This is a genomic window from Peribacillus sp. 05N428, assembly GCF_056397085.1.
The window spans coordinates 288358-340096 of the sequence record NZ_JBFTMS010000002.1 but is presented as its reverse complement, the minus strand read 5'-3'; the positions used below and the strand labels follow the sequence as shown (position 1 = coordinate 340096).

The 51739-nt window shown below is 42.7% G+C and carries 47 protein-coding genes and 1 riboswitch (1 of these 48 cut by a window edge); of the genes, 9 read left to right on the top strand and 38 right to left on the bottom strand.

The features are described 5' to 3' along the window. Positions 1 to 429: 429 nt before the first annotated feature. From uvrA to AC1DIV_RS03250, 4 genes are all read right to left on the bottom strand, one after another. Positions 430 to 3309 carry an excinuclease ABC subunit UvrA gene (gene uvrA / locus AC1DIV_RS03265; RefSeq protein ID WP_048684084.1) on the bottom strand — a complete coding sequence of 960 codons (2880 nt, stop codon included), beginning with the start codon at positions 3307 to 3309 and terminating at the stop codon, positions 430 to 432. A gap of 6 nt (positions 3310 to 3315) precedes the next feature. Then, positions 3316 to 5301: an excinuclease ABC subunit UvrB gene (gene uvrB, locus AC1DIV_RS03260; protein WP_048684098.1), complete on the bottom strand. Its 1986-nt coding sequence runs from the start codon at positions 5299 to 5301 to the stop codon at positions 3316 to 3318. 219 nt (positions 5302 to 5520) lie between these two features. Beyond that, a complete protein-coding gene (locus AC1DIV_RS03255; RefSeq protein ID WP_034309928.1) occupies positions 5521 to 5751 on the bottom strand; it encodes a CsbA family protein in 231 nt (76 codons plus the stop codon). 187 nt (positions 5752 to 5938) lie between these two features. After that, positions 5939 to 7516 carry a catalase gene (locus tag AC1DIV_RS03250; protein ID WP_034309925.1) on the bottom strand — a complete coding sequence of 526 codons (1578 nt, stop codon included), beginning with the start codon at positions 7514 to 7516 and terminating at the stop codon, positions 5939 to 5941. Between the two features lie 295 nt (positions 7517 to 7811). On the opposite strand from AC1DIV_RS03250, the gene AC1DIV_RS03245 reads away from it, so the two are divergent. Further along, complete coding sequence (locus AC1DIV_RS03245) at positions 7812 to 10001, top strand: MMPL family transporter (RefSeq protein ID WP_340878611.1); 2190 nt, start codon at positions 7812 to 7814, stop codon at positions 9999 to 10001. A gap of 435 nt (positions 10002 to 10436) precedes the next feature. Then, positions 10437 to 10970, top strand: a complete 534-nt coding sequence (locus AC1DIV_RS03240) for a YceI family protein (RefSeq protein WP_048684074.1) — start codon at positions 10437 to 10439, stop codon at positions 10968 to 10970. Positions 10971 to 11026: 56 nt separating this feature from the next. Here AC1DIV_RS03240 and AC1DIV_RS03235 read toward each other — a convergent pair whose 3' ends face one another. After that, complete coding sequence (locus tag AC1DIV_RS03235) at positions 11027 to 12082, bottom strand: FecCD family ABC transporter permease (protein ID WP_072272260.1); 1056 nt, start codon at positions 12080 to 12082, stop codon at positions 11027 to 11029. Beyond that, complete coding sequence (locus AC1DIV_RS03230; protein WP_251540537.1) at positions 12079 to 13083, bottom strand: FecCD family ABC transporter permease; 1005 nt, start codon at positions 13081 to 13083, stop codon at positions 12079 to 12081. Before AC1DIV_RS03230 ends, AC1DIV_RS03235 begins: the two co-directional genes overlap by 4 nt. A gap of 190 nt (positions 13084 to 13273) precedes the next feature. On the opposite strand from AC1DIV_RS03230, the gene AC1DIV_RS03225 reads away from it, so the two are divergent. After that, positions 13274 to 14263: an ABC transporter substrate-binding protein gene (locus tag AC1DIV_RS03225; protein ID WP_161922094.1), complete on the top strand. Its 990-nt coding sequence runs from the start codon at positions 13274 to 13276 to the stop codon at positions 14261 to 14263. A 67-nt stretch (positions 14264 to 14330) separates the two neighbouring features. Here AC1DIV_RS03225 and AC1DIV_RS03220 read toward each other — a convergent pair whose 3' ends face one another. The 9 genes from AC1DIV_RS03220 to secA all read right to left on the bottom strand — a co-directional run bounded on the left by AC1DIV_RS03220 (position 14331) and on the right by secA (position 25844). Beyond that, positions 14331 to 15524 (bottom strand): PDZ domain-containing protein, encoded by a 1194-nt coding sequence (locus AC1DIV_RS03220; protein ID WP_477575711.1) that lies wholly within the window; start codon positions 15522 to 15524, stop codon positions 14331 to 14333. 215 nt (positions 15525 to 15739) lie between these two features. Next, positions 15740 to 17164 carry a S41 family peptidase gene (locus AC1DIV_RS03215; RefSeq protein ID WP_063595770.1) on the bottom strand — a complete coding sequence of 475 codons (1425 nt, stop codon included), beginning with the start codon at positions 17162 to 17164 and terminating at the stop codon, positions 15740 to 15742. A 142-nt stretch (positions 17165 to 17306) separates the two neighbouring features. Then, positions 17307 to 18713, bottom strand: coding sequence for a murein hydrolase activator EnvC family protein (locus AC1DIV_RS03210; RefSeq protein WP_477575709.1), 1407 nt, complete (start codon positions 18711 to 18713; stop codon positions 17307 to 17309). A 94-nt stretch (positions 18714 to 18807) separates the two neighbouring features. Continuing rightward, positions 18808 to 19701 carry a permease-like cell division protein FtsX gene (ftsX, locus tag AC1DIV_RS03205; protein WP_034309901.1) on the bottom strand — a complete coding sequence of 298 codons (894 nt, stop codon included), beginning with the start codon at positions 19699 to 19701 and terminating at the stop codon, positions 18808 to 18810. Then, entirely contained in the window at positions 19691 to 20377 is a 687-nt protein-coding gene (ftsE, locus tag AC1DIV_RS03200; protein WP_034309898.1) for a cell division ATP-binding protein FtsE, read from the bottom strand. The genes ftsX and ftsE overlap by 11 nt, the downstream gene beginning before the upstream one ends. Positions 20378 to 20670: 293 nt before the next feature. Beyond that, positions 20671 to 21012, bottom strand: a complete 342-nt coding sequence (gene cccB, locus AC1DIV_RS03195) for a cytochrome c551 (protein ID WP_048684058.1) — start codon at positions 21010 to 21012, stop codon at positions 20671 to 20673. A 49-nt stretch (positions 21013 to 21061) separates the two neighbouring features. Continuing rightward, positions 21062 to 21925, bottom strand: coding sequence for a YitT family protein (locus tag AC1DIV_RS03190; protein ID WP_202186933.1), 864 nt, complete (start codon positions 21923 to 21925; stop codon positions 21062 to 21064). Positions 21926 to 22079: 154 nt separating this feature from the next. After that, positions 22080 to 23178 (bottom strand): peptide chain release factor 2 gene (gene prfB, locus AC1DIV_RS03185; RefSeq protein ID WP_223255851.1). Its coding sequence is split into 2 segments (ribosomal slippage): positions 22080 to 23114 and positions 23116 to 23178, totalling 1098 coding nucleotides; the frame shifts between segments, so codons are not numbered across the junction. Positions 23179 to 23330: 152 nt separating this feature from the next. After that, entirely contained in the window at positions 23331 to 25844 is a 2514-nt protein-coding gene (gene secA / locus AC1DIV_RS03180) for a preprotein translocase subunit SecA (RefSeq protein WP_289351328.1), read from the bottom strand. Between the two features lie 419 nt (positions 25845 to 26263). Between secA and AC1DIV_RS03175 the strand changes: the two genes are divergently transcribed. After that, complete coding sequence (locus AC1DIV_RS03175; RefSeq protein ID WP_048684020.1) at positions 26264 to 26587, top strand: helix-turn-helix domain-containing protein; 324 nt, start codon at positions 26264 to 26266, stop codon at positions 26585 to 26587. Positions 26588 to 26726: 139 nt separating this feature from the next. On the opposite strand, the gene sinI is transcribed toward AC1DIV_RS03175, so the two are convergent. From sinI to flaG, 6 genes are all read right to left on the bottom strand, one after another. Beyond that, entirely contained in the window at positions 26727 to 26867 is a 141-nt protein-coding gene (sinI, locus tag AC1DIV_RS03170; RefSeq protein WP_251540554.1) for a DNA-binding anti-repressor SinI, read from the bottom strand. 30 nt (positions 26868 to 26897) lie between these two features. Continuing rightward, positions 26898 to 26983: riboswitch (cyclic di-GMP riboswitch) on the bottom strand. 647 nt (positions 26984 to 27630) lie between these two features. Continuing rightward, complete coding sequence (hpf, locus tag AC1DIV_RS03165; protein WP_048684017.1) at positions 27631 to 28188, bottom strand: ribosome hibernation-promoting factor, HPF/YfiA family; 558 nt, start codon at positions 28186 to 28188, stop codon at positions 27631 to 27633. Positions 28189 to 28440: 252 nt separating this feature from the next. Next, a complete protein-coding gene (gene fliT, locus AC1DIV_RS03160) occupies positions 28441 to 28785 on the bottom strand; it encodes a flagellar protein FliT (RefSeq protein ID WP_340878096.1) in 345 nt (114 codons plus the stop codon). Next, positions 28785 to 29186, bottom strand: a complete 402-nt coding sequence (gene fliS / locus AC1DIV_RS03155; RefSeq protein WP_340878098.1) for a flagellar export chaperone FliS — start codon at positions 29184 to 29186, stop codon at positions 28785 to 28787. The genes fliT and fliS overlap by 1 nt, the downstream gene beginning before the upstream one ends. Positions 29187 to 29209: 23 nt before the next feature. Continuing rightward, positions 29210 to 30721, bottom strand: coding sequence for a flagellar hook-associated protein 2 (locus tag AC1DIV_RS03150; protein ID WP_340878099.1), 1512 nt, complete (start codon positions 30719 to 30721; stop codon positions 29210 to 29212). Between the two features lie 14 nt (positions 30722 to 30735). Next, entirely contained in the window at positions 30736 to 31098 is a 363-nt protein-coding gene (flaG, locus tag AC1DIV_RS03145) for a flagellar protein FlaG (protein WP_053087395.1), read from the bottom strand. Positions 31099 to 31273: 175 nt separating this feature from the next. Between flaG and AC1DIV_RS03140 the strand changes: the two genes are divergently transcribed. Beyond that, complete coding sequence (locus AC1DIV_RS03140) at positions 31274 to 32116, top strand: DNA endonuclease (RefSeq protein ID WP_340878100.1); 843 nt, start codon at positions 31274 to 31276, stop codon at positions 32114 to 32116. A gap of 490 nt (positions 32117 to 32606) precedes the next feature. Here AC1DIV_RS03140 and AC1DIV_RS03135 read toward each other — a convergent pair whose 3' ends face one another. The 14 genes from AC1DIV_RS03135 to AC1DIV_RS03070 form a co-directional block, all read right to left on the bottom strand. Next, positions 32607 to 33623: a flagellin N-terminal helical domain-containing protein gene (locus tag AC1DIV_RS03135; protein ID WP_340878101.1), complete on the bottom strand. Its 1017-nt coding sequence runs from the start codon at positions 33621 to 33623 to the stop codon at positions 32607 to 32609. A 138-nt stretch (positions 33624 to 33761) separates the two neighbouring features. Continuing rightward, on the bottom strand, positions 33762 to 33995 hold the full coding sequence (csrA, locus tag AC1DIV_RS03130) for a carbon storage regulator CsrA (RefSeq protein ID WP_063595761.1): 234 nt from the start codon (positions 33993 to 33995) through the stop codon (positions 33762 to 33764). Next, entirely contained in the window at positions 33995 to 34438 is a 444-nt protein-coding gene (fliW, locus tag AC1DIV_RS03125) for a flagellar assembly protein FliW (RefSeq protein ID WP_258832440.1), read from the bottom strand. The genes csrA and fliW overlap by 1 nt, the downstream gene beginning before the upstream one ends. Before the next feature lie 8 nt (positions 34439 to 34446). After that, a complete protein-coding gene (locus AC1DIV_RS03120) occupies positions 34447 to 35025 on the bottom strand; it encodes a DUF6470 family protein (protein ID WP_340878103.1) in 579 nt (192 codons plus the stop codon). A gap of 44 nt (positions 35026 to 35069) precedes the next feature. Continuing rightward, positions 35070 to 35948 (bottom strand): flagellar hook-associated protein FlgL, encoded by an 879-nt coding sequence (flgL, locus tag AC1DIV_RS03115; RefSeq protein ID WP_048687867.1) that lies wholly within the window; start codon positions 35946 to 35948, stop codon positions 35070 to 35072. Between the two features lie 15 nt (positions 35949 to 35963). Continuing rightward, a complete protein-coding gene (flgK, locus tag AC1DIV_RS03110) occupies positions 35964 to 37523 on the bottom strand; it encodes a flagellar hook-associated protein FlgK (RefSeq protein WP_340878105.1) in 1560 nt (519 codons plus the stop codon). Between the two features lie 30 nt (positions 37524 to 37553). Next, positions 37554 to 38042 (bottom strand): flagellar protein FlgN, encoded by a 489-nt coding sequence (locus tag AC1DIV_RS03105; protein ID WP_340878106.1) that lies wholly within the window; start codon positions 38040 to 38042, stop codon positions 37554 to 37556. Between the two features lie 80 nt (positions 38043 to 38122). Next, entirely contained in the window at positions 38123 to 38386 is a 264-nt protein-coding gene (gene flgM, locus AC1DIV_RS03100) for a flagellar biosynthesis anti-sigma factor FlgM (protein ID WP_063595755.1), read from the bottom strand. A gap of 224 nt (positions 38387 to 38610) precedes the next feature. Continuing rightward, positions 38611 to 39030 (bottom strand): TIGR03826 family flagellar region protein, encoded by a 420-nt coding sequence (locus AC1DIV_RS03095; protein ID WP_340878107.1) that lies wholly within the window; start codon positions 39028 to 39030, stop codon positions 38611 to 38613. Positions 39031 to 39129: 99 nt separating this feature from the next. Further along, positions 39130 to 39822, bottom strand: a complete 693-nt coding sequence (locus AC1DIV_RS03090) for a ComF family protein (RefSeq protein ID WP_340878108.1) — start codon at positions 39820 to 39822, stop codon at positions 39130 to 39132. Continuing rightward, positions 39815 to 41206, bottom strand: a complete 1392-nt coding sequence (locus AC1DIV_RS03085) for an ATP-dependent helicase ComFA (protein ID WP_340878612.1) — start codon at positions 41204 to 41206, stop codon at positions 39815 to 39817. Before AC1DIV_RS03085 ends, AC1DIV_RS03090 begins: the two co-directional genes overlap by 8 nt. Positions 41207 to 41328: 122 nt before the next feature. After that, the gene (locus AC1DIV_RS03080) at positions 41329 to 42171 is read right to left on the bottom strand and encodes a DegV family protein (protein ID WP_323596333.1); all 843 of its coding nucleotides are present in this window, start codon (positions 42169 to 42171) and stop codon (positions 41329 to 41331) included. A 186-nt stretch (positions 42172 to 42357) separates the two neighbouring features. Further along, entirely contained in the window at positions 42358 to 43041 is a 684-nt protein-coding gene (locus AC1DIV_RS03075) for a response regulator (RefSeq protein ID WP_048687855.1), read from the bottom strand. 33 nt (positions 43042 to 43074) lie between these two features. Beyond that, positions 43075 to 44229 (bottom strand): sensor histidine kinase, encoded by a 1155-nt coding sequence (locus AC1DIV_RS03070; RefSeq protein ID WP_034315684.1) that lies wholly within the window; start codon positions 44227 to 44229, stop codon positions 43075 to 43077. A 615-nt stretch (positions 44230 to 44844) separates the two neighbouring features. Here AC1DIV_RS03070 and AC1DIV_RS03065 point away from each other — a divergent pair. Together AC1DIV_RS03065 and AC1DIV_RS03060 are read left to right on the top strand one after the other, a co-directional pair. Further along, on the top strand, positions 44845 to 45480 hold the full coding sequence (locus AC1DIV_RS03065; protein ID WP_048687853.1) for a YigZ family protein: 636 nt from the start codon (positions 44845 to 44847) through the stop codon (positions 45478 to 45480). A gap of 178 nt (positions 45481 to 45658) precedes the next feature. Beyond that, entirely contained in the window at positions 45659 to 46681 is a 1023-nt protein-coding gene (locus AC1DIV_RS03060; RefSeq protein WP_048687852.1) for an LCP family protein, read from the top strand. A gap of 156 nt (positions 46682 to 46837) precedes the next feature. On the opposite strand, the gene AC1DIV_RS03055 is transcribed toward AC1DIV_RS03060, so the two are convergent. The 3 genes from AC1DIV_RS03055 to AC1DIV_RS03045 form a co-directional block, all read right to left on the bottom strand. Further along, positions 46838 to 47896 carry a glycosyltransferase family 4 protein gene (locus AC1DIV_RS03055; RefSeq protein ID WP_340878109.1) on the bottom strand — a complete coding sequence of 353 codons (1059 nt, stop codon included), beginning with the start codon at positions 47894 to 47896 and terminating at the stop codon, positions 46838 to 46840. 76 nt (positions 47897 to 47972) lie between these two features. Further along, entirely contained in the window at positions 47973 to 49076 is a 1104-nt protein-coding gene (locus AC1DIV_RS03050) for a glycosyltransferase family 4 protein (RefSeq protein ID WP_340878110.1), read from the bottom strand. An 18-nt stretch (positions 49077 to 49094) separates the two neighbouring features. Next, on the bottom strand, positions 49095 to 49838 hold the full coding sequence (locus tag AC1DIV_RS03045; protein ID WP_048687845.1) for a WecB/TagA/CpsF family glycosyltransferase: 744 nt from the start codon (positions 49836 to 49838) through the stop codon (positions 49095 to 49097). A gap of 111 nt (positions 49839 to 49949) precedes the next feature. Between AC1DIV_RS03045 and AC1DIV_RS03040 the strand changes: the two genes are divergently transcribed. Together AC1DIV_RS03040 and murJ are read left to right on the top strand one after the other, a co-directional pair. Further along, the gene (locus AC1DIV_RS03040) at positions 49950 to 51380 is read left to right on the top strand and encodes an O-antigen ligase family protein (protein ID WP_340878111.1); all 1431 of its coding nucleotides are present in this window, start codon (positions 49950 to 49952) and stop codon (positions 51378 to 51380) included. Between the two features lie 4 nt (positions 51381 to 51384). Further along, positions 51385 to 51739, top strand: the 5' portion of a protein-coding gene (murJ, locus tag AC1DIV_RS03035) for a murein biosynthesis integral membrane protein MurJ (RefSeq protein ID WP_340878112.1). 1172 nt of this gene lie beyond the right edge of the window; only the first 355 of its 1527 coding nucleotides appear in the window; its start codon is at positions 51385 to 51387; its stop codon lies off the right edge, out of view.

Genomic DNA, 51739 nt, shown 5'->3' with positions numbered 1-51739 from the left:
AACTTCAAATATTTTCTGAAGATCCATATAGCTGTGCTTTCCTTCAAGGTAAAGTCGTACAATGAATATTTTCTGTTCGGCAGAAAAATTAGCCATAAAAAACACCCCGTAAATGTTAGTTTGGTGTCTAACATTTACGGGGCAGTTCACAGTTCAAGTTTGCCTGCAGTTTTTATTTAAAAACGTTCCAATTGATTTCAGAAATCCGCTCCCCGCCGACTGTCTGCCAAGCATCCTCACCGCAAGCGGCTGTGGGGTATTGGCTAGCCAGTTATTCGGCAGGAGTGTGGCAAATTTCTTCAATCCAATAAGGATTACTGTAAAAAACCATTAAGGATAATCTAGTCTTGTTTTAAAATCATGGTTCGGCATTAGACCGTTCCGAACCCTTTTTGTCTAAAACCTTAACAAGCCTGATGGCTTGTTCTTTTAAGCATGTTCATGCTCTGTTTCTTTTTCTTCAATCCAATTTTCCATACGAATTTGATCACGGGTAAGTACAGGTTTTAAGTATTTTCCCGTATACGATTCAGAAACTTCACATATTTTTTCAGGTGTTCCATAAGTGACGATCGTACCGCCCTTATCTCCGCCTTCCGGTCCCAGGTCAATAATATGGTCCGCCGTCTTGATGACATCCAGATTATGCTCGATCACCAAAACTGTATCCCCATTGTCAACCAGCCGCTGCAGCACTTGGAGCAGCCTTGCTATATCGTGGACATGAAGTCCGGTCGTCGGTTCATCCAAGATATAAAATGAGCGCCCAGTGGAACGGCGATGCAATTCAGAAGCGAGTTTCACCCTTTGCGCTTCACCGCCTGATAAAGTCGTGGCAGGCTGTCCAAGCTTGATGTAACCCAAACCAACGTCATAAATCGTTTGTAGCTTCCGTTTGATTTTTGGGATATTTTCAAAGAAACTAACGCCTTCCTCGACTGTCATATCGAGAATGTCGGATATGTTTTTCCCTTTATATTTCACTTCAAGTGTTTCCCGGTTATAACGCTTACCATGACAGATTTCACATGGGACATAGACATCTGGGAGAAAATGCATTTCAATCTTGATAATGCCATCACCACGGCATGCTTCACAGCGGCCGCCCTTCACATTGAAACTGAACCTGCCTTTTTTATAACCGCGTATCTTCGCTTCATTAGTCGAGGCAAATACGTCACGAACATCATCGAATACACCCGTATAGGTAGCTGGATTCGATCGTGGGGTCCTGCCAATTGGTGATTGGTCAATATCAATGACCTTATCTAAATGCTCAACCCCCTTAATCTCGCGGAAATCGCCTGGTCTGGCTTTTGCCCGATTCAGCTTTTGAGCCAAAGATTTATGGAGGATCTCATTCACTAAAGTACTTTTCCCTGAACCGGAGACTCCTGTAACGGCTGTGAAGACCCCAAGCGGGAATTTGACATTAACGTTTTTCAGATTATTTTCCTTGGCACCTTTTATCTCAATGACACGGCCATCATTTTTCCGGCGTTCCAATGGCAATGGAATGAATTTCTTCCCTGCCAAATATTGACCCGTTAAGGATTTAGGATCATTCATGACCTCTTCCGGAGTACCAGCAGCCACTATTTCTCCTCCATGCGCTCCAGCACCTGGACCAACATCGATCAAATAGTCCGCAGCAATCATCGTATCTTCATCATGCTCGACAACAATCAGGGTGTTCCCGATTTCGCGCATATTCTTCAATGTTTCGATCAATCGATCGTTATCCCTCTGATGCAGCCCTATTGAAGGTTCATCCAAAATATAGAGGACTCCCGTCAAACGGGAACCGATCTGCGTCGCCAATCTTATACGCTGCGCTTCACCGCCGGATAATGTTCCCGCTGCCCTGCTCAACGTCAAATATTCCAAACCTACATTGGCCAGGAAACCGAGCCGCTCACGAATTTCACGTAAAATCAATCTCGCAATTGCCGCTTCCTTTTCAGTCAAATCAAGCTCATCGAAAAATACCAACGCATCTTCCACTGATAAAGCGGTCGTTTGACTTATATGGACCCCTTGAATGAGCACGGAAAGACTCTCTTTCTTCAAACGATGACCCTTACAGGTTGGACAGTGATGTTCTGACATGTATTTCTGCATTTGCTCACGGATATAGTCTGAACTCGTCTCCTTGAAGCGCCTTTCGATGTTTCTTAAAACTCCTTCAAAAGGAATATATCCTTCTTGCACTCTTCCAAAATCATTTTTATAACGGAAATATATCTTATCTTTACCTGAACCAAGCAAAACCTTATCCATCTTCTCTTCCGGTAAGTCTTTAACGGGCACATCCATATCTATTCCATAATGGTTGGCTACCGCTTCAAGGAGCTGAGGATAATATTGGGAACTCGTCGGCTCCCATGGCGCAATCGCATGTTGACGGAGGCTTAATTCGTTATTCGGGATGACGAGATCACGGTCCACCTCAAGCCTCGCCCCCAAGCCATCACAATCTGGGCAGGCCCCGAACGGGCTATTGAAGGAAAACATCCTCGGCTCTAACTCTTCAATCGAAAATCCGCAGTATGGACAAGCATGATGTTCACTGAAAAGCAGCTCTTCCTCACCCATTACGTCAATGATGACTTTGCCTTCGCCAAGCTGCAAAGCACTTTCCAATGAATCTGCAAGCCTGGCCATGATCCCCTCTTTAATGACGATCCGGTCAATGATGACTTCAATCGAATGTTTCTTGTTTTTTTCGAGAGTGATTTCCTCACTGAGATCATGCATTTCCCCGTTCACACGAATGCGGACATAACCTTGTTTCTTAACATCCTCCAAAACTTTCGCATGTGTCCCTTTTCTGCCTGAGACGAGCGGTGCCAATACCTGAAGCTTGGTTCTCTCAGGGTAATCAAGAATGCGGTCCACCATTTGTTCGATCGTTTGTGAGGTGATTTCAATATTATGGATCGGACAGGTCGGCCTGCCGACCCGTGCAAATAACAGCCTTAAATAATCATAGATTTCCGTAACAGTCCCTACGGTTGAACGAGGATTCCGACTGGTCGTTTTCTGGTCTATGGAAATGGCTGGTGACAAACCTTCGATCGCATCGACATCCGGTTTATCCACTTGGCCTAAGAATTGACGAGCATAAGCGGACAGTGATTCTACATAACGTCTTTGCCCTTCTGCATAAATCGTATCAAAAGCCAAGGAAGACTTTCCAGATCCGGATAATCCGGTCAGCACAACAAGTTTGTCTCTCGGTATCGTGATATCAATATTCTTTAAATTGTTGGCCCTGGCGCCTTTTATCACAATTTTATCCATTGCCATGTTTCGTCACCCTTCCGCTTTTAACTCTAGTAATAAATCACGCAGCTCGGCAGCTCGCTCGAAGTCCAGTGCCTTTGCCGCTTCCTTCATTTCTTTTTCCATGCTTGCCATCACTTTTAAACGCTCTTTTTTAGGGAGCTTCGCAAGGCTTGGTGCAAGATCTTCCTTATACTCTTCGCCTTCTTCGGCTACATGCGTCGCCCTTATGGAGTCACGGATATCCTTTTGAATGGTTTGAGGCATTATTCCATGCTCTTCATTATACTTCTCCTGGATTTCACGGCGCCGCCTCGTTTCATTGATGGCAAGTTCCATCGAATTCGTGATGCGGTCTGCATACATGATGACATGGCCGTTGGCATTACGGGCTGCACGGCCCATCGTTTGAATAAGCGAACGTTCCGAGCGAAGGAACCCTTCCTTATCGGCATCCAGAATGGTCACTAACGACACTTCCGGAATATCCAGGCCTTCCCGTAAAAGGTTGATTCCAACGAGTACATCATATTTGCCCATTCGGAGTTCCCGGATGATCTCTATCCTTTCCAGGGTCTTCACTTCCGAATGAAGATATTGGACCTTGATGCCGATTTCCTTTAAATAATCAGTTAAATCTTCAGACATCTTTTTCGTCAAGGTCGTTATGAGCACACGCTCGTTCTTTTTGACGCGCTCCTGTATTTCACCGATCAGGTCATCTATCTGCCCTTCAATCGGCCGCACTTCTACCGTCGGATCCAGCAATCCGGTAGGACGGATGATTTGCTGAACCATTTCTGGCGTATGTTCGAGTTCATATGGACCCGGAGTTGCCGAAACGAATATGGATTGATGGACCTTTTTTTCAAATTCTTCAAATCTTAGCGGGCGGTTATCTTTCGCAGACGGCAGACGGAAGCCATGGTCGACGAGCACTTGCTTCCGCGCCTGATCTCCATTGAACATTCCGCGGATTTGCGAAAGGGTTACATGTGATTCATCCACGACCAATAGGAAATCCTCTGGAAAGTAATCCATTAAAGTGTATGGTGTCGCACCTGAGGGACGAAGGGTTAAATGGCGGGAATAGTTCTCGATCCCAGAACAAAAGCCCATTTCCCGCATCATTTCCAAATCATAGCGGGTCCGCTGCTCCAAGCGCTGTGCTTCAAGGAGCTTTTCATCTTCCCTTAATTCCTTCAGTCTCTCTTCCAGTTCCGTTTCGATATTTTGAATGGCTATCCGCATTTTCTCTTCGCGGGTTACGAAGTGGGAAGCCGGGAAAATGGCGATATGTTCCCGTTCACCGGTAATTTCACCGGTCAGGGCATCGACTTCACGGATACGGTCAATCTCATCCCCGAAAAACTCGACCCGTACACAATGTTCATCACGAGAGGCCGGGAAAATTTCGACGACGTCGCCGCGAACGCGGAAGGTTCCCCGTTGGAAAGCAATATCATTCCTCTCATATTGAATATCCACGAGTCTGTGCAGCAAGGCATTCCGGTCTATTTCCATGCCTGTTCGGAGGGAAACGACCATCTCCCGGTACTCTTCAGGAGAACCGAGTCCATATATGCACGAAACACTGGCAATGATGATGACATCTTTCCTTTCGAACAAAGATGATGTGGCCGAGTGACGCAGTTTATCGATTTCATCATTGATGCTTGCATCTTTTTCGATGAATGTATCCGTGGATGGAACATAAGCCTCTGGCTGGTAGTAATCATAATAGCTAACGAAGTATTCGACGGCATTATTAGGGAAGAACTCTTTGAACTCACTGTAAAGCTGCCCTGCCAACGTTTTATTGTGGGCAATGACAAGAGTCGGTTTATTGATCTTTTGGATCACATTGGAAACGGTGAACGTTTTACCTGTACCCGTTGCCCCCAATAGCGTCTGCATTTCCTTGCCTTCCTTAATCCCTTCGACCAGCATTTCAATTGCTGCCGGCTGATCTCCTTGAGGAGAGTATTTTGAGACTAACTCAAACTTATCCTTCACCAAGCATGGCCTCCTATTGAAATATTTTTATATGAAAACGGGACATGCCTATATCCCTTCTATTTATTCCGGTTTAATAAAGCATATATACACATTCTACCACAATAGCCTTAAAACAAACCAGCAATAAGCGAACATCCATTCGTTTTTTGTTTTAATGAACTTCATGATGTGTTGAGGGGAATGACAAGTTTGAGTACAAAAAAAGCACCTTTGATGTCAGGCGCTCTTGGATGTACGTTTCATCATTCTTTTTGACAACCAAAATCCCACTGTCAGGGATAAGGCATCGACGATGATCAATAAGTTTGTATGCGTATAACCTTTATATGCGGAAGCTGTAATCAAGGCAACAGTTAAAACAAGGCCTACGACATTGTTATAGGTGACTCTTGAAAATAGCATGACAAGTAGACAAGGAAGGAAAAGGGCAGAAAGAATTTTAATCATTTTTTCATCTCCTTTATAAGAGAAAAATAGAGTAGTTTCAGTTTAAATGATTATGAAGTTTTTTGCCAATCAATTTCCTGCTTGATTTTCAAGGCATCCTCGGAAGAGTATCACACATCCATTAATTATGCCCATAAAAAAAAGAGGCAAACCCCTTTATAAGGAAGTTTGCTTCTTTTCAGTTCAATCAATATGGATCCGCTTCATGTCCTTTTCTAACGGCGTCCTCAGGGTTATCCGTCCCACCCAGTGGTTTTGAAGATTCCGTATGTTCAGAGGCCGCGGCCAGTCCCTCTTTCAACCTGCGGCCATACTCTTCATCGGCCTCTTCGGCAAGTGCTATCATTTTTTCCTGAATGCGCTTGTCGGCAGGAGCCAATGCCGCCACTAAATTGGAAATTAAATCGTCTTTTTCCCAATCCTCGAATTCCCGGAACGTTTCCCCGGCCTGTTTCGTATTGTTTTGGCGATCGATTGTCTCACGGACAAGTTTCCCTTCCACCATAGGTGTATACTCTTTGCCCGTTTGATTGGCTTCCTTCAAGCCGCCGACAGTGGATGGTTCGTAGTTGATGTGGGGGCTTTGGCTGCCTCTGCCAACTTCATATTGCATCTGTCCGCCAGTCTGATTCGTGGCAGTTCGTTTCTTTGGAGCATTGATCGGCAGTTGCAAATAATTCGCGCCAACACGGTGACGCTGTGTATCGGAATAAGAGAATGTACGTCCCTGTAACATCTTGTCATCAGAAAAATCCAGTCCATCCACTAGGACACCGGTACCGAATGCAGCCTGTTCGACTTCAGTGAAATAGTCTTCAGGGTTTTTATTCAATACCATCGTACCGACATGCAGCCATGGGAACTCATCTTTCGGCCAGATCTTCGTATCATCCAGCGGATCGAAATCCAACTCAGGATGATCATCATCACTCATGATCTGTACGTTGAGATCCCATTCAGGATAGTCCCCGCGTTCAATCGCTTCATATAGATCCTGTGTGGCATGATTGAAATTCGTAGCTTGAATTTCATTGGCCTCTTGCTGCGTCAGGTTCTTGATTCCTTGTTTCGGTTCCCAATGATACTTAACGAGCACTGCTTTCCCTTCCTCATTCACCCATTTATAAGTATTGACCCCTGATCCTTGCATCATGCGGTAGTTAGCTGGGATGCCCCATGGGGAAAACACAAAGGTAACCATATGGAATGTTTCAGGCGAACTCGAGCAAAAATCGAAAATCCTCCTGCCGTCCTGAATATTCGTGACCGGATCCGGTTTGAAGGCATGAATCAAATCCGGGAATTTCATGGCATCACGGATAAAGAAAATTTTCAGGTTATTGCCTACAAGATCCCAGTTTCCATCTTCCGTATAAAATTTAACGGCAAATCCCCTTGGGTCACGTAACGTTTCCGGGGACGTCCCTCCATGAATAACAGATGAAAATCTCACGAATACTGGGGTTTTTTTACCTTCTTCCTGAAAAACCTTCGCTCTCGTATATTTTGAAATCGGCTCGTCCCCCGCTTTACCGGTCGGAACGAAATAACCATGCGCACCTGCACCGCGGGCATGTACAACCCGTTCAGGGATGCGCTCCCTATCGAAGTGGCTGATCTTTTCCAAAAAATCATAGTTCTCAAGTGTACTAGGACCTCTGTTCCCTACAGTTCTCAGACTCTGGTTATTCGTTACCGGGTGTCCTTGCCTGTTCGTTAATGTTTCATTCGTTTCATCATTTGTTTTTTTGGATTTATCAGACAAAAAAAATCCCTCCTTTGTTAATAAAAGCCACAATACTACTATACTTTCCCCCATTCCCTATATTTAACTCTTCAATTTTCAAAATTTAATTGAAATTAAGTAAATAAGTACTTTTCCCCTATATCTCGATGAGCCTATTTTCATGCCATTAACGACTTGAAGCATTTAGCAGATGGAGTGAGCATACCCATTTTTGTATAAGTCAACATCACACAACTATAATGAAATGAGGATAAAAAATTTTAAAAGAGGGGTGCCTTCATTGGACGAATCAATAATAGGAAGACTTGGCAGGATGATGACCGGAAAAACCAGTCGTTGGGTTGTCATTGCCGCATGGATAATTGCAGCAATCGCATTAACCTTTACATTGCCTGCCGTTAATGATCGAACAGCAAATAATGCCTCAGACTTGCCTGAAGACTCGCCTTCTGTCGTGGCTGATGAACTTATTAAAGGAGAGTTTCCAAATTCCTCTGGAATACCTGCCCTGCTTACATGGCATCGGGAAGGTGGACTGACAGAGGCCGACTTGGCTGAAATCCAGTATCTTTCCAAGGAACTGACAGATAATCCATTAACACAGCAATCTTTTTTACCGCCGCTACATGAAATTCCGTTGCCCGCTCTTCAAGGATCGGTTTCAGAAGATGGAACGACTTTGGTACAGCCGCTTTTCTTTAAAGAAAAGACCGAGACTGCAATTCTTGAAAAAAATATTGAAAGCATTAATGAAGCAGTAACGGAACGCATTGGAACTGACCCATTCAAGGTCCCGACGGATTCAGATGAATTATCCCTTCGAGTGACAGGCCCTGTAGGGATATCAGTCGATGCAACGGGTTTATTTTCAGGTGCTGATTTCAAATTGCTTTTAGCGACAGTAATACTTGTGCTTGTCGTATTATTACTCATTTACCGCTCTCCGCTTTTAGCCATAATTCCTTTAATCGGAGTAGGCTTCGCCTATATTGTCACAAGCCCGATCCTTGGCTTCATGGCAGATCATGGTTGGATTACAGTCGATTCACAGGCCATTTCAATCATGACCGTATTATTATTCGGTGCCGGAACGGATTATTGTCTATTTTTAATTTCTCACTATAGAAGTGAATTAAGGAATCATGAAAGCAAACGGAAAGCCATGATCGCCGCATTTAAAGATTCATCAGGCGCCATTGCGATGAGCGGGCTAACGATCGTCATCTCCCTGCTAACATTGCTTGTAGCCAAATACGGAGCCTACCACCGTTTCGCTGTACCATTCAGCTTGTCGATTTTAATCATGATGCTGGCAGCTTTAACACTTGTACCGGCATTGCTTTCTGTATTCGGAAGGGCTTCCTTCTTCCCAATCGTCCCGCGTACACCTGAAATGGAAGAAGCACGGGCCAAGAAAAAGGGAAAAGCCGTCAAAAAGCATAAAGAAGGCCGCATCGGTAACTGGATTGGTCATATCGTCACAACCAAGCCATGGACGGTCATTCTTACATGCCTGATCATCTTCAGTGTTTTAGCTGGATATTCTTCACAAATAAAATATTCATATGATATTCTCTCTTCCTTCCCTGAAGATATGAACTCCCGTGAAGGCTATTCTGTCATTTCCGACTCGTACTCACCGGGCGAACTGGCACCGGCGACAGTGGTTGTCGATACGGATGGTGAAGAAATTGATTTAGCACCGGCATTAAAAGGGATGGATATTGTTGAAACTGTTGCCGATCCAGTCACAAGTAAATCGAATAAAGATCTGCAATCCTATGAGGTCACATTCAACATCAACCCATATGATATCGAGGCCATAGATTCCATTCCGGAAATCCGCACAATGGCGGAGAAAGAATTGAAGGCCGCCAATATATCTTCCGTTGATGAAAAGGTTTGGGTTGGCGGGCAGACAGCGACTCAATTCGATAAAAGGGATACCGTCAAATCCGATGAATTCATGATCATCCCGATCATCATCGTCCTGATTTCCTTGCTCCTTTTAGCCTACTTGCGATCTGTGACAGCCATGGTGTATTTAATGGGGACAGTCATTCTCTCATTCTTTGCAGCTATGGGGTTAGGTTGGATTATCCTGCACTATTTCATGGGTGTCGATGCGATAGAGGGGACAATTCCACTTTATTCATTCGTATTCCTTGTCGCACTTGGAGAAGATTATAACATTTTCATGGTTTCAAGCATTTGGCGTAAGAAAGAAACGATGCCAATCAAGCAGGCCATCAGAAAGGGCGTTGCCGAAACTAGCGGTGTCATCACCTCCGCCGGAATAATCTTGGCAGCCACTTTTTCCGTTCTAGCCACACTTCCGATTCAAGTATTGGTCCAATTCGGGCTCATTACCGCCCTTGGTGTGTTAATGGACACATTCATTGTGCGCCCGTTCCTTGTTCCTGCAATCACCTCCCTCCTTGGCCGCCGTGCTTTTTGGCCGGGGAAAGTGACCAATCAAGAAGAGAAAGAACAGGCCGATTAATAAAGATGTCCGCTTTACCCTTCTTCATTAAAAACCCTGTGCCCCATAAATGCATAGGGTTTGAGTTTGTAGACAAAAGGGTTTTTACCTAAAATTTCAAAACAAAGCCGATTGTAACGGAAGGTGCGAGACTCCTGAGGGAAAAGCACGCCGAGGAGGCTTCCGGACCACCCGCGGAAAGCGAGTGCCTGGAGTTGAAATCATCATTCGAGTTTTATAAACCTTCATAAAAATTGAGACAAACTTGATTTTCATCGAGTTTGTCTACAGTCTGAAGACCCTGTGCCCCATAAATGCACAGGGTTTTTCATCTTTTCAAAATTTAGGAAAACTTTCAGTTGACACTATTGCTTTCAGCTCTTATAATTACATTAAGTTAAGATATCTCAAATTAAAGATATATAAATTCAAGATTAATAATCAGGAGGAATAAATATGACAAATACAAAATGGATAGTCGACCCGACTCACAGCGCTATTGAATTTTCCGTAAAACATATGATGATCGCTAAAGTAAAAGGAAGTTTTAATAAGTTCGAGGCAAGCATTCTAGCAAACCCATCGGATTTAACGACTGCAGAAATCGATTTTACCGTTGATGTGGCGAGTATCGACACACGCAATGCAGACAGGGACAATCACTTGCGTTCCGCTGACTTCTTTGATGTAGAAAAAAACCCTACATTAACATTCAAATCAACAAAAATCGTGAAAACGGATGAAGATGAATACGATGTAACTGGAAATGTGACTCTTAACGGAGTCACACAAGAAGAAACTTTCAACATCACCTTTGAAGGCCAAGGGAAAGATCCATGGGGAAATGAAAAAGCAGGCTTCAGCGGAAAAGGGAAAGTCAAACGCAGTGATTACGGTCTAACATATAATGCGGCATTAGAAACAGGCGGCGTACTGATCGGCGATCAAATCACGCTTACCATCGAAATTGAAGCAGCTAAAGAAGCTTAAAGAAATAAAGAAGCAGCCATACCTAGGATGGCTGCTTTTTTTTGCATGTACCGGAATTACGAATTCCTCGTTTTATATAGTAAATAAATGAAGTATGGTGCCCCGATGCTCGCTGTGAAGACACCAGCCGGTATTTCCAAAGGTGAGAACAAGGTCCGTCCAATCAAATCCGCCACCATAACCAGGATGCCGCCAAGCAAAGCCGAGGTAGGCAGTAACACTCCAAAACTAGAACCAACCAGCCTTCTGGCCATGTGCGGTGCCATTAATCCCACAAATCCTATTCCCCCAGCAAAAGCTGTGGAACCGCCAATCAAGGCCGTACTGATCATCAATAATGTAAACCGCTGTTTTTGGACATGTCCCCCAAGCCCCGTTGCCAGGTCATCCCCCAGCTCCTGTAAATTAATATTTCTGGCATACAGGAAGGCGATTAACAGGAATAAAATCGTCCATGGTGCCAGTACAGCGATATTATTCCAGGTGGAGGTGGACACTGACCCGGTGATCCAAAGGTTTGCCTGGCTCGCTTGATAGACGGGGCCAAGAATCATCATCATCGTAGTGAGCGCCTTCATTAAAGCCATCACCCCAATCCCGATCAACACAAGCCTAATCGGGGGAACCCCATTTTTCCAGGCTAATGAATAAACAAGTAAGGCCACGACTGTCGCCCCAATGAAGGCAGCTAACGGCAGCCAATTGATGCTCACCGTTAATGAATGGTTCTTATCGCTAAAAATGGCCAAGAATCCAACGACCGCTACAGTCGCTCCTCCCGTAATCCCCAAGATATCAGGTGAAGCAAGTGGATTTCGAATCATCCCTTGAAGGATTCCACCAGCTACAGCAAGGCCCATCCCTACCAACAGGGCAACAATTATTCTAGGCAGGCGGAAAGATTGGATAATAAGCCGGTCGCTCTCCGTCCCCCCTCCGATAAAGACCTGGAGAACACTTAGCGGATTTATATTCATTTCACCCACTCCAGTACTGATCACAAACACTAGTGAAGTGACTAAAAATAATATGAAAATCACGATCATGGCTTTTTTATCGATCAAGAATGATATTTTTTCATTAAACAAACGAAAGCTCTTATATGACTTCATCGACCGCTGAACCCCTTTCTAGCTATATAAATAAAGAATGGGGTCCCGATAATGGCTGTCATGACTCCAACCGGAACTTCTCGAGGCATCAGGATATACCTGGATATGACATCGGCTGCAATCAAAAGCACCGCCCCGAAAAGTCCAGAGAAGGGAATCAACCAGCGATGATCGATGCCTACTATAGAACGGGTAAGATGCGGAACGACGATTCCTATAAAGCCAATCGGACCCGCAACCGCTACTGATCCGCCAGCAAGCAGGATGATTGCCAGCCCCAGGACCAGTTTAAGGAATGCTATATTCAGTCCAAGACCTTTTGCAACATCTTCACCCATGGATAACACATTCATTTTACCGGACATGATCAAGGCAAGGCCCCAGCCTGCGACAAGATAAGGCAGGACGGCAACTAAATTGTCCAGGCTTCTACCGGAAACGGACCCGGCAAGCCAGAATAGGACTTGCTCTAAAAGAGCCTCATTAGAAACAAGAAGACCTTGTGTAAGGGAAGCTACCATCGCTGTCATGGCTGCACCGGCCAATGTCAGCTTCATCGGTGTCAAGCCGCCGCGTCCCATGCTTCCAATCAAATATATGCTTATCGCTGCTATGGCAGCCCCTAGGAATGACAGCCATGTGAATACTTGAAGATTGCTTATCCCAAAAACGGTGACACCTGTGACCACCGCTAATCCCGCCCCGGCATTGACCCCGAATATATCAGGGGAGGCGAGCGGGTTTTTAGTTAGCGTTTGCATCAAAACCCCCGAGATGGCTAAACTTGCACCGATGGCCGAAGCGATCAGGGCACGCGGAAGTCTGACTGATTGAATGACAATGTGTTCATTCGTCCCATTGAAATCGGTAAAAGCATTGATGGCCATTTTCCATGTTGTATCCGTATAACCGTATACAATGCTTGAGCACAGTAAAAACAGCAGCAAAAGAATGGTAATGAACAGCCCCATCCATTTCTGCCATGAATTTTTTAATAACATATCCAGTTACCTTTCCAATCACGTTTGTATATCAGTATTTAATTCAATTGTACTGGCGTTAACAGGATTATGTCAACGAATTTGAGAATCATTTTCAATTATATATTGACAGAAAAGTATATTCATTTTATGATGATGCTGGTAAGTGCGAATGATTATCATTTGCTGACAAATTGGGAGGGATACATAGATGTTTAGATTTAAGTCTTTATTAACGATTTTTACAATATTTGCAGTCTTCCTTTTAGCAGCTTGCGGGAATTCGGATGAAAAGGCCGATGGAAATAAAGCTGAAGACAAGAAAGATGAGAAAAGCTACAAAGTTGAGCATGCCATGGGCACTGCCGAGTTGAAAGAAACGCCTAAAAGAGTCGTCGTTTTAACAAATGAAGGTACTGAAGCATTGATCGCTTTAGGAATTAAACCTGTTGGTGCCGTTCAATCATGGCTTGGTGACCCTTGGTACGACCATATTAAAGATGATATGGATGGGGTCGAAGTTGTTGGTGTTGAACATGAAGTTAATTTAGAGAAAATCGCATCACTGAAGCCTGACTTGATTATCGGAAGCAAGATACGCCAAGAAGCTGTTTATGATAAATTAAATGCAATCGCCCCTACCGTTTTCTCGGAAACGCTAAGAGGAGATTGGAAAGAAAACTTTAAACTATATGCAAAAGCCTTGAACCTTGAAGAAAAAGGTAACGATGTAATTGCGGAATTCGATAAAAACACTGAAGATCTTAAAGCTAAATTGGGTGATAAAGTAAATCAAGAAGTTTCCATTGTTCGTTTCATGGCTGGAACTACTCGTATTTATTACACAGATTCATTCTCTGGAGTGATTTTCGATCAATTAGGATTTAAACGTGCAGAACAACAGAAGGAACTTTTCACTGCAGATAATAAATTAGGCAACCTTGCCATTGAGGTTGGAAAAGAAGTCATCCCTAAAATGGATGGAGATATTCTCTTCTACTTCACTTACGCTCCTGAAGGCGACAAACAAGCCCTAAGCACAGCAAAAGAATGGACGAATGATCCACTTTGGAAAAACCTTGATGCAGTCAAAAACGGAAATGCCCATGAGGTTAGCGACGCAACATGGAATACAGCTGGCGGAGTAATTGCAGCCAATAAAATGCTGGAAGATATAGAAAAAATCATGCTTGAAAAGTAATAACACGTTTCCATTGAAAAAGGCCTTTCCCGATATAATTCGAGAAAGGCCTTTTTATTTTATGTCATTAACCCACTTGTCCGCTTTCCTTCAATTGATCGTCAACGAACAAGAGGCCCAGTTCGTAATGCTCCCCGTCAAATAGAGCTCTTTGCACAAAACGAATCTGTTCATTATTATCGATGACCTCGAGCTTGCAATGTGCCCGGTTTATTTGTAGCGCCCTGTATAACTCTTCTTCTTCCCTGACGACGACCCCATTTATTTTCGAAATGACCTCGCCTTTTTGCAACCCCATTTTATCTGCCGGAGATTGAGGGATAACGCCTAAGATCTGGACACCCAGCTTACTTTTCGAAAAATAAAAAGGAAGCTTTTGATCCATTGCCTTTTGGGAATGATGCAGGAATTCACGGCCAAGGATTGCCAAAACAACCGTTATGATTGCCAATGGAGGGTACCAGTAACCAACTGTCGCCAATACCGTAATCACAATTCCCAATGCCCCTACCTTTTTGCCTTGCGCCTTAATGGCCAGTTCAGGGAGCGTCCCATGAACTTTTTGCTTAAAGCCGATTAAAATGGGCAGTACGATCGGCGACAGGGACATGTCCCCTATTGTAAAAACCGGATACCATTCGAAAGGCGCTGGAAGTTGTCCTCCAGGAATCATAACGAACATGGGAATTAGCCAGACTCGCTGTGAAACATACACACCTATCGGCTGCCCCCTCTTGGATACCTCCAAGTGAGGAGAGACCTTTTTACTTCCATTAGCAACAATCAAAAACCCTTCAGCAATCAGTAATAACCCCATTAAAATAACAAGTGTCGGATAAACGGACCGATCCAGTTGATTAAGGGCATCCTGAAATAACGTCAGCTCGATATCTCTATCATATAAAAAGAACAGGATAAAGAATGTGAGCCCCATTGTATAAACGGGGGAAACAAACCTCTTTTTCATGGATAGCATCGCCAATACCGTTACCACTGCCATGATGGGCATTGCCGCCAATGGAATGGCGAGTCCGGTAGCCAGCGTGAGGAAGGAAAGGATCAATCCCCCTATCAATCCTTGAGGCAGCATGGAACGCAACTCCATGGAAAAACTGTAGATCTTCGTAGTAAAATCATGTCGTTCCTGTTTAACGCGAAGATAGCCGATGAATAAGCAATAGGCAATCGAAACATAAAGCAAAGGGTGAAGGAAAAGTTTCCCTAATCCCATTAAGCATGCAATCAGCCAATCCGTTGTCAATTTCTTTCCACCATCCTCAAAAGTAATCAAAATTTTGTCAAATTTCGTTCTGGTCAGTTACCTCCTATTCTATCAAAAATGTAGCCTCCATGCCTATTAAGATGCAGAAAAAGTAGGTTTATCTCAAGTTCCCCCTATACTGCCTTCAAGTTAGCAGGCAAGGAACGATTAAATGCAAAAGAGGCACCGCTCCAAGGGGAACGATGCCATCAAGTTTACTTCACTAAATAATTCAAAGCCGTGCGTAACTGGATATCATTATCTTCATCCTGGATCTTTTCCAGAATGGCGGATTCCAGATGCGCTGCGGTTTTAGCATCCAGCTTACCGGTCACTTCCAGGCCGAATTGTTTTTGGAATGCCTTTACTGCGATTTCTGTACTCCAATCATAATATCCATCCTCACGACCCGGCTCAAATCCGAGTCCTTTCAGAATGCTTTGGGCATACTGGATTTGTTCATCATTCATATCCCGCTCCAACACCTTCTCAATGGCCAGCTGATGGGCATCAAAATACTCAGGTTGTTTGACTTTGATCGTCGGTTCGATCCCTTTTTTGTGGATCCAGTTCCCTGATGGAGTCAGCCACTTATATAACGTAAGTTTAATCTTACTGCCATCACCCATTGGTACAGCTTGCTGTACTGTGCCTTTCCCGAAAGTCTTCTCGCCAACCAATGGATAGCCTCCCGCCTCTTGCATGGCGCCAGCCAGGATTTCCGAGGCTGAGGCGCTGCCTTTATCCGTCAAGACGGCAATGGGATAACTTTTCGCTTTCTTAAGGCTTGTGAAAAACGATTGTGTTTCCCCCGTTCTTTCTGCAATTTGCAAATAGGGCTTGTCTTTTGTGATGAACTCGCCAAGAATCGTTTCCACACTGGAAAGAAGGCCGCCTGGATTGCCGCGTACATCTATGACCAAGCCCTTAATTCCCGTCTTTTCCAGCTTCTTCATCTGCTTTTTGAAATCACTTGCAGTATTTTCCGAGAATGTGGTCAACTCGATATAACCGATTTGTTCTCCGCCGACTTCCTTAATTGATGAAAATACGGTATCCAATGGAATTTCGGCACGCACCATATTGAATTCAAGTGGATTATCAATCCCTGCCCGCTTTATTTCCATTTTGACGGGTGACCCTTTTTCGCCGCGGATTTTCAGGCGTGTTTCATACAGATCCAACCCTTCTACACTTTCACCATTCACCTTGAGGATTTGATCTTTCGGCTTTAATCCAGCTTTTTCAGCAGGCGAGTCTTTGTAAGGAGAAACAATTATAACCTTACCATCTTCCATTCCGATTTCAGTCCCGATCCCTTCAAAAGAGGAGTCCAGGGTTTCATTGAATTGCTTAGCGGTCTCCTTGTCCATATATACGGAATAAGGATCTTTCAGCGCTGACAGCATGCCTTGGATGGCTCCCTCCACCAGGTTGGAGCCGTCCACCTGTTCTACATACTGACTTACGATCAAGCCGTAAGCTTGTTCCACTTTTGCCCATTCCTTATCCTTCGATATTTCTTGGCTTTCATCCTTTGCTTCATTCTTGGCCGGAAGGCTTGTCCAATATATGCCCCCGACTGCTCCAATGGCAAGTGACATGATGATTACTAGAGGAAGTACCCATTTTTTGACCATATTTATCCCCATTTCTGACCTGATATGTAATTCACTATATGATGGTAATGGAAAGAATATGCTTATAGAAAATGATGACACCTACATAAAAAAACAGACCAGGAATTTATCCTGGTCTGTTTTTCTTTTGATATATTGGGTATTAATTTGGTATATAGTTTAATGGATTAACAGCATTTGACTTGCTATAATTCCATGCACCTTTATGTAGCTCAAAGTGTAAATGCTGACCATATGAACGTCCTGTATTCCCCATGATGCCAATTTGTTGACCTTTGGCGACTACAGCACCTTCGCTCGCTAGTCTGGAGTTCATATGTGCATATACCGTAGTCCATTGCTGACCGCCGATTGAATGGGTAACGAAGATGACGTTACCGTATGAACTTGAGAAGTAAGAACGGCTTACGACTCCGTCGGCTGCAGCTACAATTGGAACCGTTCCGCTAGCAGCGATATCGATGCCGGCATGCTGTTTATTCCAACGTTCACCCATTGTTGAAGATACATATCCTGCACTAGGTCTAGTGAAAGTACCCGATGATACGGCTGGCGCTTGACTTACATTAGACGAAGCCGGTGAAGATGATGATGAACTGTTTCTTTTTGCACTATATCCTGAAGAAGTGGATTGTTTTTTTGATTCAGATGCTTGTGATGCAGCTTGTGATGCAGCTTGTGATGCTGCTTGTGCAGCCGCTTGTGCCGCTTCTTGCTCTGCACGTTTTTTCGCTTCGGCTGCCGCTTTTTTACGAGCTGCTTCCAATTCGGCAAGACGTTGATGTTCTAAGCTGATGGCTGATTTGATGGCTTTTTCTTGAGCAGCAAGATTCGCTTTTTCTTCCTCTAGACCCATCTTCTCATCTTCATGCCTTTCAGTTTGTTGCTTTAATTTTTTAACCAATGCATCCTTTTCTTGCTTCTGCTGTTTTTGTTGCTTTTGAATTTCCAATAGTTCGGCTTTCGCCACTTCTAAACTGGCAAGCTTCGTTTCAACAGCTTTTTGCTTTTCTTCCAGATCCTTTTTATCCAGCTCATGCTCCTTTAAAATATCGCGGTCGGCTTCAGCGATTGTCGCTACAGCTCCGACACGGTCAACTAAATCCCCAAAACTGGATGATCCGAATAATACTTCAAGGTAGTTCACGTCCCCGCCAGTCTCCTGGAAAGAAAGTGCCCTTTCCTTCAATACTTCATTACGTTTGGCGATCCGCTCTTTTAATACTTTAATCTCTTCTTTCAATGCTTCGATTTCTTTTTTCGTTTGTGTAATTTCAGCATTTTTAGCATCGATTTTTTTTGCGGACTCTGCGATTTTCGCTTCAATGGCAGCGATTTGGTCTTCTGCTGTCATTTGCTTATCCTGCAGGCTATCGATTTTCTTTTCCGTATCGGAAATATTCGATTCAACACCTGAACGTTTCTCCTGGATGGATTCTTTCTGTTTTTCTAAATCCGAAATAGACTCAGCATAAACCGAAGGTGCCGCTAGAATGCTTCCCAACCCGATCATGATGGAGGCATTCATGGCAATGATATTTTTTTTCACGTTTCATTTCCCCTTTCAACCCGTTACATCCTTGCCTTGTAACGTCTCTCTATTTATGTCTGGCTACTTTTGGCTTTCGAGTAAAGATACAATTTTATACTTTCAAGAACTTCCTGACGGACATCAAGCTGCCCCATATTCCGATAACCGCACCAATTACGATGAGGATGGCCGATACTTGATAAATAAACGGATTTGCAGGCAAGAAATCTATGAATTTGAACGTAATCTGCGGTGCTGCATATTTATAAAGATTATAGTAGAGTACTGCAATCAGACCTATCGGAATGATGGAACCGAGGACTCCCAACCAAAGTCCTTCCAAGAAGAATGGCCAACGGATGAATGTATTCGTCGCTCCTACCAATCTCATGATCTCAATTTCTTTTCTTCTGGCTACAATGGTAATTTTAATCGTATTCGAAATCAGGAACATTGCAGTAAATAGTAATCCTACAATAAGAACGATCCCTATGTTTCTAGCAATATTAACAAAGCTGAATAATTTCTCGACGTAGCCTTGTCCATATTTAACACTTTGGATATATTCCATACCTTCGATCTTTTTTGCCACCTTGATGACATCTTGCGGAGATTTCGTTTTGATAACATAAACGTCCCTTAATGGGTTATCCTGTTCAAATGGTTTAAAAGCCTCACCATTATCTCCTAAATCATCTATTAAATTAGTAAGCTCTTCATCTTTTGGAGAGAAAATCACTGATTCGATTCCGTTTATCTCCGTAATTTGCTTACCTATAGCTTTTATATCGTCATCATTCGCCGCATTATCAATATGTGCACGAACTTCGACATCTTTCTCCACATTTCCCGCGATATGATTTAAATTCATCATGAGCACTAAAAAGACGCCAACCAAAGTTAGAGTGACCGTTACTGCACTGACTGAAGCAAACGTCATCCATCCATTACGGCCAATATTTTTAAAACTTTCACGGAAGTGACGGAGCAATGTTCTAAATTTCATATCCGTAATCACCTCGATGTTCATCGCGAACTATTTTTCCACTTTCAATGGCAATGACACGTCGTTTAATATTGTTGACGATGTCCCTATTATGTGTGGCCATGACAAGTGTAGTTCCGCGTTTATTAATTTCTTCGAATATGTTCATGATTTCCCATGATGTTTCGGGATCAAGATTACCTGTAGGCTCGTCGGCTATGACTACCTTGGGATCATTGACGATCGAACGGGCTATTGCAACCCTTTGCTGTTCCCCACCAGATAACTCGGAAGGAAGCATTCTCGCTTTATGTTTAATGCCAACCAGATCAAGAACTTCCATGACTCTCTTTTTGATTTCTTCTGGTTCCTTTTCAATAACTTCCATGGCAAAAGCAACATTTTCATATGCAGTGAATGTTTGAAGGAGTTTAAAATCTTGGAATACCATACCGATATTACGGCGGAATAGAGGAACTTTCGAATTGCGGATACTTGGCAGGCTTACTCCATTGACCAAGATATTACCGCTTGTAGGCTTTTCTTCCCTATACATCATTTTGATGAAGGTCGATTTTCCGGCACCGCTCGGACCCACTACATAAACGAATTCGCCTGGCTTTATTTTCACATTGATACCATTAATGGCAATTACGCCATTTGGATATGTCTTTTTCACATCTATCATTTCTATCATTCTAAAACCACCTAATTTGCTTGGATTATCACTATGTATCTACAGCTTTTCGACAATTTTCACTGAAATCTGACAGGAATCTCTCTTACTTGAGCACAGAAACATTATAACATCATATTTTGTCAAATTAAGCATAAAAAATATTACAGTTTCATTTCAGTTAGACATATATCAACATCTATGTAATAATTCCAGGATTTTGATTGCTTGATAAGGGGTTGATCGTGAGTTGTTTCGAGGGTTTAATGGAGGCTAAATGAAACGTCCCGCTAAGCAGAACGTTTCATTAATCATTATTTATGTTCAGCAAGCCATTCAGCGACCATGCTCGCTTCCTTGCCCTTGATTATACCTTTTGGCATTCCGCCTTGACCATTGGCAATGACTTTTTCAATGTCTTCTTTTGATAGCTTGGAGCCTACCTTCGTCAAGTTGGGTCCCACGCCGCCTTCAAGATTCACTGCATGGCAGCTTGAACATTTGTTTTCATAAATTTTTGCGGCATCACCGGCACCTGCCGTAGTCGTTTCGTTATTTTCACTTGCAGGCTCTTTATCTGCAGCATCATCGTTCCCACCGCATGCAGCCAAGGCCAAAGAAGTACCCAGAACTAAAGCTAACCACTTCATTTTCATTGAACTTACCCCCTCTGATTTATACCAGCACAAGAACATTATACCAATTTCAATCCAGTTTAAAACCCTCCCCAAGTACCTCCGATGCGTCCATTACAATTACAAACGCTTTAGGGTCAACGAGTTTCACCAATTGTTTCAATTTGGTGAATTCCGACTGGTCTATTACGCACATCAAAATTGGACGAGTATCATCCGTATAGCCGCCATACCCGGAGATGCCTGTTACACCCCGGTCCAGCTCATGTATGATAGCATCCCTTACTTCCATTTCTTTATTCGTGATGATAAGTGACATCTTCGAACGGTTCAATCCAATCTGGACGAGGTCGATCGTCTTGCTTGTCACATATAGTCCAATCAATGCATAAAGGCCTTTTTCAATATCAAAAACGATGGCAGCACTTAAAACGATGATTCCATCAATGACAGCCACACAGGTCCCCAATGACAGATGGGTATACTTATGGAAAATCTGTGCCGCCAAATCGGTCCCCCCTGTGGAACCCTTGCCGCGAAAGACGATCCCCAGCCCAAGCCCGACCATCATCCCCCCGCAAATCGAACCAAGCAATGCATCATTCGTCCATGCCTCCCAATCCTTTGTCAGAAATACCACTAAAGGCAGAAACAAGGTTCCAATCAGGCTTTTGGCTCCGAAATGCCTTCCGAGGACAATAAGCCCCGCAATGAACAAAGGGATATTAAAACCCCAAAGAACATAAGCCGGCTCCCAACCGAGAGTTGAATCGAGAATCGTGCTAATCCCGCTGACCCCTCCGGATGCGACCTGGTTAGGCAGTAAAAACACATTAAAACCAATGGCAATTATGGACGAACCGACAATCACCAATCCATACTCCGTTAACTTTTGAATGAAAGGGTGCCTCTGCTCCCGGTATCTTCTCTTCATTTTGCATAAGTCTCCTCGAACCATCATTATTATCTAGTATTGGCCGAACGAGATAGAGCATCCCTTTTCAATCCTGTAAATGTCAGCCAGAAGATTCGTTAAAAAGGAAATCATAAAAAAGCCGGACCGGGGAAACCGGTCCGACTGGCTGATCTTATAATTTTGAGCGCAAGTACGCATCAATGAACATATCGATATCCCCATCCATGACAGCTCCCAAGTTCCCGGTCTCCGCACTGGTACGGTGATCTTTAACCATGGAATACGGATGGAAAACATAAGAACGAATTTGGCTTCCCCAGCCAATTTCCTTTTGCTCCCCGCGGATTTCATCCAATTCCGCTTGTTGCTGTTCAATTTCACGTTGATACAATTTGGCTTTCAGCATATTCATGGCCTGGGCCTTATTTTTGATTTGAGATCTCTCGTTTTGGCACGTTACCACGGTGTTCGTAGGTAAATGGGTGATCCGGACCGCTGAGTCCGTTGTATTGATATGCTGACCACCTGCACCACTTGCCCGGTACGTATCAATTTTCAAATCTTCCGTACGTACTTCTATATTGATCGTCTCATCGAATTCCGGCATGACTTCACATGAAACGAATGAAGTGTGGCGTCGTCCTGAGGAATCGAAAGGAGAAATACGGACAAGACGGTGTACCCCTTTTTCCGCTTTCAAATAACCATAGGCGTTATGGCCTTTGAAAATTAAAGTGACACTCTTGATCCCAGCTTCATCACCTGGAAGGTAATCAAGGGTTTCCACTTTAAAGCCTCTTTTTTCACCCCATCTTGTATACATGCGCAACAGCATGGAACCCCAATCCTGGGACTCCGTACCGCCTGCACCAGGATGCAGTTCAAGAATGGCATTTTTCGAGTCATATTCTTCACTTAATAAAAGTTGAAGTTCAAAGTCATTCATCTTTTGTGCAAGAACCGTGATTTCTTCTTCCAGCTCCGCTAAAAGTTCTTGATCATTCTCCTCTTTCACTAATTCATATGTCAAATCCAGATTTTCATATGATTCATTCAGGTCGGACAATTGATTGACTTGTTCTTTCAAAGCATTCGTTTCATTGATGACAGTTTGTGCTTTTTGCTGATCATTCCAAAAATCGGGATGTGTCATCTCATTTTCCAGCTGTGCGATTCGTGCCTCTTTTTCATCTAAGTCAAAGAGACCCCCTAAAGTCCGTTAATCGTTGCGCTGTCCGTTCAAGTTCATTTCTTATTTCTGCTAATTCCATTTCTCTTCACCTCATTAAGTATGTTAAAAAAAATCCCTGAAGAGGGATTCCCTTCATTACAAATAAACCTCTTCAAACTATATGCAAACTAAACATGAAAAGAGGCGGCTAGCCTTGGACTTAACCGTCTCATCTTCATTATACACCTAACTTTAGCCTAAATTGCCATGGCAATTCTTATATTTTTTACCGCTGCCGCATGGGCATAACGCGTTTCTGCCAACGTCTTCCTTTTTACGGGCAGGGGCTTTTTTCACTTTTCCCCCGTCTTCTTCCTTCGGATTGACCGCTTGTCCTTTTATGACTTCCTTGCGTTCCAAATTGTTGCGGATTTCAGCCTTCATGATGTATTTCGCGACTTCATCTTCCATTGAAGCAATCATGGCTTCAAACATCGCAAAACCTTCAGATTGATATTCACGTAAAGGATCAATCTGGCCATAAGCACGAAGGTGGATCCCTTGGCGCAGTTGCTCCATTGCATCAATATGGTCCATCCACTTACTATCGACTGCACGAAGAACGATTACTTTTTCGAATTCACGCATTTGTTCTTCAGATAGCTCTTCTTCTTTTTGGTCATAGCCTTCTTTCACTTTGGCTAAAATGAACTCAACCAATTCCGATTCGTTTTTCCCTTCCAAATCAGCCACAGTGATTGAACCTTCATTGAATAGGTTACCATTCAGGTAATCGACAAGGCCTTGTAAATTCCAGCCTTCCTCATCGCCCATTGGTGCAAACGCGACAACATTTCGCTGGATGGATGCCGTGATCATCGTTTCGACGATTTCACGTAAGTTTTCACTTTCCATGACATCGAAACGCTGTTTATAGATAATTTCCCGTTGTTGACGGAGAACATCATCATACTGCAGTAATTGCTTACGTGAATCGAAGTTATTGCCTTCGACCCGTTTCTGTGCGGATTCAACGGCCCTTGTCACCATTTTACTTTGAATTGGCTGGGAATCATCCATACCTAGGCGTGCCATCATGTTTTTCATGTTATCCGAACCGAAGCGGCGCATCAATTCATCTTCCATTGATAAATAGAATTGAGTGACCCCTGGATCTCCCTGACGGCCGGACCGGCCACGCAGCTGGTTATCTATACGCCTGCTTTCATGACGTTCCGTGCCGATGACAGCAAGGCCCCCGAGCTCCTTGACACCTTCACCAAGCTTGATATCCGTACCGCGCCCTGCCATGTTCGTAGCGATCGTTACTGAGCCTTGATTACCTGCATTCGCAATGATTTCCGCTTCACGCTCATGGTTCTTGGCATTCAAAACATCGTGAGGGATTCCTTTTTTGGATAAATAGGCAGATATGACCTCAGATGTTTCGATGGCAACCGTTCCGACAAGCACAGGTTGACCCTTTGTATAACGTTCGGCGATGTCTTCCACAACAGCCTTGAATTTCCCATCAGTTGTCGCATATATAAGATCTGCCCTGTCATCCCTGATGATATTCCTGTTTGTCGGGATCGCAATGACATTCATATTATAAATATTGCGGAATTCCTCTTCTTCCGTTTTGGCTGTACCGGTCATACCTGAAAGTTTTTCATACATCCTGAAATAGTTCTGGAATGTAATCGTCGCAAGAGTCATACTTTCATTTTGGATTTCAAGTCCTTCTTTCGCTTCGATCGCCTGGTGAAGACCTTCACTGTAACGGCGGCCTTTCATCAAACGGCCAGTGAATTGGTCAACGATGACTATCTCGCCTTCCTGGACGACATAATCCACATCCAAATGCATGGAAACATGAGCCTTTAAAGCCTGATTGATATGATGATTCAAAGTAACGTGACTAATATCGAATAAATTATCGATATTAAACGCTTTTTCAGCTCGATTCATCCCATCTTCCGTCAGCTGAACACCTTTTGTCTTCTCATCATATGTGTAGTCCGTATCTTTCTTTAAGGTTCTTACAAACGCATTGGCCTGGATATAAAGCTGAGCCGATTTCTGTGCCGAACCGGAAATGATCAATGGCGTTCTCGCCTCATCAATCAAAATCGAATCGACCTCATCGATGACAGCGAAGTGCAGCGGACGCTGTACCATTTGTTCTTTATATAACACCATATTGTCACGAAGATAATCAAAACCTAACTCATTATTCGTACTGTACGTAATGTCAGCATTATACGCTGCCTGCTTTTCTTCTTTAGAATGACTGTTCAAATTCAACCCGACGGTCAAACCGAGGAAATCATACAATACACCCATTTCGGTGGCATCACGGTGTGCCAAGTATTCATTGACAGTAACGACATGTACACCTTTACCGGTAAGCGCGTTTAAATAAACCGGCATCGTGGATGTTAAGGTTTTACCTTCCCCTGTTTTCATCTCGGAGATATTTCCATCATGAAGGGATGCCCCACCCATGATCTGAACACGGTAAGGATATAAGCCGAGAGCACGCTTTGCCCCTTCACGCGCAACCGCAAAAGCCTCTACAAGCAAATCATCAACGGTTTCCCCATTTTGATAACGCTCTTTAAACTCATCCGTTTTGGAACGCAACTGTTCATCCGATAGCGCAGCAGTCTCATCAGCCAGCGCTTCGACCTGATCGGCGATTTTTTCTAAACGTTTGATTTCTCGCTTATTCGGATCAAAAACTTTATTTAATATATTAAGCATTCAATAACGCTCCTCTATTATGGTAATGATCGTTCAATGACAAAATTCATATAAGTAAGAAGAAACACACCTTCTATTATTACTAATGCACGCTTAATTTTACCACTTCTGTCATAGAGGTACAACTTCATGTCACTTCCCTGGTATAGACCTGAATGCAATTCTTGCGAAAAACAATGGATAAATGAGGAGTAAAACTGTTAAAATAGGAGGAAGTATAAAAAATATGTTGCAAACTCCCCACTATTCCATAAGCAAATGTGAATTATCCATAACCTTCCATCACTAGATGCTGTGTCCTCTCTAGAGATAGCATGTCAAGGTAATCCAACCTTACAGGCGTCATGTTTTGAATGATAAGGTGGGCTGCCGAAACTTATTAGCGGAAGATAAATAGAACATGTTTCGAGGTGGTATTGATGATTGGTGAACGTGTAAAAAAACTGCGAGAAGAAAAGAAAATGTCGATGACTGAACTTGCCGATAAAGCGGGTGTTGCAAAGTCTTATTTAAGTTCGCTCGAGCGGAACTTACAAACGAATCCTTCTATTCAATTTCTTGAAAAAATCTCCTCCGTACTTAACATCCCTGTTGATGCCCTGCTTTACGATGCACCAAATAAGGAAACCTTGGACAATGACTGGATGAAAATCGTTGAGGAAGCCATGAATTCGGGTGTCTCAAAACAACAATTCAGGGAATTCATCGAGTTTAATAAATGGAGAAAAGATAAAGAAGAGTAGAGTGGTAGTGCACTAGTTTACTTACATAATCCTGAAGAATACAGTTTGAATAAGCTAGAATCTCAAGGAAGAATAAACCCTATAAACAGCTATGAATCGAACCACTGTTTATAGGGATGTTCTCGAATTTGTTCGGAACCTATTTTCCATCGTTCTCCTCAAATGTTGCCTCAAGGCTTTCCCGTTTAAAAAAAGCAATGATTTCCTCCTTTTTGAAACCCAAGCTTCTTGCTTCAGAAATCAATTTCACCCATTCTTGATCCATTTCCACATTAGCCACCTCTTCTACCTCCTAAAATACTCTTGTATTTCAGGCAGACCAGCCATCATAGTCACAAGGACCTTAGACCTGTGCCTTTGCGCCCTCATTTTTCAAGGAGTTTGCCTTTGTCGTGGTATTTATTACCAAATACATTACCTATAATCATATTATAACGGATACGTACTCCATATATTGCTATTTTATGTCGGTAATCCACATAAATGCAAAAACTTTTATCCGACAAAATATTACAATATTAAGAAAATTCGAAGTTCAGGTAATTTTTCATAGACTAATTCAATTTCGTTTTTTTGTATAATAGTAAATATTACTCTGCTTAAAATTTCGTTGGGGTGTATTGATTCTCTCGATTGTATGTGCATCGTGGGCTTTTTGCGCAGTTAAATCCTCACCGCAGGTCGGGCAAAGCCACTTTCCATATTCCGCACTGCTAAAAGAAGCCCTATGGCATGTATGGCAATTCTTTCGATACAAATAATCCAACCCCCTCTGCACCTTGATCAAATCGTTTTCTATAAATAACTTATTGTTCTTTTTAAAGAACTAACAATTCGAGTATAGTGCAAAAGATAGGGGTATTTGAATAGGTAAAATTAACTATTTATCTTAATAAAGAACAAATAGTGCTCTATTAAGTGAACTTTCGTGTGTTTTAGAGAACAAAAAAAGCAATCATTTTTTACGTTTCAAACGGATTCTATCAACATGCAAAAAAGCACAACCCAGAGGCTGGGCTGTGCTTTTGATCTTAGAATAATAATTAACTAGGTTCAATCAATCCATAGCGTCCATCTTTTCGGCGGTACACTACGTTTGTTGTATTAGTATCCGCATTCGTGTAAACGAAGAAACTGTGACCAAGCATATTCATTTGTAAAATCGCTTCTTCACTGTCCATTGGCTTTAAATCAAAGCGTTTATTGCGGACCACTTCAATATCATTATCGTCTTCGAATTCATCCACCACTTCGTCAGCTTCCGTATTGAAGGCGAATGCATCGGGTGTAGTCGATAGATTGTTTCGGAACTTGCGATTGACCTTCGTTTTATGTTTACGAATTTGGCGTTCAAGCTTATCATTGATCAAGTCAATGGCAGCATACATATCCGCATTTTCCTCTTCAGCCCGAAGAACCAAATTCTGCATGGGAATCGTCACTTCGACCTTTGATGTATTATTGTTCACTTTTAAATTGACTAACACATTTGCATCTGGTGTATTGTTAAAATATCGTTCTAACTTGCCAATTTTCTTTTCGACGTATTCTCGAATTGCTGGAGTTACCTCAATGTTTTCACCGCGTACGTTGTAATTCATAAAGTGAGTCCTCCTTAAATTAAGACTATACAGTTAGATTCTACAATACCCCTCCGGTTCCTTTTAGAAACACATCATGAAATATGTCGAAATAATGAAACAATTGTCGGAAGGTTTGGAAAGGGTTGATGTCTGCCCTAACTTCATTATATCAAATGCTATGATAGAAAGAAAAAATTAAGCCTATTTTATTTACAGAAAATTTAAAAATATTTAACATAAAAACCGTTTGGACTCCAAAAGGTAAGGAAATCAATTTCTTTTATCATAGAACACGCCATCCACTGATAGACTTTCATACGGATTCGTGTATTTATTGGAAGATTTTTTCTTCTTATTTATTTCCTGGATATCTCGCTGTATCTCCTGCTTTTGGAGCTTCAGCAAGTGATCGACCTGTTGGTTGAGCAACAGAACTCCACGTCCCAGCTGCTGCTCTTCAGCAGTAAAAGGAGGTTTGATTTGGGAAAGGAGTCCATCCCGCTGATCAATCAGCTTTGTAACCCTTTCTATTTTAACATCACGCTCTGTAATCGTGCGATCTTCCAGTACGGCAAGTAATTCAGCAGTCAAATCATGAAAGGCTCTAATCACCATTACACTTGACCGCTTTGGGTGAATTGTTTTTTCCGGTTGATCTGGATTACTTCCTTCCACGTATTCCGGAACTCCGTAACAAGTCCTTCCACTTCTTCCAAAGCAGAAACGTCATTTTTCAGATTCGCTTCGATCAGACGCCGGTTCATGAAATCATACAGACTCATCATATCTTTGGATACATCCGCATCCATATTCAGCGTCACCATCAATTCACGGATAATATTTTGCGCCTTGACGATGTTCGTATTCTTCACCTCGATATTTCCTGCTTCAATGGCTTTCCTCCCAAGCATGATGAACTTCAAACAGCCATTATAAAGCATTAATGTAAGCTCTCCCGGTGATGCTGTGTTGACTGAATTTTGCTGATACGATTGATAAGGATTATTTATTGCCATATTGAACTTCCTTTCCGACTACCTTAACTAAAATAAGAAGCTAACGATGCACTTTGGCTATTTGCCTTTTGAATCGCTTTTTCCATCGCCGTGAACTGGCCGTAATAGCGCGATTCCAATTTCGTTAGCTTTGCCTCAAATGTTGAAATCTTCTTATCCAGCCCATCAACCAATTTTCCGATTGTAAAATTGTTATTAACATATCCGGCCTTCCCGGCTTTTTCAGTAATCGCCTTCATGGATGATTCTATATCATCCCTTAACCGGCGTGCGAGTCCTTTGTCGCTCTTTTCCGCACCATTGGCCATGAACATATCATAGATCGCATTCGGATCCTCACTAATGGCTGCCCGGAGCTTGTCCTCATCAATCGTTAATTTACCGCCTTCCAAATAATTCTTGGTGGTGGTGATTCCCAAACTGCTGAGATTGTTTTTTCCAGTGATTCCATCCACCGAAGTGTATAGGGATGACCTCATTGTGGTCAGGAGACTTTTTAAGGTCGAATCGCTTTTTAACGTTCCGCTCTTCGCTTTTTCTGCCCATAGCTTCACTTCATCCTCTGTCATTGCCTTTTTTTGCTCAGAGGTAAGCGGGGTAAAGGAGCGATATTTCGCTTCACCCGTTTTATCTTGAACCTTTTTAATGACTTCATTGTATTTATTCACAAACTGAGTGATCGTGTCCAGGATAGCATCGACATCAGCTGTTGATGAGAATGTGACTGTATCCGTCGTTTTTTGCTTTACCGTTATTTCCGCTCCATTAATCTGAAACGTATTCGAAGGCCGGGAAATTTCCAGTCCATTATAAACAATGGACGCATTTTCCCCTTTTGAGCCGCCAGCCCCTTCATTGTTACTGCTCATTTTTAGCACATTGAAGAAATCTCCAGTACCCCCTAACTCAATTTCAGGCCGATCTTTTGCATCACCGGTATTTTTAGCAGTGATGGAAAATTTCTGGGACGTCTCATCTAAAAATAGAGTCACTCCCGAGTTAGCATTAATTTTATTTATGACACTTTCTAACGTATCGTCCGCATTAAGGGTAAGTGTATACGGTTTTTCCACTGTTGCTCCATCTTTTACTTCCGTATCAAAACCGCCATCCTTATTGATGGCCAGTATCGTAATATCTTTGGGAGTCGTGATACCCAATTCCGATAGTTTCTTTTTGGGGTCGGTAACAGCTGATTTTTCCGTACTTGTCATGGTTGCCGCCTTGGCAAGTCCATTCACTTTTATATTCCCGGAAAAATCACTGGTAGAATTCACATTTTTCACTGATACAGCATCTGGATTCGATACCGTCACCTTCTTTTTAATGAAGGAAGACTGCTTTCCAATACCATCACGAATGAGCGTATCCAATTCTGATAAAGCTGTATTCATCGAACGGTAATCATCCCGCTGCCACTCGGAATACTGCTTTTTCTGTGTCAGTTTATCCAACGGCACCCGTTCTGCCTGCATCATGCTCTTAACTAATTCATCAATGTCCATCCCGCTTGCTAAACCACTGATTCGTACCAAAATTGATCACCCGCTTATATTTTTTCATCCACCATTATGCCGACAAACTCCGTCATTGCCGCATAGAAATCCAATAACTTCTTCGGGGGAATTTCCCTGATCGTCTCATCCGTCACGTCATCCACTACCTTGACATAATACTCATTCAGCTTCTCATGATATTCAAAACGAACGGCCGTATGTGTTGGATTCAGGAAGGTGTTCAAACTATCCACCATTTCCCGCACCTTTTCTTGTGAAGGCTCAACAGTAGATTCCACTCTTTGTTCCGAATAGGCAAGTGTATTCATTTCACGCTGATAATAAGAACTGATTCCTTCCGAGATTGCTGTTCTAAGTTGTGAGGAAAGAATATTCGTGGACAAACTCTCCAGCATCTAAATAGCCCCCAATATGTTCTCTTTACTTTTTATATCGGTTCTGAAATGGAACTTTACAGTGTATTGCAAAGGATTTATCATATATAGAGAACAAACATTCGCTATTGGAGGGGATAACATTATAAAATGGGATTAAGAAGATAAGCTTACACTATTATATAAGGAGGCTTTCATGATTAATCTTACTGATATCCAGAAAAATATATTATATGCCAGCATTATAAGTGACGGTGAAATAACGAAAATTTATAAAAATAGCAGGAGAAAGAACAATAGCTATCGGGAACACTACGGCACATCTCAGGAAGCTTATCGAAAATGGAAAATTTCATTTTTTGATGGATTATTATATATCACTCCGGCAAGTCAATGTGTCCGTTCCGCTTCTTTAGAATTATTTACGGATTTATTCCCACACTTTTACAGTAATGATGGAACTAAACATCTCCCTTTCACATTACTGAAAAATTGCACTTTACCACATTTCCTAACTATTCTATACATGGATGATGGCTCTTTAAGCATCTCATATAGGGTAAATCATAATAAAAAAATTATTTACCTCACACCGCATATATACCTTTACCTTCAATGTTATCCTAAAGACGAATTAGAGAAACTAAAGGAACATATATTTACCACATATCATTCTTCCTTAAAGCTGAGTTCTCGTAAGGACGGATATGGATATATTCTAAAAACTACTTCTGTTAAAGAAACTTTTCGTTTCCTCGAACTAATCGAACCTGTAGCAAAAACTTGTTCTTCAATGTTATATAAAACCTCTTGGGAATTCCGAAATCAAAAAGAAATACTCAGATGGAAATCTAAGTATCCTGATTACACGATTCTTACCAGCAGTTCAGATCGCTCTAAACCCTATTCTCCAGATGAAATTAAATTACTAAGACAACTTAAAGAAAATGGTTATACCACAAATGAAATTGCAAAAATGCTAAAAAGAAGTTATTGGTCCGTTACTCACATATGGCAAGAAATTAAAAAACTAAACTAACGCTATCTTGTGTGATAGTATTTCGGAGCTAGATAATCATGTTTATCTAACCGAGTCCTTATATTTTTCTATACAAAAGAGACCCTAGTAAAACTAGAGTCTCTTTCAGGTAATCTAAAATTAACGAAGAAGTTGTAAAACGCCTTGTGGTTGTTGGTTCGCTTGCTTTGCGACTATGTCTTTCGAGCATAGAACAGACTATATCTTCACCCTTATCTTATTAGGGGCTGGGCACTTCGAATGGCTACCGCCACCCTACGGATTTCATTGCCATAGCTTTCGCCTTAGACTGTATATCCTAGTCGTTGAACCTTCTCCAGAGTTTCCTCAAAGGAGCTTGGCTGCTGATTATCCATTATGTCATCTCCATCATTTTCAGACCATCACGCTTACCGTTTCCAGTTACGTTGTGGTTGATGCAGCTTTAGGAAGTTCCAGCAATTCACCCAGTCATAATTTTATCCATTACTAGATAAAACGCCCTTCAAATTTACCTAAGGAGTTGTAAAACCCCTTGAGGTGCTGAATTTGCTTGAGCCAACATTGCTTGTGCTGCTTGAGAAAGAATTGAGTTCTTAGTTTGATCCATCATTGTTTTAGCCATATCGGTGTCACGAATCCGTGATTCAGCAGCCGTTAAGTTCTCTGAAGAAGTTCCTAAATTGTTGATTGTGTGCTCTAAACGGTTTTGGTGAGCACCTAGTTTAGAACGTTCTTGAGAAACTGTTTCAATCGCAGTATTAATTACTGTGATAGCTGAATCAGCTGAAGCTTGATCAGAGATGTTGATACCTTGTTTAACGCCAACAGCATCATCGTCAAGAGCAGTTGCTGATGCTAGAACTAATTTATCATCGGCATCGTAGTAACCTGCCGCTTTTGCAGCAACACCATTACCTGGGTCAGCGGGTACTGCATCAGCCCATGTAGCTTTTTCGTTTCCAGCACCATCTACAAGAACCTTGTCTCCTCCGTTTGTAGCAGCTTTCAAGTTATTCTCAACTTTTAAAGCAGTAGCGCTCATGTCATTGATAGAAATTTTGATATTTTGGTTTTCGTTAGCACCGATTTGGAAAGTTACGTTTGTAGCAGTTCCATCGATAAGGTTTTTAGTATTGAATTCAGTGTTTTCAGCAATACGAGATATTTCTTCTGAAAGTTGGTTTACTTCTTTTTGAAGTTCGCCACGGTCTGCATCAGTGTTAGTATCGTTTGCAGATTGAGTAGCTAGTTCACGCATACGTTGAAGAATATCGTGAGTTTCGTTTAAAGCACCCTCTGCAGTTTGAATCATTGAAATGCCATCTTGAGCATTACGAGAAGCTTGATCCAGACCGCGGATTTGTCCACGCATTTTTTCAGAGATTGCAAGACCAGCTGCGTCATCGCCTGCACGATTGATGCGCATACCTGATGCTAGTTTCTCCATTGATTTGGATTGTGCGTTTGTTGCTGCACCTAGTTGACGATGTGTGTTAAGTGCTGTGATATTGTGATTGATAATCATTTTTGTTTCCTCCTTGAGTCTTAAGTCCCCACGTCCATGTGGTTGTTTACGATGGGCAGTGAATAAGTCGGCCGCCTATTTCACTGCCCATCGTTGTATATTTAATATCGACCTGCTTGGAAACATATTTAGCGGATTTTACGATTTTTTCTTGAAATACTCATTTATGCCTTCCAGAAAATTAGTTTCTGTTTTGGAGGCTTTTCTATTTTCCTGCTGAATGGAAAGATAGATTTCCTTCCTATGGATATCGACGTTTTTCGGGGCATTGATACCGAGTTTGATCTGATCCCCTTCAATGGACAGGATTGTAATTTCGATATCATCGCCAATCATGATTGCTTCATTCGGTTTTCTGGTCAATACGAGCATCATTTCCCCTCCTGTTCGGCTGGAGGTTCAAAAAGTTTGTGCTTTGTACGGTATTCACTAGCATTCATGATGAATTGCTTTCCGACTTTTTTTGGGCCGTTTATGATAATTGGGGCCTGGAGATTAGCCGTCGTTTCATTGAAGGGGTCCTGGATCGTCAAGATGACGAAAGTGATGACTTCCAGTTCCGTTTCTATTTGTAAAGAAGATAACACCTCATCCGTAAGCTTCACTTCGTAATCATGAAACACTTCAAAAGGATCGGTCACAATGAAGGCAAGCTCTTTTGTTTCTATCGATTGCAGGACGAAAAAGGGTGTGTCATCCAAAGCTAGTAAGCAAAACTTTTTTTCTTCTAAAAATCCTGGTATCCCGCTTTCAAATACATAAATCTCTTTCTCTGCCAATTCGAGTTCGCCATGAAATTTTGTTTGTAGGATCATCTATGTTTTCACTTTCCTTTCTCATCCGCATATAAATTGATGAAATCAATATCCAGCGCATTTTTTTGTAGAATTTCGACATTCACACTGCCTGGTGTATATGTATGGTTCACCCTATTGATTTGAGCATCAATGATCGGTTTTTGGGCGGTTGCTTCAATTTTCACTTCCGCTGGCTGGTAGCCAAGCTTCACGCTGAATGGAGAGGGAATCCAGCCGAGATTGAACTGCTTCTCAGGTCCTTTGCTGTTTTGCCTGGCCTGTTCAGCGAGTGCATTACCGCCTTTTTCAATATGCCTCAGCTCCGTCCCCTGCTGGGCACGTCTTGCCATACCCGCCAGCCAATCTTGATATCCCTGCTGCGCAAATTCATCGACTCTTCTTGAGAGGCTTTTCAAATCCATGTCTTCCCTTGCTTGTGACTGATCGATCGTCAGCTTGCCTGGGGTCGTTTGAATCTCCAGGATCGCTTGCGGCTGTTGAATGGATTGGACAGCCGCCTTCTGTTCGATTTGCTGTACAGGTTGCTCTATATTCAATCCAATCTTCATTGGGGCGGATTGCAATCTAATTTGCGGAATCTGCATCATCAACACTCCTTATAGAAAAAAGCTATCCATTTAAGAATAGCTTAGCGAAGAAAATCCAATAAACTCGGCTGCATGATTTTTGCACCGATACTTAATGCTGCACTATGGACACTTTCCTGGGTCGTCAAATCCATGATCGCCTTTTCGATATCGACATCCTCATTTTTCGAAAGGATTTCAGTGGCAAATACCTCCTGCTGCTTGAGACGGTCCGTCATCAGCTCAATCCGATTTTGCCTTGCGCCAACCTGTGCCTGCATGCCCAAGAAGGTATTTATCGTTGCGTCAAGTCCTTCCAGCGTGCCAGTCACGTCGCCTCCGTTTTCCAGTGCCTCGATTGTCTGGTCGATGCTTCCGCCGGCAGCTAGTGCATCACCAAAAATCTTGGAACCGTCCGTATTGATTTTAAGGGAAATCCCGGAAAACACTTCAAGGTTTATGTCCCCTGTGCCATACACCGTATTTCCATTGCCATCTTTAACGGACGATGGTCTCACATTCGTATCCTGGCCGTTGAAAATATACTTCCCGCCAATCTGTGTGTCGCCAAGAGTTATGAGATGTTCTTTTAATTGTTTAATTTCTTCAGTAATGGTTTTCAGTTGTTCCCCTTCATAAGTGCCATTGCTGCCTTGAACGGTTAATTCACGAATCCGCTGCATGGCGGAAACACTTTCAGTAATGGCATCATCCGTGCTGTCGATCCAATTGGTCGCTTCGGCAATGTTACTTTGATACTGCCCTATTTGATTGAGGTTTGTCCGGTACCCCATTCCCATCATGGCCGCAACAGGGTTATCGGATGGCTTGGAGAACTTCTTTTGAGAAGAGACCTGTTCTTGCAGCTTGGACATCTTTTCGTAACTGCTGCTTAAATTGCTCAGCATATTATTGGTTAGCATCGATTGCGTTACCCGCATATTCGTCCCCTCCTATCATCGGCCTGCTGTACCCATTCCGTTTATGATTTTGTCCAGCATTTCATCCATCATCGTCATCATCCTTGCAGATGCGTTGTATGCCTGCTGGAATTTGATCATGTCCGTCATTTCTTCATCAAGGGATACGGAACTGACGGAATCCCTATTTTGGTTAACCGATGCAGCAAGGACGACAGAGTTGGAAAGGTTCTTTTGGGCGCTTTGGGAATCCACACCAAGCTTTCCGATGATACCGGAATAATAGGTGTCGAAGCTTCCCGTCAATTCGTCAGAGTTTTGGTCTTTGGTCGAGTATTCACTGAACGCCTTCTTTTTCAGGTCAGCCAGGAGTTTGGCATTTTCATTATCCCCGGATGCCCCTCCGCTTTTTCCGCCTGCGGCAATTTTTGTGGGATCCTTAACGATTTCACCATTCACCTTGATGCTTTGGGCGGCACTCTTACCAGGTTCAAGTTCAAAGAAGTTCAAAGTTGAAGTGTTGCCATCACCTAAGGCATACCCTTGTTTATGGATGGCATTGAACTCATTCACGAAAGCGGCCGTCATATTATCAAGCTTTTTCAGCATATTAGGATAAGCGCCGCCGGTCGTGCCATCAGCCTTCTTATAGCCGAAGCTTTTGATCAAACCGGACAGTTCCCCCGAGAAATTGTAATCGGTCAATGTTTTCGAACCAAACTTCAATCCGTCCACCATGCCTGTCGTTTTATCATGGCTAACTTCAACTTTCGAAGTTCCCACCATCCCGGTTTGGTTAACACTGACCAGATTGATGGGCGGCACAAAAGATGAACCGTCTTCTTGCATCAATTCGATGTTGTATAGCCCTGTGGCTACATCGCTGGCTCTGCCGTAATCCGTTGGAATGACGTTATTCACTTTAATGCTGACAAGCTGTGAGAGATTGTCCACGAGCACATCACGTTTATCATAAAGGTCATTGGGGATATAACCATGCGGCTCCACTTTGCTGATCTGTTGGTTAAGCTGATCAATACTGCTGATGAGCGTATTGATTTCGTTCGCTTTGACGTTTATTTGATTTCCGATATCCGTTTGAACGTTCGTTAGCGAGTTATAGTAGTAGTTTAGGGTTTCCGCGACCATGACGCCCGTTGAGGCAACGACTTCACGCGCCCCGGAGTTTTCCGTATTCGCCGTCAGCCCCTGCAGCGAATTCCAGAACTTCTCCATCGTGGCGGCCAACCCGCTGTCGGTCGGTTCATTCATGACGCCTTCCATTTTCGTCAGGGATTCGCTCATGGCCCCGTAATAACCGATTTTATTACTTTGTGTCCTGTATTGTGCGTCCAGGAAACTGTCCCGGATCCGTTGAACCGTTTCAGCTGCAACCCCTGTCCCGATTTGGCCGGCAACGCGCGGGCTGTTCAAACCGACAGTAGGAAAGCCCGACGTCTGGACCAGGTTGACCCGCTGCCTTGAATATCCTAAAGTATTGGCATTGGCCACGTTATTTCCTGTTGTATACAAGGCCCCTTGAGAGGTGGATAATCCGCGTTTGGCGGTCTCAAGACCCATAAAGGTTGAAATCAATTGCTCGCACCTCCATCTTTTTTCTGCTTCTTATGCTTTGGAATCAAACATTCCCATGCCGATTTTCGTCGTTTTCCCAATCGAATCCCCATAATTCAGGTTCTGGTGCTGAGGTCTCAGCATCTCCAAAGAGACATTGATGAATTGAAGGGACTGATAGATCAATTGCTGATTTAAACCGTTCCGCTCCTTCAGCTTTGCCACTTCATCGATCAATGCCGCTTTTAGCATTTCAAGGACTTCCGTTTCTTCTGGTCCTGTCAGTTCCGTCACGGTCTGGATGGTGGCAGGCTGTCCCGCCGTTCCATTGGCTGCAAGAAACTCCTCGACTGCCCTTTCTCTCTCCTTATCCGTCTGACTGATCGCTTTAATATGCTTTTGTTCCGAAATCAGCAGGGCAGTAATCGCCTCGGTATCATTTGCTTTCAAAATGGCCGTTTTACTTATCGCCAATTGATTGAAGCTTATATGAAGCTTGATCAATTTTTCAAGCGATCCGATGATGTTCCGTGCAGTCATTTCTCTGCCTCCTCCGCTCATAAATGAAGGACGGAAACTGGCTCCGTCCACTTCATTCAAGCTTCTTTTTCATGGAAAATTCATTTCCGGTAAAAATCGATGAGACCCTTAGCCGTTGCTTGTGCATTCAATTTATAATTACCTTTTTCAACCTGGATTTTCAGTTCATCCACTTTTGCTTGTCTTGCAGCAAGAATCGGAGATGATTGCTGCATTTCTTTTGCCGCTGAAGAAATTTCAACTTTATCCGAGGATTTGACCTTGGATTCTTTGATATTCCCCGTTTTATTGGCTTGAAGATTATAAGGGTTAACACCTGTCATACCGACGTTATTGATTTTCATATTCCAGATCCTCTCCTTCGGTCGATTTTATAAATCCCATTATGTTTCGATTTCTTAACACATGAAAATGGCTCTGGACTTTGTTATTTTCCCTATCTTTATTATCGACAAGGAACGGATTTCTTTAATTGTTTGCTGTAATCTTTCCTTCGACACCCATTGTCGAATATTGTTCTCAATATCGAATATTTTAACAAAAACGGCATCATGTTTCCATGAATGAATTACCCTTTTTGCTCATCCTTCATGTAGTACGTATTTTTTTTATCATTTCCTTGAATTTCAGTCAGGCGCTTTTCTTCATTTTCAAATGCCTGCAAATCCGTACGCAGCGAATCGCCGCATTTGCCGCATAACCTTCCGCTCTTGATGTTGGCGCCGCACTTTCCACAAGGAATTCCGAGATTGGGAAACTGTGAAATTCTCAGCTTTCCGGTTCTAACAAATTTAATAATTAACCTTTCTTCAACGCCGGTTTCCATAACCACCTGCATCATGGACGCCGTTCTATTTGTTTTCTTGCGAATATATGCATACACTTTATCATATTGGGCTTCTTCTTCTTTATAACAGGCATCGCACACATCACGGAACTTTGTCATAACGAATAACGAATTACAGTTTGGACAGTTGAATACATCCATCGAGGCCCCTCCTTCACCATCACGGCGATTATTCTTCAGTACTGTATATATCGAATAATCCCAGCGATACTTTAGGAAGTTTTATTAAAATAAGCTTTTTCACCTAGCCAGGGTGATGGATGATACTTCTTTGGCCCCAGCCGTTATCAATGCCTTTGCTGCATGCCTGAGAGTTGTGCCAGTTGTGTAAATGTCATCGATGATCAAAATGGATTTATGCTCCAGCAAATCAGATTGCATGACCTGAAAAACCTGCGGTAATGACATTCTCTCTTGACGAGATTTTTTTGATTGTTTTTCGGTATGGATTCTTGTCAAGGTCTCAACCGTATGAAGTCCAACTAGATCTGCCAAAGCCTTTCCCTGGTTGAACCCCCGCTCCTTAAGTCGTTCATCGCTAAGCGGGATGGCCGTTACCAGGTCAAACTCCATCTCCTTTAACCTTTCTTTCAAAAAAGGGACGAAAACCTCAGCTAACGCATAATCACCCCGGTACTTATATTTAGCAATCAGGTCTTTTAAGTATTCATTATAATGAAATAGCGCTATGTTCTTCGACAAATAGCCTCCCCATTCCCTATTCCTTTCCCATCTTGAACAATCGAGACAAAGGCCACCGGTCATATGATCCCCTCCCAGCTCCCTTGAGCACATTGTACATGTTTCCCCGGTTATCCTATTAAGTTTCCCCTCACATCCTTCACAGATTGCCCTTGCCTCGGCCTGCTTAAGCAGGCTCATCCATGTCAAGTCTTGCTTCATTCCTTCATCACAAACTAGACATCTATTCATCCAGCAGCCCTCTTTTCATGGCATTTTTATTCATCATTTGTATATGGTGGACCGCCTCGGCCATCGCTTCACTTTTACCGTAATGAAAAAAGGTGACCGTCCCGGAAGGGTTCGCAAAGCTTCTCCCTACCCTGCCGGCAATCTGAACAAGAGCACTATCAGAAAACACTTCATGTTCAGCACCGATCACGGCTACTTCCAACCGCTCGATTGTCACGCCCCGTTCCAGGATGGTCGTGGTCAGTAATCCCGGAACGAGTCCATTCCTTAAGGCCATTACTTTTTCCTTTCGATCAGGGTGCCGGGAGTGGACAATCGATAATTCAGGGGACAGCCTTTGAAACAGCGGAAGGACTTTCTCCATCACTCTGATGCTTGGAAAAAACAATAGGAAGGGGATATTCTGGTTAAGGCGCTCACTTACCCATGCATTGATTTTCGATGGAATCTTTTGTTGAAGGAATAGTTTTTGCCAATTGCCGCTCCACTTCATTTCAGGAACGGGGATTGGCTGGCGATGATAACGGGCCGGGATTATGAAGGCTTTCAATTTGCCGCTTCGGTATAGCCGCTGCATCCTCTTCGAAGGTGTGGCGGTCAAGTAGATGGTTGCCGCGGATACCTTTTTCGATTTATTAACCGCATAATCCAGCGAATCATCCATTGAGTAAGGAAACGCATCGACTTCATCAACGATGATGACATCGAAAGCTTCAATAAAACGGAAAAGCTGATGGGTCGTGGAAACTGTCAGTGGCGAAAAACCATGTCGATCTTCACTGCCGGCATGGAGGGTCGTGACTTCAATGGCAGGAAAAGCTTTTTTTAACCTTGGGGAGAGTTCGAGAACGACATCGGTCCGCGGTGTTGCCAAACAAATCCGTTTCCCGGCAAGCAAGGCTGCCTCAATCGCTGGAAATAATACCTCCGTCTTCCCTGCCCCGCATACAGCCCATACCAGGAATTCATCTTTTCCGTTTACGGCTTCAACGACACAGTCGGACGCATTTTGTTGACCTGCCGATAAAGTGCCTGTCCACCTCATCACATTGTCAGGAATCCTATATTGAATGCCGGGACCTGTCCATCTATAAAGCTTTGCACATTCACTGACCCGTCCCATCATGATGCATGAGCGGCAGTAAGTGCAATCTTGATTGCAAATCTTGCAAGGGAAAGTATAAAACAAGGTTTGATCTTTGTTACCGCAGCGTACACAGTGATAACTGCCGTTCCCGGATTGCACGCCGCAAGTTTCCGAGACATACCCATTCTTGAGGTGCTCTGTGAGGATTTCTTGGGAGAAGGGGATTTCGAAGTCCAAAAGATGTTTACCGGTGAGATGGTTCTGAAGTTCAGGGGAATAAGGCGGGGAAATACTCATTTTTTTCAAACTGCAACCTCCATTTCTTGATAAATTACACTCCCCCTTATCATTCGCTTTTAACTCCCGGATTCCTTTTTGTTCATAAAAAAACGCCTTTCACTAAGTAAAGGCGTCACAGCTTAAATTTTATACCAGCCCATCCCCATCGAGCCTTCGCCCAAATGCGTTCCGATTACTGGACCGAAGTAGCTGATGTCGAATTCGACATTCGGGAACCGGGCTTCAAGTTCCGCTTTCCACTCTTTAGCTTCACTTTCCCGTTTTGCATGAATGATGACGGCTTTATATTTCTCGCCGCTAGCCGCGTCTTCTCCAAGTAAATCAGCAATCCGTTTCATCGCTTTTTTCCTTGTACGGATTTTTTCGAATGGGACGATGACTTTATCAACAAAATGGAGCACCGGCTTCACTTGAAGCAGACTGCCGATCAAAGCTTGGGCACTGCTTAAGCGGCCGCCGCGCTGGAGATGGGATAGGTCATCTGCCATGAAGTATGCCTTGACCGATGGTTTCATTTCTTCAAGCCTGGCCATGATTTCTTCTGCACCTTTGCCATCAAGTGCCATCTTTGCCGCCTCGATCACGTAAAAGCCCTGTACCATGCAGCTGATTTCCGAATCAAAGGCATGAACCCTGATTCCCTCGACCATTTCACCTGCAGATACCGCTCCTTGATACGTTCCGCTGATGCCGCTCGATAAATGAATGGAAATAACATCATCATATTCTTTTTGGAGTTCCTCGAACTTCTCGACAAACTTCCCGATTGGGGGCTGTGAAGTGGTCGGCAATTTCTCCTGCCTCTTTACTTCCTCATAAAACTCATCCGCAGTAATATCAATTTCCTCCCGGTAAGCTTCATTGGAAAAAATGACATTAAGCGGCATCATATGTATATGTAAACGATCACGCATTTCCTTTGATATATATGCAGTGCTATCTGTTACGACTGCGGTTTTCATAATAGTACCATCCTTATAAAAATTTACTTCGTATCATATTCAACATTCTATCTGAAAATGCCTTTATTTGCATTAAATAGCTTTTTGAATTACCAAAAATTTGAATGTAATCACATCCAATAAAAAAATCCAGCCCTTCAGCACGCATTGCGGAATCTGAAGAGCCGGACTTATCGAACGCTTTAATTACTTCACTTCTACCCAGCCGTTTTTAATAGCTAGGACAACCGCTTGTGTACGGTCATTCACATTCATCTTCTGAAGAATGTTACTCACATGGTTCTTGACTGTTTTTTCACTGATATATAGAGTTTCGCCGATGGCCCGGTTGCTTTTCCCGTCAGCTAAAAGCTGAAGCACTTCACATTCGCGTCGAGTCAATAGGTGAAGCGGCCTCCTGATTTCTATCGTATGTACGGAATCACGATCAGCACCCTCTTCAGCTGCTAAGCGGCGATATTCTTTAACTAAGTTATGGGTGACCTTCGGATGAAGGTATGAGCCGCCTTCAGCGACTACACGCACAGCATCGATCAACGCGTCTGCGTCCATCTCTTTCAACAGATAACCTTGTGCTCCTGTTTTCAATGCGTGCTGCACGTAGTTTTCATCATCATGGATGGAAAGGATGATGACTTTTGTTTCAGGGTAACGGCTCACGAGCATTTTTGTAGCTTCGACCCCATTCATGTTCGGCATGTTGATATCCATGATAACAACATCAGGTTTATGTGTTTCAACAAGATCCATAGCTTCGCTTCCGTCATCACCCTCGGCAACAACATCAAAGGATGATTCAAAATCTAATATGCGCTTTACGCCTTCACGGAAAAGCTGATGGTCATCGATTATGACGATACTAGTCTTCAACGGCTTCTTCCTCCTAGTTTCTATTTAATATGTCTATTCTCTATTATTTAAATGGTAGGGAATTTGGATAAATACCAAAGTGCCTGCCCCCGGTTGTGAATCAATCGTCATTTCACCTTCCAGCAGCTCGACCCTTTCTCTCATTCCCACCAAGCCAAATGAACCTTCTTTTTGAATCGAAGAGTCAAACCCCTTTCCATCATCTTTAACGACGACGGTCACCATCTCCTTGGAAATGGACAGTTTAACTTGAATCTGTTTTGGGTCCGCGTGCTTCAATGAATTTTGTACAGCCTCTTGAACCAGCCTGAATAATGCGACCTCCATATCGGAAGGGAGCCTTTTGACCTGCCCAAGGTTGACGAAATTCAGATTCACGCCATTATTGTAGTCTTCGGTCGTTTGCAGGTACTTTCTGAGGGTAGGAACAAGTCCTAAATCATCAAGTGCCATAGGACGAAGGTCATAGATGATTCTTCGCACTTCATATAAAGCATTCCTTACCATGACCTTTAAACTGCGGATTTCCACTAACGCTTCATCAGGACCTCTCTCCCGCTGCACTCGTTCTATCAGGTCTGAGCGCATCATGACGTTTGCCAGCATTTGCGCCGGACCATCATGGATTTCACGTGAGAGCTTTTTACGTTCCTGCTCCTGGGCTTCGATTATTTTCAGACCGAAGTCCTGTTTGCGTTTCGCTTCTTGAAGGGCTTCCCCCACAAATTTAAGATCCTGTGTCAAATAATTCTGCACTACCGATATTTGCGAGACGAGATGCACCGCTTTATCGATCGTCTGCTGCAAACCCCTTAACCTTAACTCAAGCTCATCCCGGCGATTACGGAGCTCTTTCTCCAATTGCCGGTTAATTTGTAAATCGACTTGCAGCTTATGTGCCCTTTCATAAGCATCGCGCACCTGTTCTTCAGAAAAATGGTTGAAGTGCATACTGACTTCTGAAAGCCTTTTTCGAGCAAACCTGGCTTTTGAATCCAGTGCATCGCTGTCGGTTATCACAATGGCAACCCTGATTTTCACATCATCAAGCTCTTTTGATAATGTCTCGAAATCCTTTCGGCATTGTTCGCCGATATCAAAGACTTCATCCTTACTTTCACTAACAGTGCTCACCATTGTTTCTAAGATCTTGTCCAATGCTTTAGCATCAACCTTTTTAATGGACATTAAGATCCCTCCACTTAAATCAAAGACTTAAACAATTTATTGTCTTAAAGACTATGTATATGGAAAAAAGTTCTTTCCCTTTTTCATGAATGGTTAAATTTCAGGAAACTTTTGTATGAAGTAACCTTCATGAACATATTGTACCAAAAAAAGATTAAAAATACGTTAATTTCCTTTTGTGATTTCCATAAAATGTACATATTTACTATACATCTCATAATCCGGCCATTAAGTCTGCCTATTAAAGGCAGAAAGCCATATCTATTTTCCTGATACAAAATATCCTTTTCAATCAAATGGGATATTCCGCTTCATTGATTATCATATGAAACAGATGCATTTATTAAATGGCAAAATCCTTGAAATGAGAGGACACGTTAAGGTAAAGCCAGGATAATGGCACAGAACTCATATTTTTCCTACAATGTTATTCTTTTAAGCATATATGACCAGCTAATAACAATAACAGGCAATGAAATTAATTATAACACGTACAGCTTTATCTTATATTAAAGTTTCTTTACACATGCAGTATGTAAATGAATCGTCATTGCCACTTTTTCCGCAAAGCCTTATAATAAATCAACTAATAGGAAGCACGAAGGTGGAATAATAATGCTCACTCAATATTTAACGGTGGCAGGTCGCGGCGACCATGAAATCGTCATTGAAAAATCCCGTTTTATTTCCCACATCGCCCGGGTCGAAACCGAAGATGCCGCACAGGCCTTTATCCAGGAAATCAAGAAAAAGCACAAAGATGCTACACATAATTGTTCAGCTTATATGATAGGGGAACAAAATCAAATCCAAAAAGCCCTCGACGACGGGGAGCCGAGCGGAACGGCAGGCGTCCCTATCCTAGAAGTGCTTAAGAAAAAAGAACTGAAGGACACCGCTGTTGTGGTCACACGGTATTTTGGCGGCATCAAACTTGGTGCTGGCGGCCTCATTCGCGCTTACAGCAAAGCGACTTCAGAAGGGATAAATACCACTGGTGTCGTCATTAGGAAACTAATGCGGGTCATTTCGACAACCGTCGACTATACCTGGCTTGGAAAATTGGAAAACGAATTGCGCTCTTCCATTTATCAAATAAAGGAAATTCAATACCTCGATCAGGTCAATATCCTTGTATATGTGGAGGAAACACAAAAAGAGACATATACCGCTTGGATTACAGAGCTGACAAATGGTCAAGGCCACATAACTGAGGAAGAAATGCTTTATTTGGAAGAGGAATTCTCCTGATATACTCCTGCATATTTTTCCTTTTTTATGCTGTAATATAATTGAAAAGAAATATTTATTTTACGAAATTATTAAATCATTGTAAAATTAGGTGTAATATATGACGAAATATAAACTGCAGGATTCGAAAAATAGCGATATATGTCTGATGTTCGTTATTTAAAAGGAGAAGAAAAAGATGTCTACTACTAGGCGTGTTTATAAAATTAAAAAAACAAAGAAAAAAAGGCGAAAGAGGCTTTGGTTATTGCTTGTTCCCCTGCTGGTACTTGGTCTGGGGGCTTCTACGTATGCTGCAACCCTGTATATGAAAGCCCAGAATGTATTCAATGATTCCTATGACCCTGTGGAAGCCTCAGCAAAGCGAAGTGCAGCAATCGACCCGCTCGAAGATAATTTCTCGATCCTTTTCATAGGAATCGATGATAGCAAGGACCGTGACTTAAAAGGAAATTCCCGGTCGGATGCTTTAATGCTGGCCACATTCAATAAAGATCAAAAGTCTATAAAACTATTAAGCATTCCGCGTGATTCATATGTGTACGTGCCAGCCAAAGGCGTAACCACGAAAATCAACGCGGCCCATGCAGCCGGCGGACCGAAAGCGACGATGGACACCGTAGAGGAGTTACTCGATGTCCCTGTCGATTATTATGTTCGCATGAACTTCAATGCTTTCATCGATGTCGTAGATTCATTGGATGGTATTGAAGTCGACGTACCTTATGAAATGTATGAAATCGATTCACATGACAAAAAGAATGCCATCCACCTCGAAGAAGGATTACAGACCGTTGATGGTGAAGAAGCATTAGCATTTGCACGGACACGTAAAAAGGACAGTGATATCCAACGCGGCGAGCGTCAGCAGGAAGTCCTGAAAGCCATCATTGCCAAAGCAACCTCTGCTGGATCACTAACGAAATATACAGACGTAATGGAAGCTGTCGGCGACAATATGACAACGAACCTTAAATTCTCGCAAATGAGAGGTTTCATAAAATATGTGACTACCGATAAAGGCATCAATCTTGAAACCATCAAACTTGAAGGACAGGATTCTACCATTAACGGAACCTATTATTATCAGCTGAACGATACATCATTAGCGAACACTAAGCTGTTGCTTCAATCCCACTTGAACCTGGGACCAGCTGAAGGCAATCAAACTGAAGCAGTTCAATCACAAATACAAGAATAAAGCGAACCCCCCACTCGTCTTGAGTGGGGGGTTTTTGATGCATTACTAAGAATGGCCGTAAATAAAATCAAGTACAAAAAAAACACCAACCGTTACTTCAAACGATTGGTGGCTTTCCGATAAAACTAGCGAATCTAGTAATCTATTCCAAAATGATCATGGCTTGTTTTTAAAGTTGAGCATCTTGAGCAACGGCTGGTAGTTTGAATTGACCAAACCAATTTTCTCCACAAAAATCTCTATGATCAGCAGAAGTCCCGTTACAAGGATCAAAGCCCCCCACATCGTTGCAAATGAAAAGATTATGGCCGCTAAACCAAAGCAAGCAGCTAAAGCATAAATGAGTAAGACAGTTTGCTTATGGGTGAATCCCAAGTTTATCAAACAGTGATGTAAATGTGATTTATCAGCAGCCGAAATCGGCTGTTTATTGACGACCCTGCGGATAATCGCGAAAAATGTATCCGAAATGGGAACACCCAAAATGATGATCGGTACGATCAATGAAATCATCGTTACGTTTTTAAACCCTAGCAGGGACAGAACGGCAATGATGTAACCTAAGAATAAGGCACCTGTATCTCCCATGAAAATCTTTGCCGGATGGAAGTTATATTTCAAGAAGCCAAGAGTGCTTCCAATCACGATCAATGCGACCATGGCAACAAATAGGTCCCCTTTAATAAGGGCCATAGTTGCAATTGTCACTAATGCGATCGTTGAGACACCGCCTGCAAGACCATCAAGTCCATCTATTAGGTTGATTGCATTAATGATGCTGACGATCCACAAAATGGTGATCGGTATACTGAAAACACCAAATTCAAGTGTATCGGTAAAGAACGGCAAATTGATGAATTTCACTTCAAGACCGCCCCATAATACGATAATGAGGGCAGCCAAAACCTGGCCCAGGAATTTGGGTGCAGCTCTTAATTCAAAAATATCATCAGCCATCCCGATCAATATGATGACAAGGGCTCCCACCAGAAGGGGCAGCTGCTCCCCAAAATCATTCATGAAAGGCAAGAAGAGCAAGAAGGTAATGCAAAAACTCAAAAATATAGCTAAACCGCCCATGCGCGGCATAATTTTACTATGCACTTTTCGCTCATTCGGTTTATCGGTAGCTCCTAATTTAAAGGCCAGCTTTCCGACAAAAGGAGTCAAAAAAATGGATAATAAAAAGGCTACCAACAAGGCCCCTATTAACATCAAGAACCACCTCAATTCAACTAAAAATCTAATACCCGTTACGATCTATAAGAAAACCTATATATAAATGCTTATTTTAATTTTTCATCCTCAAATAAACATTATATACGTTATTGGCTAAAATCTCTATAGAAAAGTTGTTTTTTGCAAATTTTTGTAAATCCAGCCCTATCTTTGTCAAGTCCCCGGATTTTTTTAATTCCAAAGCATTGCAGATGGCCAGTTTCAGCTGTTCGACATTGCCGATATCCGTTATCCAGCCCTTGCTCCGATCGGGAATCAATTCCTGTACACCGCCGACATCACTAGTGATTGCCGGAAGACCGGATCTTGCTCCTTCAAGTAAAACGAGTGGAAAGCTTTCGCTTAAGGAAGTCAATAATGTGATGTCCCCCAACGGGTAGATTCGATCTAAATCTTCACGATACCCTAAAAAGTACACATGATCGGATAATCCCTTTTCCGAGACCATCTCTTCCAGAGCGGATCTCCTGCTTCCGTCCCCTGCAAGGATCAGCTTCACATGGGGGAATTCCGATACCACTTCACTTAATGCCGCTAAAGCAAATTCATGACCTTTCACCGGTTCAAGCCTTGCAGGCATAATGATGATGAAATCATCATTCCCGAACCCGAAATCTTCTCTTTGAAACGGGAAAGGCAGTTCCTTTTCAAAGTCAATTCCGTTCAGGATCTTCGTTATTTTGGTCGAATGGATTCCTTGGTCAATCAAGTCCTGCTTAAAGCGGTCGGAAACCGCCAGTATATGATCGGCATATTGAAATGACCTTACATGAAGGCCCGTAAACAATTTTCCTTTTACACCCTGCCCTAAAAAATCATGATGAGGCGAACTGTGAACAGTAAGGAGCCATGGGCATTTAATGAGGCGCTTTATAAAAGCACCATATATATTAGCCCGCGGACCATGTGTATGGATGATGTCTATATTATTTAGACGGATAAAGTCCCTTAAAGGTTTCAAAATTGAAAGGTCATATTTGGAATGTTGCTTGAAAAGTTCAGTTTGTATCCCGGAAGACATGGCCCGCCGGTATAGTTCACCATTTTCAAATACACCAAGCAAACACTCCTCTTTATTCAATTGGTTCAGTAAGGACATAATATGAAACATACCGCCGCCGGTTTCATTACCAGCGTTTAAGTGCAAGATTCTCATCCAGTCCACTCCTTATGTTCAGGAACGCTGCACCGTTTTCCTTAACCGCCTAACCTTTAATACGAATCTTGGCAGCGCAAGCATCCGTTTCCACCGTGAAGGTTGCTGGATCAGTCGGTACAACCATTCAAGACGCATTTTTTGCCAGAAAACCGGGGCGCGGTTCACCTTTCCCGCAAGGACATCAAAGCTTCCCCCTACCCCCATGAATAACCCTTTATTGAATAACGCATAATGTCTGGAAACCCATTTCTCCTGCCTGGGGAACCCTAATGCAGTCAATATGATGTCAGGTTCTAGTTCCGCTATCGACTTCGGCAGGGTATCATCCTTGATATCAATGTAACCATGGTTGTATCCCACCAACTCGAGACCCGGATATAATTCTTTCACTTTCAGGGCCGCTGCTTCAATCACGTTTTCCTCCGCTCCAAGCAGATAAACCTTCAACGCTTTTTCATCAGCGACCCGAAATAATTCATTCATCAAGTCGAATCCTGTAATCCGCTCTTGTAAAGGTTGATTTAGCCATTTAGAGGCCATAATAATACCAACGCCATCCGGAGTGATGTAATCAGCCGATATAATGATGTCTTTATAATCCTGATGTTCATTTGCATACTCGACTATTTCCGGATTTGCCGTAACGACAAACGTTTTTTCCTGATTCATCAATCTAGGATAAATCATTCCATTCATGAACTCATCCATATTGCTATCAATGAATGGAATGGTTAGTATCTCAACAAACTTCTCTGTCATTTCACTTCAGCCTTTCATATGTACTATACATCTAAAGGGTGGGGTATTATTCAAGAAATTTTTTCATACACATCATAGAACATGATTTTTGATTCAAAGGTGGTTAATCAATTGAAGTTTATAGAAAAACAATCGTTACCCATTCTATTTCTGTGCCTGCTCATCCCATCGGCAGTGCCTCACCCTATCGCCGGTTACATAGCAACGGCGTTGATGCTCGTTTTTATCGGTATAAATAAAAAAAACCTGTTATTAATTCTATTCATTTATTTCCCTGCCCGTCCCATATTGATGGAACTGAATAGCGGCTTAACTTATACAGGTGACCTGATCATCCTCACCTTATTCATTTCTTTGCTTATTGAAAAATTCAAAAAGAACGAATGGCCATTTTCGAAATATCATTTCACTGCGCCATTTTGGTTGTTTTGTTTAATCGGTGCCGGTGCTGCCCTCATAAACGGGGTGGGGATCCTCCCCATCTTGTTTGAACTCCGTGCATTGCTTATTACATTCTTGCTTCTTTACATTATCGGTGAATTAAATCTAGAAAGAAAGGATATCTTTCGCTTTTTGAAGGTAATCCTAATATTTACTATCTTACTTTGCCTGCATGGCATAGTGGAGAAAATCTTTTCACGTACGATCCTGCTTCCCCGCGCATGGGAATTGTGGAATCTTTCTCCAACAAACCGCATGAGGATTTATGGAGCACCAGCCAATCCTAATGTATTTGCCTTATTCTTAAGCATCCAGTTATTCCTTGGTTTCTTTCTATTTCAGTCGCTGAAAAAATATAAATGGATCGTCTTTCTGGCTGCCATCCTGATTTCCGGAACGTTACTGCTTACCTATTCGCGGGGCACGATGATTGCATTCGGGTTCGCTGCGCTTGTCTTTATAATTTGGACTAGAAATAAACCATTTCTCAAATATGCTGTAGGAGCATTTTGTCTCGGCCTGCTTCTTATTTATTACCCAGTTTTATTTGCTTCAAGTAAAGTGGAGGTATCCGCATCGATTCCCATGGAAAATGTGGTAATCGGCAGCACCCCCTCTTCCGAACACGAACATGCCCTCTCCAATCGCTTTTCAGAAATGTTCTCTGATAAGACCCTGCACCAAAGTACGGAATGGGGCCGGTTATATGTCCTAATCAAGGGAATTGACATTTTCAAAGATCACCCGATAATCGGCACCGGTCTAGCCACCTTCGGGGATTCTGCCACACTTTCCTTTTCCTCACCAATCTATCAGGAATACCAAATTGGTGAAAGGATGTATACCGATAATCAATATATCCAGATCCTGGTCCAAACTGGTGCGCTCGGCTTCCTTGCGGTTCTTGCATTCATATTTTTCACCTGCCGGAAAATCCTGAAATCGGGAAAAGGCACATTTGCGGCGTTCACCATCTGCCTGATGTTGGCCGCACTATTAGCAGGACTTTTCTACAATATTCTCGAAGATAAAACATTTACGCTGATATTTTATAGTTGTTTGGGATTCTGTTTACAGAAGGACATCATTTTAAAGGATTGAAAATATGCCTACTCTTTCAAATGTCATTAAATCGGTCGGGCTCGTCACCATTATTGCAGCCATTGGAAAAGTCCTCGGGTTCGGGCGGGAATCGATCATAGCCGCCTATTTCGGGGCATCATCCATGGCGGATGTTTTTTTCGTGGCAAGTCTCATACCAACCATTCTATTTACGGCTCTCGGCAGCGGTCTTCAGGCCGGCGTTATTCCAATTTACTTGGAAAAGAAAGCGGATAACCCAAAGAAAGCTGATGAATTCATCAGTGTTTTAGGTTCTTTCTTCATGCTTGTTGCCGGAGTCCTGACCATCGCCTGCATGATTTTCATAAAGCCGCTCGTCATGATGACAGCCCCGGGTT

What these genes read in the sequence shown, in the direction of transcription:
- uvrA (WP_048684084.1), bottom strand. Translation starts at nt 3,309, where the DNA reads ATGGCAATGGATAAAATTGTGATAAAAGGCGCCAGGGCCAACAATTTA.
- AC1DIV_RS03255 (WP_034309928.1), bottom strand. Translation starts at nt 5,751, where the DNA reads ATGATTAAAATTCTTTCTGCCCTTTTCCTTCCTTGTCTACTTGTCATG.
- AC1DIV_RS03245 (WP_340878611.1), top strand. Translation starts at nt 7,812, where the DNA reads ATGATGACCGGAAAAACCAGTCGTTGGGTTGTCATTGCCGCATGGATA.
- AC1DIV_RS03240 (WP_048684074.1), top strand. Translation starts at nt 10,437, where the DNA reads ATGACAAATACAAAATGGATAGTCGACCCGACTCACAGCGCTATTGAA.
- AC1DIV_RS03235 (WP_072272260.1), bottom strand. Translation starts at nt 12,082, where the DNA reads ATGAAGTCATATAAGAGCTTTCGTTTGTTTAATGAAAAAATATCATTC.
- AC1DIV_RS03230 (WP_251540537.1), bottom strand. Translation starts at nt 13,083, where the DNA reads ATGTTATTAAAAAATTCATGGCAGAAATGGATGGGGCTGTTCATTACC.
- AC1DIV_RS03225 (WP_161922094.1), top strand. Translation starts at nt 13,274, where the DNA reads ATGTTTAGATTTAAGTCTTTATTAACGATTTTTACAATATTTGCAGTC.
- AC1DIV_RS03215 (WP_063595770.1), bottom strand. Translation starts at nt 17,164, where the DNA reads ATGGTCAAAAAATGGGTACTTCCTCTAGTAATCATCATGTCACTTGCC.
- ftsX (WP_034309901.1), bottom strand. Translation starts at nt 19,701, where the DNA reads ATGAAATTTAGAACATTGCTCCGTCACTTCCGTGAAAGTTTTAAAAAT.
- ftsE (WP_034309898.1), bottom strand. Translation starts at nt 20,377, where the DNA reads ATGATAGAAATGATAGATGTGAAAAAGACATATCCAAATGGCGTAATT.
- cccB (WP_048684058.1), bottom strand. Translation starts at nt 21,012, where the DNA reads ATGAAAATGAAGTGGTTAGCTTTAGTTCTGGGTACTTCTTTGGCCTTG.
- AC1DIV_RS03190 (WP_202186933.1), bottom strand. Translation starts at nt 21,925, where the DNA reads ATGAAGAGAAGATACCGGGAGCAGAGGCACCCTTTCATTCAAAAGTTA.
- secA (WP_289351328.1), bottom strand. Translation starts at nt 25,844, where the DNA reads ATGCTTAATATATTAAATAAAGTTTTTGATCCGAATAAGCGAGAAATC.
- AC1DIV_RS03175 (WP_048684020.1), top strand. Translation starts at nt 26,264, where the DNA reads ATGATTGGTGAACGTGTAAAAAAACTGCGAGAAGAAAAGAAAATGTCG.
- hpf (WP_048684017.1), bottom strand. Translation starts at nt 28,188, where the DNA reads ATGAATTACAACGTACGCGGTGAAAACATTGAGGTAACTCCAGCAATT.
- fliT (WP_340878096.1), bottom strand. Translation starts at nt 28,785, where the DNA reads ATGGTGATTAGAGCCTTTCATGATTTGACTGCTGAATTACTTGCCGTA.
- fliS (WP_340878098.1), bottom strand. Translation starts at nt 29,186, where the DNA reads ATGGCAATAAATAATCCTTATCAATCGTATCAGCAAAATTCAGTCAAC.
- flaG (WP_053087395.1), bottom strand. Translation starts at nt 31,098, where the DNA reads ATGCTGGAGAGTTTGTCCACGAATATTCTTTCCTCACAACTTAGAACA.
- AC1DIV_RS03140 (WP_340878100.1), top strand. Translation starts at nt 31,274, where the DNA reads ATGATTAATCTTACTGATATCCAGAAAAATATATTATATGCCAGCATT.
- AC1DIV_RS03135 (WP_340878101.1), bottom strand. Translation starts at nt 33,623, where the DNA reads ATGATTATCAATCACAATATCACAGCACTTAACACACATCGTCAACTA.
- csrA (WP_063595761.1), bottom strand. Translation starts at nt 33,995, where the DNA reads ATGCTCGTATTGACCAGAAAACCGAATGAAGCAATCATGATTGGCGAT.
- fliW (WP_258832440.1), bottom strand. Translation starts at nt 34,438, where the DNA reads ATGATCCTACAAACAAAATTTCATGGCGAACTCGAATTGGCAGAGAAA.
- AC1DIV_RS03120 (WP_340878103.1), bottom strand. Translation starts at nt 35,025, where the DNA reads ATGCAGATTCCGCAAATTAGATTGCAATCCGCCCCAATGAAGATTGGA.
- flgL (WP_048687867.1), bottom strand. Translation starts at nt 35,948, where the DNA reads ATGCGGGTAACGCAATCGATGCTAACCAATAATATGCTGAGCAATTTA.
- AC1DIV_RS03105 (WP_340878106.1), bottom strand. Translation starts at nt 38,042, where the DNA reads ATGACTGCACGGAACATCATCGGATCGCTTGAAAAATTGATCAAGCTT.
- flgM (WP_063595755.1), bottom strand. Translation starts at nt 38,386, where the DNA reads ATGAAAATCAATAACGTCGGTATGACAGGTGTTAACCCTTATAATCTT.
- AC1DIV_RS03095 (WP_340878107.1), bottom strand. Translation starts at nt 39,030, where the DNA reads ATGGATGTATTCAACTGTCCAAACTGTAATTCGTTATTCGTTATGACA.
- AC1DIV_RS03090 (WP_340878108.1), bottom strand. Translation starts at nt 39,822, where the DNA reads ATGAATAGATGTCTAGTTTGTGATGAAGGAATGAAGCAAGACTTGACA.
- AC1DIV_RS03085 (WP_340878612.1), bottom strand. Translation starts at nt 41,206, where the DNA reads ATGAGTATTTCCCCGCCTTATTCCCCTGAACTTCAGAACCATCTCACC.
- AC1DIV_RS03080 (WP_323596333.1), bottom strand. Translation starts at nt 42,171, where the DNA reads ATGAAAACCGCAGTCGTAACAGATAGCACTGCATATATATCAAAGGAA.
- AC1DIV_RS03070 (WP_034315684.1), bottom strand. Translation starts at nt 44,229, where the DNA reads ATGTCCATTAAAAAGGTTGATGCTAAAGCATTGGACAAGATCTTAGAA.
- AC1DIV_RS03065 (WP_048687853.1), top strand. Translation starts at nt 44,845, where the DNA reads ATGCTCACTCAATATTTAACGGTGGCAGGTCGCGGCGACCATGAAATC.
- AC1DIV_RS03060 (WP_048687852.1), top strand. Translation starts at nt 45,659, where the DNA reads ATGTCTACTACTAGGCGTGTTTATAAAATTAAAAAAACAAAGAAAAAA.
- AC1DIV_RS03055 (WP_340878109.1), bottom strand. Translation starts at nt 47,896, where the DNA reads ATGTTAATAGGGGCCTTGTTGGTAGCCTTTTTATTATCCATTTTTTTG.
- AC1DIV_RS03050 (WP_340878110.1), bottom strand. Translation starts at nt 49,076, where the DNA reads ATGAGAATCTTGCACTTAAACGCTGGTAATGAAACCGGCGGCGGTATG.
- AC1DIV_RS03045 (WP_048687845.1), bottom strand. Translation starts at nt 49,838, where the DNA reads ATGACAGAGAAGTTTGTTGAGATACTAACCATTCCATTCATTGATAGC.